The following is a 56041-nucleotide window of genomic DNA, read 5'->3' as shown; positions in this document are numbered from 1 at the left end:
TGCTCAGGCGCAAATGCTGCAGCCGGGGTTGTGGGAAATGACGTCGAGCAATGTGAAGGTCGATGATCAGGTGATGGATGTGCAATCGATCCTCGGCCAGATTCAGGGCCAGATCACCCCGCAACAACGGGCTGAACTGGAGAAGCAGGGGATCAACATCGGTGGCAAGGGTATCCGCGCCTGCCTGACGCCGCAGCAGGTGGCGACCAACGATATTCCGCTGGCGGACCCGCAGTCGGGCTGCAAGCAGCAGATCACCGAGCGTGTCGGCAACCAGTGGAAATTCCGCTTCAGTTGCCCGAAAGCCCAAGGCACCGGCGTCGCGACGTTCCTCAGTGACCGCGAATTCACCACCGTCGCCAATGGCACCTTCAATGCCATCGGGATCAACCAGAAGGGCAGTCTGGAAACCCGGGCGGTCTGGCTGGGTCAAGATTGCGGCACGGTCAAACCGCGAGCGTAACGTCATTATCGAAACCGCCTCCACATCGAGTGGAGGCGGTTTTTTTTCAGCGCATGAACCGCAGCGGCAATCCCTGGCAGTTGTCGTGGATCCGTTGGTCGTGCCACGCAATCTGCCCCGATACCATCGTCGTGCTGACCCGATGCCGAAAGCTGCGCTGAGCGAAGGGCGTCCAGCCGCATTGCGACAGAACCGGTTGGCGTGACACCGCGACACCCTTGGGCTCCGGTTGAACCAACACCAGATCCGCCCAATACCCCTCACGCAAATAACCGCGATCCGGAATGGCAAACAGATCCGCCACCCGGTGGCTGGTCTTCGCCACCAGCGTGGTGATCGGCAGCACGCCATCCGCCACCAGTTCCAACAACGCCGGCAGCGCGTGCTGCACCAGTGGCAGCCCGGACGGCGCCTGTTCATAGGCTTGCTGTTTCTCCGCCCAGGTGTGCGGTGCGTGATCGCTGCCGATTACGTCCAGGCGATTGCTCAGCAGTGCTTGGCGCAGGGCGTCACGATCGGCCCGGGACTTGATCGCAGGGTTGCATTTGATCAGGTTGCCGAGGTTCGGATAGTCACGGTCATCGAACAGTAAATGGTGGAGGCAGACTTCGGCGGTAATGCGTTTTTGCGACAGCGGCTTGTCTTCGAACAGGGCCAGCTCGCGCGCCGTGGTCAGGTGCAGGACGTGCAGACGAGTGCCGTGACGTCTGGCCAGATCCACCGCCAAAGACGATGAGCGAAAGCAGGTGTCGGCATTGCGGATCAGCGCATGGGCGTCGGGTGGCAATTGGTTGCCGAAGCGTTCGCGCAGGTTCGCGGCATTCGCCTCGATGCTCGGCGTGTGTTCACAGTGGGCCAGCAGAATGGTCGGCACTTCCGCGAACAGGCGCTCGAGGGTGTGCGGGTCGTCCACCAGCATATTGCCGGTGGACGCGCCCATGAACACTTTGACCCCGGCCACTTCGCTCGGATTGAGTGCTGCGACCGTGTCCAGATTGTTGTGACTGACGCCAAAGTGAAAACCGTAGTTGGCCACCGAATTGATCGCTGCCCGGCGCTTTTTGTCGGCCAGCGCGTCAAGGGTAAGAGTGGCAGGGTTGGTGTTGGGCATGTCCATGAAGCTGGTAATTCCGCCCGCTACCGCCGCACGTGATTCGGTGTGGATGCTGCCCTTGGCCGGCGCACCGGGCTCACGGAAATGCACCTGGTCATCAATCATTCCCGGCAGCAGCCATTGGCCGCTGGCGTCGATTTCCCGGGTCGCGTTTTCACCTTCGATGCTGCCGGCGATCTTGACGATGCGCCCGTTGCTGACCAACAGATCGGCGTCGAACTCGCGCCCCTCGTTCACCAGCCGCGCATTGCGAATCAGCACACTGCTCATGATTCAGAACTCGTTCTGCAGGGCTTTGTAGCCGCGCACCAGGTCGACGTTGGTGCGCGCCACGTCTTCGGAAAACTCCGAAGCGCTGACGCTCACCGGCGGGAATTGCGAGAGGTCGGTGCCCGGGCCGATGCGGGTGGTGGAGGGCACGTAGAACGCGTCCGGCAGATCCCGGCCGTCGACCACCGAGTTGTGCCGCACCACGCAACCGTTGCCGACCACGCAGTTGAACAGCACGCTGTTGAAGCCGATGAATACCCGGTCGCCGACCGTGCACGGGCCATGCACGATCGAGCGGTGGGCGATGGAGCTGAATTCGCCGATGGTCACCGCCGCGCCGGATTTGGAGTGGATCACCACGCCGTCCTGGATGTTCGAATTGGCGCCGATGGTGATCGGTTCCATCTCGCCCGTCGCGTCCACTTCATCAGCGCGGATCACCGCGTACGGGCCGACGAACACGTTTTCACCGATCACCACTTTGCCGCAGATGATCGCGGTTTTATCGACGTAGGCAGACTCGGCAATCTGCGGCAAATCACCGGAAGGATTTTTACGGATCATGGTTGGCTCAGGGCTTGGTAAAGAGTGTTGAGGTTGTATTCGAACAGCCCGGTGAAGGTGCTGGCCGGGCCGCTGGCGGCGAGGGCGTCGGAGTACAGCGTGCCGCCGATGTGTGCGCCGCTTTCGTCGGCGATCTGTTTCAGCAGACGTGCGTCCTTGATGTTTTCCATGAACACCGCTTTGACCTTCGCCTGGCGAATCTGAGTGATCAGCGCGGCGACTTCGGCAGCGGAAGGTTCGCGTTCGGTGGACAGACCTTGTGGCGCCATGAAGTCGATGCCGTAGGCCTGACCGAGATAACCGAAGGCATCGTGGCTGGTGACGATCTTGCGGTTACCCGGCGGCAGTGAACCGAGCTTGGCTTTCGCTTGGGCGAGGAGGGCGTAGATCTTTTTCAGATAGGCCTGGCTGTTGCGCTCGTAGTCGGCTTTGTTTGCCGGGTCGGCGGCGATCAGCGCTTTGGTGATGTTGGCGACGTACAGCTCGGCGTTCGCCAGGTTGTGCCAGGCGTGAGGATCGGGAACGGTTTCGCCGTCCTCATCCAGCGAGCGTGGAATCACGCCACGGCTGGCGCTGATCACCGGGGCCCTGGTATCGGTGCTGGCGACCAGCCGATCCAGCCAGGGCTCGAAACCCAGTCCGTTCTTGACGATCAGCTTCGCCTTGAGCAAGGCCTTGGCGTCATCCGGCGTCGGTTCGTAGGTGTGGGCATCGGCGTCAGGGCCGACCATGTTGGTGATCTGGATATGCTCGCCGCCGACCTGATGCACCATGTCGGCAAGGATGCTGAAGCTGGTGACCACCGGCAGTTTTTCCGCTGCCGATAACGACATCGACAGCATCAGGCTGAACAGCACGAGTAGAGCGCGCATCGGGAAACACCTCATTGGGATGTGAGCAAAGGCGGGCGGCGCAACAGACCGTGAACCGGTCCGAACACCACGGACAACAGGTAGCCGCCGCCGGCGACCAACACGATGGCCGGGCCGCTGGGCAGCGAGTAGTAGAACGACAGCAACAGGCCGAGCCATACCGACGCGCAACCGATGAGCGCGGCGATGGCAATCAGGATCGGCAGGCGCCGGCTCCAGAAGCGTGAGGCGGCGGCGGGCAACATCATTAGGCCGACCACCATCAAGGCGCCGATGGCCTGGAAACCGATCACCAGATTGAGCACCACCAGCGTCAGGAACACGCCATGGGCGACGGGGCCGAGTCGACTGACCGTGCGCAGGAAAAACGGATCGAGCGTGTCGAGCAGCAACGGTTTGTAGATCAGCGCCATCGCCATCAGGCTGAGTGCCGATACCCACAACATGCCGTTGAGGGTCGGGCCGTCCACCGCCAAGGCAGAGCCGAACAGCAGGTGCAGCAAATCCAGTCGCTTGCCGGCGATGCCGAGAATCAGCACGCCGCTGGCCAGCGAGATGGGATAGATCGCTGCGAGGCTGGCGTCTTCGCGCAGGCCGGTGCGTCGGGTGATCCACGCGGCGAGTCCGGCCATGCTCAGACCGGCACCGAGTCCGCCGAGGGTCAGCGCCGGCAGACTCAGCCCGGCGAACCAGAACCCCAACGCGGCGCCGGGGAGGATGCCGTGGGCGACGGCGTCGCCGATCAGGCTCATCCGGCGCAGTATCAGAAACACGCCCAGTGGTGCCGTACTGCACGCCAATACCAGACCGCCGAGCAGGGCCCGACGCATGAAGACGAACTCGTGGAACGGCTGCCATAAATGGCTGAGCGTCAGCATCAGGCCACCTGCGTGTGAGGCGTTTGCTGGATGAGGTCGGCGCTGCTGCCGAATGCGCAGCCGCTCTGTTTGATCAGCAAGGTCTGTGGAATGTGTTGGCGCACGGCGGCGAGGTCATGGCAAACCACGACCAGGGTTCGTCCTTGTTCATGCCAGGCGTGCAGGTGTTGCCACAACAGTGTCTGACCCAGTTCGTCGAGCGCGGCATGGGGTTCGTCGAGCAGCAGCAACGGTGTGTCGGCCAGACTCAATCGGGCGAGCAGGGCGCGTTGCAGTTCTCCGCCGGAGAGGGCCATCAGGGGACGATGTTCCAGTCCGCTCAGGTGCCAGTTCTCCAATGCGGATTCGAGACGTTGGGCCCTGAGTTGCGATGACAGTCGGCGTCCCCAGAAACCGGCCGCCACCAATTCCTGGAGGCTGATCGGGAACTGTCGATCCAGATGCTGTTGCTGAGGCAGGAAGGACAAACCGCTTTGGCGCGGAACACCCAACTCGACCTTGCCGGCCAACGGTCGCTGTAACCCGGCAATGACTTTGAGCAGGCTGCTTTTGCCGCTGCCGTTGACGCCGATGATGGCCGTCAGGCTGCCACTTTCCAACCTCAGGTTGAGCGGGGCAGTGAGCGGTTGGCCGGGTATTCCCCAGCTCAGGTTCTGGCAGCGAATCATGGCTGCTCCCGGCGCCAATGACTCTCGGCGACGGCGTCGTGAGCATGAAGGCTTTCGGCGTGGATGACTCGGACATGGAATTCGCTGACACCGGGTGAGCGGCGCAGTGCGAGGTTCAGGCGTCGTGCAGCGTCTTCGCAGAACATCAGGTTCTGGCCATTGGCGAGGGCAAAGGCTTGTTCGTCGGCGCGTTTCACAGCGGTTTGCACGGCGGTGCCGAGGGCTGCTTCGGCGTCGTTGATGATGGACGTCAGGGGTAGTTCGTCGACGAATTCTTCCAGGTGGAGATGCAGTTGTGCGGTACTGCGTTGGCTGTGAGGTGTGGCTACGATCCCTTGGGTCGAGCCCAGCCACGCCAACACATCGGCGTGTTGCAGTGGTTTGTTGGCGAAGTCGTCGACGAATTGTTGCTGGATTAGCTGCCTCGCCAATGCTGCGGAACAGGGGCAAGTTGATGAATACGCGACGTCGATTTTCAGTTCCACGTGGAACACTTTGTTTTTTAGCTGGGCTGAAACGGTGACGGGATAGGTTTTCCATCCTGCCAAAGGACTGACCAATGCTGGCCTTCTCAGCAGTAAATCGGTGTGGATATTCAGGTAGGCGGTTTCGGACAAATCGTCGTGACTGTCGAGAAAACGCTGCAGAACTTGGCGCAAAAGGGCGGGAGAAAGGTTCTGCTGTTCCAGCGCTTCCAGCCCCAGATAGAGCCGCGACATGTGAATGCCGCGTGCGTCTCCATCATCCAGACTGACGCCTGCATCCGCTTTGGCAGCCAGGCGTTGGCCTTCGATAAACACAGGTAATGCGATGCCGCACATCCCCACCCATTCGAGAGGCAGGGCCTGGCGGGCGGCTTGAGCCGCGACATCCGGCAAAGTCAGCGCGTTCATGAGCAGTTCCATCATGGTGATTGAATTTGATGTTACATTATAACAATTCAAACCACGATGCCTTTTTCATGAACAGGCTTTCATATGCACAGACGCCACTTGCTCAACCTGATGCTGGCCAGCGCGGCCTTTGTTTTGCCTTTTTCGGTGTCCGCCACGCAGATACGCAATGCGCGGCTTTGGCGTTCGGATGACAAGCTTCGGCTAGTGTTCGATCTGAGTGGTCCCGTGAACTACAAGACGTTTACCTTGAGTGCACCAGAGCGGTTGATCATCGATTTGAGCGGCGCCAGCCTGAGTGGGGACTTCAGCCAATTGACGTTATCTGGCACTCCTATTCATTCGATCCGCTCCGGCCATTTTGGCCAAGGGAACACCCGGATCGTGCTGGATTTAAGCAGTCCGGTTCAGCTCAACTCATTCTTGCTGGCGCCTCAGGATGGGCAAGGACATCGCCTCGTTCTGGATCTGTTGAGCGCATCAGCAGGACTCCCGGCGAGCGTTCCACGTGAAACACCCCAAGAAAAATCTCACCCCAAGCGCGACATCATGGTGGTGGTCGACCCAGGGCATGGCGGGAAAGATCCGGGTGCCATTGGCGCCAAAGGCGAGCGGGAAAAGGATGTGGTGCTGTCCATTGCGCAACTGCTCGCACGTCGGCTTAAGCGAGAGAAAGGCTTTGATGTGAAGCTGGTTCGCAACGACGATTTTTTCGTCCCGTTACGCAAGCGTGTGGAGATTGCGCGTCAGCACAAGGCTGACATGTTCATCTCGGTGCACGCCGATGCTGCACCGCGTTTGACCGCGTCTGGCGCGTCGGTGTATTGCTTGTCCGAAGGCGGCGCAACATCCGCCACCGCGCGGTTCATGGCGCAGCGTGAGAACGGTGTGGATCTGCTCGGCGCGACCAGCCTGCTCAATCTCAAGGACAAGGATCCGATGCTCGCTGGCGTGATCCTCGACATGTCGATGAACGCAACCATCGCTGCCAGTTTGCAACTCGGAAGCACGGTGCTGGGTAGCCTGGCCGACATCACCACGCTGCATCAAAAGCGCGTGGAACAGGCTGGATTTGCCGTCCTGAAATCGCCGGATGTGCCGTCAATCCTGGTGGAAACCGGGTTCATTTCCAACGTACGGGACAGTCAGCGCCTGGTGACCGCGCGTCATCAGCAGGCCGTGGCAGACGGTTTGTTTGAGGGCTTGCAGCGTTATTTCCAGAAGAATCCGCCTATCGACAGCTACATGGCTTGGCAACAAGAGCAGAAAGGATCGCGGGCTTAGCTGCCGGTGATCCGGCTGCAGGTGAACTTCGCGCTACTGCCGCCGGAGCTGGAGAAACGATTGATCGTCGTCCAGCCCACACGGCGGTTGTAGCCAACCCAGGCTTCCCCATCGGAAGCGATGCCGGTGAAGAACGTCAGTTGCCCGTAGCGGCTGTTGGTTTGTGCCCAATATCGGTTACCCGCCTTCTCGAATCCACGCAGGTAAATCGTGCTACCGACGGTGTTGACGCTATGCACGCCAAAAGGTTCGCGCTGCGCGTGCAATTGGCGAGCCCCGGCACTTGTGCTTCGGCTTTCAACGTCAGCAATGCCAGACAGATAAGCGAGTATTTGAACACGGTTTTCATGACGTAACTCGGCGACGACCTGATTACAGCTTCCGGCCCTTTGTCACTTTGGGCAAGAAGAGAGTGGATTGACTTTGTTGTTATACTATAACATTAATCGGACAAGGCTTTCCGTGGCTTCCTTTTCAAGCGTCCGCTTCCTTGGTGATCCCATCGAAGCCCAAGAACGCTCGCCACCGAGAGCTTCCAGCGCTGTTTAGCGACCGTCTGATGAGGTTTATCCAATGTCTTCCCGACTTCCCGTGACCGTTTTGTCCGGCTTTCTCGGCGCCGGAAAAAGTACACTTTTGAATTACGTACTACGTAACAGAGACAATCTGCGCGTTGCAGTTATCGTCAACGATATGAGCGAGATCAACATCGATGGCAGCGAAGTCCAGCGTGATGTCAGCCTGAACCGTGCTGAAGAGAAACTCGTGGAAATGAGTAACGGCTGTATCTGCTGTACGTTACGCGAAGACCTGCTTGAAGAAGTCAGCCAGCTGGCCCGTGAAGGCCGCTTCGATTACCTGCTGATCGAATCCACGGGAATCTCCGAGCCGTTGCCCGTGGCAGAGACATTCACCTTCCGTGATGAGCAGGGGCAAAGCCTCGCCGACATCGCTCGCCTCGACACCATGGTCACTGTAGTCGACGGCATGAACTTCCTGCCGGACTACCAGGCCGCGGAAAACCTCGCGTCCCGTGGCGAGTTCCTCGGTGAAGAAGATGAGCGCTCGATCACCGATCTGCTGATCGAGCAGATCGAATTCGCCGACGTCCTGTTGATCAGCAAGATCGACCTGATCAGCAGCCGCGAGCGGGAAGAGTTGATGGCCATTCTCAGACGCCTCAACGCTCAGGCCGAAATCATCCCGATGGTCATGGGTGAGGTACCGCTGGAGAAAATTCTCAATACCGGTCGCTTCGACTTCGAAAAGGCCGCCCAGGCCCCGGGCTGGTTGCAGGAATTGCGTGGGGAACATTTGCCGGAAACCGAGGAGTACGGCATCGCATCCACGGCCTATCGGGCGCGCCGGCCCTTTCATCCGCAGCGCTTCTTCGACTTCATCGATCGCCCCTGGGTAAACGGCAAACTGCTGCGTTCCAAAGGCTTCTTCTGGCTGGCCAGCAAACCCACCGACGCCGGTAGCTGGTCTCAGGCAGGTGGCCTGATGCGCCATGGTTTTGCCGGGCGCTGGTGGCGCTTCGTGTCGAAAGAACAGTGGCCGCAGGATCAGGAAAGTACCGCCGCGATCATGGAAAACTGGATCGCCAGCGTAGGCGATTGTCGCCAGGAGCTGGTGTTTATCGGGCAGAACATCGATTTCGCACAGCTGTCGTCGGAACTCGATGATTGCCTGCTGACCGATGCGGAAATGGCGCTCGGTACTCAAGACTGGCTACAACTGCGCGATCCCTTTGGCGCCTGGCACGATGAGGTCGCCTGATGCTCGCCCTGAAACCGCTGCCAGGCAGCACGCGTCATCAATCTTTCGGCCAGACCCCACAGGCGCTGGCGGACATTCTCGACGATGAAATCAACCTCGCGGTCTGGCAACGCCAGCTTCCGCTGCACATTGCCGAATTCGCGGACTTGTTGCTGTCTCTGAACGAGCCTTACGCCGAGGCGCTGTGCCTGGAATTGCCGGACGAAGACGCAGAACCGGATCTCACGGGACTGGCCAGCGGCTTTCGCGATCTGGAAGGCTATGAAGGGTTTATCGCCGATCTGAAATGGTTGGTCAGTGCCTTCGCCTGCCTGCTGGGCGCGCGGCGGATCGGCTTGCGCCTGCGGGTGCTGGACAAGGCCATGTGTCCGCGTTTTCACGTCGATCATGTGCCGGTGCGGTTGATCACCACGTACGCAGGTGTCGGCAGTGAATGGCTAAGGGAAGGGCAGATGGATCGTCGGCAACTGGGAAAGCCGCAAGCCGAGCCGCAGGAAGCGTCACGGATTCAGCAATTGAATCGGGGCGAAGTGGCATTGCTCAAGGGCGAGAAATGGCACGGCAACGAAGGTTTCGGGCTGATCCATCGCTCGCCGCAACCGGCGCCGGGTGAGCGGCGGCTGATGCTGACCCTCGACTGGCTCGGATAGCGCCTCAGGGCTTGAGCCATTTCCCCTGGCTCTGAGCCTCGCAATAAGGCTGCAAATACGCCGAATCGGTGGCCACGCCGTAATAGTGGATATCCTGGCGATAAGGCATATTGGCGACTTGCGCGTTGCTGCACACGCCGAATGCGCCGGCGGGGCACTGGTCGACGAATTGAACCTCGACTTTCTGCCCGGCCAGGGTCGGCTGGCAGAAGCCGTCGTTGAACAGTTTTTCCGGGATGTTGCGGTTCTGCTGGCAGACTTTCACGTCAAGCCGCTCTGCCTGACTGTGCACCACGCAGGCCTGTGCCAGCGCCTCGCCCGACACCAACGCCAGCAGCAATGACCATCCCATCCACCGCATCTTCGACCTCCAGAAAACCTTGATCATGTTGCAGAACATTCCCACCCACGTCATCGCCGGTCCCTTGGGCGCGGGCAAGACCAGCCTGATCCGCCAGCTCATGGCCCAGCGACCGGCGGACGAGCGCTGGGCGGTGCTGATCAACGAGTTCGGCCAGATCGGGCTCGACGCTGCGCTGTTGACCCGCGACGCCGATGGTATCGCACTGGGCGAAGTGGCCGGGGGCTGTTTGTGTTGCGTGAACGGTGCGCCGTTCCAGATTGGTCTGGGGCGTTTGTTGCGCAAGGCGCGGCCGGATCGCCTGTTCATCGAGCCCTCGGGGCTTGGGCATCCGGCGCAGCTGCTGAAGCAACTGAAAGAGGCGCCGTGGCAAGGCGTACTCGCCGTACAACCTTGCGTGCTGGTGCTGGACGCCCAGGCCCTCGCCGCAGGCAAACCGCTGCCGGACGCACAGCAGCAAACCTTGCCCAGCGCGGGCCTGTTGCTGTTGAACAAGGCAGAAAACCTCGACGAGCCCACGCGTGAGCGAGTCGCCCGACAGTTGCCGCCTGCCCGACTGATCTGGACTCAGCAGGCGATGTTGCCGCTCAGCGAGTTGCCGGGTCAGGCGGTACAGGCGCAAGCAGGTGTGGATAAGTTGATCGTGCCCCAGGGGCTGGCGCAGATGCCGGCCATCTGGAGTGATCCGGCGTTGCCGATCTGTCTGAGTCAGGCCCAGGAGGGTGGTTGGAGCATCGGTTGGCGCTGGCATCCGAGTCAGGTGTTCGATGTGTCGGGGATTACCCAATGGCTGAAAAGTCTGAACTGGCGCCGGGCCAAGCTGGTGATTCACAGCCTGGACGGCTGGCAGTCAGCCAATGCGCTGGACAATGCCGAGCTCAGCTGGCTGCCCAGTGAATGGCGCAAGGATTCCCGGATCGAGCTGATTTTCGACGAACCGCAGGCAGTCAGTGAATTACAGGCCGGACTGGCCCGGTGTCGGCTTCAGGCGAGCTGATTCAAGGCTTCCACTTGGTATGTTCCTGACGCCACTGGCTCAGCTCGATCACTTCACCGCGCGGTTTGGTCACTTCCACCACGGGCGGCGTTTCATCGAACGGTGCCGGGTAGGGCGCCAGTTCGATCTGGGCGCTGTGCGCACCGAACTGGGTGATGGTGCCGTTGTGCCGGGTTTCGCCGGTCACGGTGAATTCGAAATTGTAGACCCGGGCCAGACGTCGCCGGCCGCTGGCGTCCTTGATCAGACCGATCTTCTTCAGCGCCACGTTACCGTCGAGCAACTCGACGCCGACATTCACGCAATGCTGTTTGACCCGCTCCAGCGCCCGCTCGCGCAAGCCGTGGTTGTGCCAGAGCCACGCACCGGCGACGGCGAACAGCATCAGCACGAAAATGTTTTCCAGGGTGAGCATCAACACGAAACTCCAAATGATGGCGTCAGCTTAACTGCGTCGCCGGTCTGTCGTACAGGCTGCGTTTCGTCGCATACTGCGCGGCTTGAATTTCAATCGTTTTACGGAAAAACCCGAATGAAACGTACGCCTCATCTGCTCGCCATCCAGTCCCATGTGGTGTTCGGCCACGCCGGCAACAGCGCTGCGGTTTTTCCGATGCAGCGGGTCGGGGTGAATGTCTGGCCGCTCAATACGGTGCAGTTCTCCAACCACACGCAGTACGGCCAGTGGGCCGGAGAAGTGCTGGCGCCGCACCGGATCCCCGAACTGGTCGAAGGCATCGCCGCCATTGGTGAGCTGGGCAATTGCGATGCGGTGCTGTCCGGCTATCTCGGCAGCGCGGCGCAGGGCCGGGCGATTCTCAGTGGCATCGAGCGGATCAAGGCGGCCAACCCGAAAGCTCTTTATCTGTGCGACCCGGTGATGGGGCATCCGGAAAAGGGCTGCAGCGTTCCCGCCGAGGTCAGTGATTTCCTGCTGGAAGAGGCCGCTGCCGTTGCGGATTTCATGTGCCCGAACCAGTTGGAGCTGGACAGCTTCTCCGGGCGCAAGCCGCAGTCGCTGTTCGATTGCCTGGCGATGGCGCGGGCGCTGCTGGCACGTGGGCCGAAAGCGGTGCTGGTCAAACATCTGGATTATCCGGGAAAACCGGCGGATGGCTTTGAGATGTTGCTGGTGACAGCCGAGGGCAGCTGGCATCTGCGACGTCCGCTGCTGGCGTTTCCGCGTCAGCCGGTCGGTGTGGGCGATCTGACGTCCGGCCTGTTCCTGGCGAGAGTGCTGCTCGGTGACAGTCTGGTGGCGGCGTTTGAATTCACCGCCGCAGCGGTGCATGAAGTGCTGTTGGAAACCCAGGCCTGCGCCAGTTACGAGCTGCAGCTGGTGCGAGCGCAGGACCGGATTGCGCATCCGCGGGTGAAGTTCGAGGCCACGCCGATCAGCCTCTGATCATTGCAGCGCTCGCGGAGGTGGTCCGCGAGCGCGTTTTCACTCAGGCGTCGCCCTTGATTTCCTGATAGCGCTTTTCCAGCTCCTGACGGATCTGCCGGCGTTGTTGCGCCTGCATGTAGCGGCGCTTGTCTTCGCTGTTTTGCGGTTGCAGCGGCGGTACGGCGGCGGGTTTGCGCTGATCGTCCACCGCGACCATGGTGAAAAAGCAGCTGTTGGTGTGGCGCACCGAGCGCTCGCGGATGTTCTCGGTCACCACTTTGATGCCGACTTCCATCGAGGTGTTGCCGGTGTAGTTCACCGACGCCAGGAAGGTCACCAGCTCGCCGACATGGATCGGCTCGCGGAAAATCACCTGATCCACCGACAGGGTCACCACGTAGCGGCCGGCATAACGGCTGGCGCAGGCGTAGGCCACTTCGTCGAGGTATTTGAGCAGGGTGCCGCCGTGGACATTGCCAGAGAAGTTGGCCATGTCGGGGGTCATCAGTACCGTCATCGACAGCTGGGCGTTTCCGGGTTCCATAACGTTCTCACGGGTCAAGGCAGGGTTGCTGGAAGAAACACCTCTGCGGGTGCCTGGTCGCTTTTCAAAAGCACCGTTATCGGGACGCCAGGCAACTGGCCGCCGTCACGCCCGAATCGATCTGTTTCCATATATTGCACCGCCTTTCAGCCGGAAGTCGCGGTGTTACCCTGCAAAAGCGCCTTCCCAAGGGCGATTCCTACACCCAAAGCGGATTTTTACTCAGCTCGCCCAGACATTTCCCATGCCTGCGTGAGCCTCGTCATTCAAGGAGCCCACACCATGCATGCCATCAGCTTTATTCAGGATCTGGCGGTGATCATGTTGGTCGCAGGTGTGGTGACCGTGCTGTTCCACCGTTTCAAGCAGCCGGTAGTGCTCGGCTACATCGTTGCCGGCTTCATCATCGGCCCGCACACACCGCCGTTCGGCCTGATCCACGACGAAGAAACGATCAAGACCCTCGCCGAGCTGGGGGTGATTTTCCTGATGTTCTGCCTGGGCCTGGAGTTCAGCCTGCGCAAACTGTTCAAGGTCGGCGCCACGGCCTTCATCGCGGCGTTTCTCGAAATTGTCCTGATGATCTGGATCGGCTACGAAATCGGCCGCTGGTTCGACTGGAACACCATGGATTCATTGTTCCTCGGCGCGATCCTGGCGATTTCCTCGACCACCATCATCGTCAAGGCGCTCAACGACCTGAAGATGAAAAACGAGCGCTTCGCACAGCTGATTTTCGGCGTGCTGATCGTCGAGGACATTCTCGGCATCGGCATCATCGCCTTGCTGTCGAGCATCGCGGTCAGCGGCACGGTGAGTTCCGGCGAAGTGTTTTCCACAGTCGGCAAGCTCTCGCTGTTCATGATCGTCGCGCTGGTAATCGGCATTCTGCTGGTGCCGCGACTATTGGCCTATGTGGCGAAATTCGAAAGCAACGAAATGCTGCTGATCACTGTGCTGGGCCTGTGTTTCGGTTTCTGCCTGTTGGTGGTCAAGCTCGAGTACAGCATGGTGCTGGGGGCGTTTCTGATCGGCGCGATCATGGCCGAGTCGCGGCAGCTGCTGAAAATCGAACGCCTGATCGAGCCGGTTCGCGACCTGTTCAGCGCGATCTTCTTCGTCGCCATCGGCCTGATGCTCGATCCGATGATCCTTCTGCAATACGCGTGGCCGATTGCGGTGATCACGGTCGCCGTGGTGCTGGGCAAGATGTTGTCCTGCGGCCTCGGGGCGTTTATCGCCGGCAATGACGGACGTACCTCACTGCGGGTCGGGATGGGGCTTTCGCAGATTGGCGAATTTTCTTTCATCATCGCGGCGCTGGGGATGACACTCCAGGTCACCAGCAACTTTCTGTATCCGGTGGCCGTGGCGGTTTCGGTGATTACCACGTTGCTGACGCCGTACCTGATCCGGGCTGCCGATCCGCTGTCGATCAAGTTGTCCGCCGCGATGCCGCAGCGCCTCGGTCGAGTGTTCGGGATGTACGGCGAGTGGCTACGCAGCATTCAGCCGCAGGGTGAGGGCGCGATGCTGGCGTCGATGATCCGGCGAATCCTGCTGCAGGTCGGGGTCAATCTGGCGCTGGTGATCGCGATCTTCTTTGCCGGCGCTTTCTTTGCCGGCCGCCTCTCGATCTGGATGCAGGACTGGATCAGCGATCCGAGCTGGCAGAAGGCGTTGATCTGGGGCGGGGCGCTGCTGGTGTCGTTGCCGTTCCTGATCGCGGCCTATCGCAAGCTCAAGGCGCTGTCGATGCTGCTGGCGGAGATGGGCGTGAAGCCGGAAATGGCCGGGCGTCACACACAGCGAGTGCGCCGGGTGATCGCCGAAGTGATCCCGATTATCTCGCTGCTGGTGATTTTTCTGCTGTTGGCAGCCTTGTCGGCCAGTATCTTGCCGACCAACAAGTTGCTGGTGCTGATCGCCGTGGTCGCGGCCGCCGTGGCGGCGCTGCTCTGGCGCTGGTTCATCCGGGTGCACACGCGGATGCAGGTGGCCTTGCTGGAAACCCTCGACAACCACAAGGAGCCGTCGGGGCACTGACCACCCAATGGGGAGGGGCGTTTCAGCTTTCCAGCCAGACGTCCCGCGCCCAGTGCCAGACCGATTCCCAGGACTCTTCGGTGATCAGTTCTTCTTCGCCGGACCACAGCACCACGGTGCCGTCTTCTTCGACGCAGTAGTAGTCGTCACCGTCCTGGCAGATCGGGATCAGGTCACGCGGCACGCCGGCATCCCAGGCGTTGGCAGCAACGTCCGGCAGGTAGGTGTGGGATTGCGGGTCGGTGACGGTCACCGGCTCCAGGCTGCCGTAAACCACGTCGCTGACGGTCAGCAGAAACTCTTTGAAGACGAACGGGATGTTGATGAAGAGTTCTTCTTCGATTTCCACCAACTGGTCTTCGTCGGGCAACTCCAAAGGAACCGGTACGGGTTCGTTGGCTTCGCGCAGTTGTTCGATGATTTCTTCCACGTCCGGGATCCTCTTGCTTGAATGGCGCGGTTTATATGGGCCGGTTTATACAGTAGCTCGCTATAGATGCAACCGCGAAATAGAAAACCCCGGCCGAGGCCGGGGTTTTTATTGCAGCGAGTAAAACGTCGGAGGTGATCAGCCGTTCTGGCGGATACCGGCGACCAGCCAAGGCTGGTTGTCGCCCTGTGGACGTTCCATGTTCCAGCTTTCGCTGAACACTTCGCCCTGCTGGTCGAAACGCGAGGTCTTCGACACGCCGTTGAAGGTCAGGGTAGCGATGGTCTTGTCCGCACGGTCATCCACGCCATCCAGTTGTACCTGGAGGTTGTCGATGTAGGTGGACTGGAAGGCATCGCCCAGCTCCGCGCGCTCGCGCTTGAGGAACTCGAACATTTGCGGAGTCACGAACTCGGCGATCTTGTCCATTTCGTTGGCGTCCCAGTGCTGCTGCAGCGCCTGGAAGTGGCTGCGGGCAGCTTCGAGGAAACGCTGTTCGTTGAACCAGGCCGGCGCGTTGATCACCGGACGGGCGGCAGCAGGTGCGGCCGAGCCACCGAAGATCGAACCCATGGCTGCTGGCTTCTGTTCGAACACTTCACGCTGCATCGGCGCGCCGGCAGGAGCGAACTGCTCCTGCTGCTTGCGGCGACGGGCGGCGATGAAGCGGAAGATCACGAACGCGATCACGGCCATGATCAGGATGTCGAAGAACTGCATGCCTTCGAAGCCGCCGCCCATGAACATGGAAGCGAGCAAGCCACCGGCCGCGATGCCGGCCAGAGGGCCGAGCCATTTCGAAGCACCGCCGGCCTTGGCCGCAGCGCCCGCGGCACCGGCAGCACCAGCAGTCGCCGCAGCGCCGCCCATGCCTGGAGAAGAAGGAGCCATCTGGCTGGTCTGGTGTGTCGGCGCAGCGCCGGCACTTTTGCCACCACCAAAGCGCTTGGCGTTGGCGTCGAGGCTCATCGTCAGGCCGATGCACAACGCCATGGCGATGCTAAGAAAACGTTTCATAAAGGGAATTCCCGTTTGTGGAGACACGCGCGCCATGTTGCACAGCTGAAGTGTTACTGGCTAGCGAGAGAGTGTTTCGGGCTTTTGCCTGACAGGTTACGTTCAGCTCGGTCGGGGCAATAAGGCCATGTACTTTTGTCTGTAGGAAAAGTAGATAGGTTCAGCAGGAAATGGATCAGCGCCGCAAGGCCAGCATCACCACACCGGCGGTGATCAGGCCGATGCCGCCCCACTGGCGCAGGTCGAGTTTCTCGCCCAGCAGGATCACACCGAGCACCGCCACGAAGACCACGCTGAGCTTGTCCACCGGGGCGACCAGCGATGCCGGGCCGATTTTCAACGCCCGGAAGTAGCACAGCCACGAAGCGCCGGTGCCCAGGCCCGACAACAGCAGGAACAGGTAGCTCTTGGCGGAGATCGATCCCAAGGACTGATATTGGCCCGTGGCGTACAAAATCAAGGCCAGACTGACCAATACGACGATTGTGCGCAGCAGGGTGGCGAAGTCGGAGTTGACGTTTTCGATGCCGATCTTGGCGAAGATGGCCGTCAGCGCGGCGAAAGTGGCCGAAAGCAGGGCCCAGAATGTCCAGGAGGAAAAGAAACCCGAGCCCATGGATGTTGCCTCCAGTGCCCGTTCCCGCGTCGGGCGCGGGAACGAACGATGACTTAGATAGCTTCCAGCTTCGCGTACCCGAGCATCAGCCACTTGCTGCCTTCGGCGAAGTTCACCTGTACCCGGGCCTGGGCGCCGGCGCCTTCGAAGTTGAGGATCACGCCGTCGCCGAAGATCGAGTGACGGACAGCCTGGCCAAGGCTCAAGCCGGTTTCCGGAATCTCGCTGCCGCTGAACAGGTTGCTGCCGCCCATCGACTGGTTGCCGCCGAACGGCCGGCTGACGCTGTTGGACAGGCGCACTTCCTGAATCAGGCCTTTCGGTACTTCCCGTACGAAGCGCGACACCTTGTTGTAGGTTTCGCTGCCGTACAGACGTCGGGTTTCAGCATAGGTCATCACCAGATTCTGCATCGCCCGGGTAATGCCGACATAGGCCAGACGCCGCTCCTCCTCAAGGCGTCCCGGTTCTTCCAGGCTCATCTTGTGCGGGAACAGGCCTTCTTCCATGCCCACCAGGAACACGTAAGGGAATTCCAGGCCCTTGGCGCTATGCAGGGTCATCAACTGAATGCTGTCTTCGTGTTCGTCGGCCTGCGTGTCGCCAGCCTCCAGCGAAGCGTGGCCGAGGAACGCCGCCAGTGGCGTCAGCTCTTCGTCTTCTTCGGTGTTCTCGAAGTTGCGCGCGGCGCTGACCAGTTCCTCAAGGTTTTCCACCCGGGCCTGGCCTTTCTCGCCTTTTTCCGCTTCGTGGTAGGCGATCAGCCCGGACTGCTCGATGACGGTCTGGGTCATCAGGTGCAATGGCATCTCGGCGCACTTGGCGGCGAGGTTCTCGATCAGTTCGATGAACGCCCCCAGCGCACCGGCGGCGCGACCGGTCAGACCCTTGTTGGCCACCAGCTGGCGCATGGCTTCCCACATCGACACATCGCTGTGCCGCGCATGGTCGCGGATCGCTTCGACGGTTTTCTCGCCGATGCCGCGAGCCGGGACGTTGATCACCCGTTCCAGCGCCGCATCGTTGCCACGACCTTCCAGCAAGCGCAGGTAAGCCATGGCGTTCTTGATTTCCGCCCGCTCGAAGAAGCGCTGGCCGCCATAGATGCGGTACGGAATGCGTTCACGCAGCAAGGCTTCCTCCAGAACGCGCGATTGGGCGTTGGAGCGGTAGAGAATCGCGATATCGCTGCGAGCCAGGCCGGTTTTCAGCGCGCTTTCGATGGTTTCGACAACGTAGCGCGCCTCATCGTGTTCGTTGAAGGCGGCGTAAAGGTTGATTGCTTCGCCGTCGCCACCATCGGTCCACAGCTCTTTGCCGAGACGCCCGGTATTGTTGGCGATCAGGGCGTTGGCGGCCTTCAAGATGCCGGCCGTGGAGCGGTAGTTCTGTTCCAGACGGATGGTCACCGAATCCGGGAAGTCCGAAGAGTACTGGTGGATGTTCTCGATTTTCGCGCCGCGCCAGCCGTAGATCGACTGGTCGTCGTCGCCGACCACCATCAGGCTGTCGCCGCCCTTGCCCAGCAGCCGCAACCAGGCGTACTGCACGGCGTTGGTGTCCTGGAATTCGTCCACCAGAATGTGTCGGAAACGCTTTTGGTAGTGCGCCAGCAGGCCCGGGTGGTCGCGCCACAGGTCGAGGGCGCGCAGCAGCAGTTCGGAGAAGTCGATGACGCCGGCACGCTGGCACGCCGCCTCGTACGCTTCATAAATGCCGCGCATGGTGGCCAGGAACAGATCGCCGCTGGCTTGAATGTGTTGCGGACGCAGACCTTCGTCTTTCTGCCCGTTGATGAACCACTGGGCCTGACGGGCCGGCCAGCGTTGTTCGTCCAGCCCCAGCTCGCGGATCACCCGCTTGACCAGCCGCTGCTGGTCGTCGCTGTCGAGAATCTGAAAGGTCTGGCTCAGCCCGGCTTCCTGCCAGTGCGCCCGCAGCAGGCGGTGCGCCAGGCCGTGGAAGGTGCCGACCCACATGCCGGCCGGGTTGATGCCCAGCAATTGCTCGATGCGGTGACGCATCTCGGCAGCGGCTTTATTGGTGAAGGTCACCGACAGGATCGAGTGGGGCGAGGCGTTCTCGACCTGGATCAACCAGGCGATACGGTGCACCAGCACTCGGGTTTTGCCGGAGCCGGCACCGGCCAGGACCAATTGACGACCAACGGGAGCCGCTACGGCCTGGCGTTGGGCATCGTTGAGGGAGTTCAGCAGAAGGGAGAGATCATCGCGCATCGGGGCATTCTAGGGTGCGCCGAAGGCCCGGGCAAACCGAGCTTTGCATTAGCCGATGAAAGTGCCGCCCGTGACGACCGGTCGGTCACCGGCTACAGGCGTTGGCCCGCCTGGCGTCGGGGCTTTGGAGGGTGACGAGCGGTGGAAAAGTTTCGGTGAAATTATGATCTGGAGCAGTTTGGCAAGTGGTTCGGCTTGTGTATGCTCCGTCCACGTTTCCGGGCGCATGCTCACACTTATAAGAACAAGAACGTTGCCTATGACCCTCAGCTTCGACCTGTCGGGCCCCTCCGTGGAGCCTCGGGTAATCCGCAAGCATTACGCCACCCAGATGGCGGTCGAGCGCACGCGCCTTCTTTATCAGGGTTCGCTGTTGCCCACCCTGTTCATGTTGATCAATGGTCTGGTTTGCGCCGGTCTGCTCTGGAGCCCGCAGCGTTACTTCGTGGTCAGCGTCTGGCTGGTGTGGCTGCTGTCGCTGGTGGCGTTGCGGGTGATTCAGGTCGCCGCGTTCGACTCGGCGATTCCCGATCGCCAGGCCCAGCCGATCTGGGGGCGGATGTTCCTGCTCGGCTCCACCATGACCGGCTTGACCCTGGCCGGCGCCGGCATCGCCCTGGTCCCCGCCGACAATTTCATGCAGCAGGCCTGGGTGTTCGGCCTGATCGGCGCCGCGACCCTGTCGGCCAGCGTGGCTTACGCCGTGAGCATTCCGGCCTTCCTTTCCTTTACCTTGCCGTGCCTGCTGCCGGCCATCGGCTACCTGTTCTGGGGCGGTGACGAACTGGCACGCGGCTGGGGCTGGCTCGGGCTGATTCTGCTCGGCTCGCTGAGTGTGGTGGCGTGGCAGGTCAATCGGCTGATCGATCGCGGTTTGCTGCGGCGCTTTCAGAACCAGCACCTGATCGAACACCTGCAACAAACGCAAACCCGCAGCGAACAGCTCAATCAGGAGCTGGCGAAGGAAATCGAACACCGGCGCTGCGCCGAGGGCAAGTTGCGTGAAGCCCAAGTCGAGCTGGAAGACCGGGTCGCCCAGCGCAGCCGGGAACTGGACGTCGCCAACCAGGCCCTGAGCAAAAGCGAGGCGCGTCTGGCCCTGGCGTTGAAGGCCAGTGAGCTGGGGCTGTGGGACTGGAACCTGCAGACTGACGAAGTTCACCACACGCAGATTCAGGAATTGTTTGGCCTTGACCCGGAATACGTCACCGGGCTGCTCAGGCATCTGCGGCCACGCCTGCACCCCGAAGATGTGCCGCCGCTCAAGCGCGCGTTGATCGAGCACTTGAAGGGGCGCACCGAGGATTATCAGATCGAATACCGCGTGCGCCACGGCGACGGCCACTGGGTCTGGATCGAAGACCGTGGGCGGGCGGTGGAGCGCGATGAGAACGGCCGGGTCATCCGCATGGTCGGCACGCGCCGCGACATCAGCGTCAGCAAAAGCCTGGAAGCCCAACAGCAACTGGCGGCGACGGTGTTCGAGGCCGCCAGCGAAGGTATCGTGATCCTCGACCCGAATTATTCGCTGATTGCCATCAATCAGGCCTTCAGCCGGGTCACCGGGTATGACATCGACGACATGCTCGGGCGCAACGTCGTCGAACTGCCGTGCAGCCGCGATGCCCGCCGGCATTACGTCGCGATCCGCCACGCGCTGGAGCAGCACGGCAGCTGGCAGGGCGAACTGGTGGAGACCCGCAAGAACGGCGAGCTGTATCCGCAATGGCTGCAATTGAATGCCGTGCGCGACAGTCGGGGAAATGTCAGTCATATCGTCGGCTTCTTCGCCGATCTGTCGGCGCGCCGCGAATCTGAAGAGCGCATGCGCTATCTGACCCACTACGACGAACTCACCGGTCTGGCCAATCGCTCGCTGTTCCGCGAACGCCTGCACGAAGCGCATCAGCGGGTGCGGCAGGGCGGACGCCGGAGTCTGGCGCTGCTGCACATCAATCTGGATCGCTTCAAGTTGCTCAACGACAGCCTCGGCCACGAGATCGCCGACCAGTTGCTGCAAAAGATGTCCCGTCGGCTGGTCAACGCCTTGCCGGAAGCCGACACCATTGCCCGGCTGTCCGGCGACGAGTTCGCGGTGCTGTTTGACGCCTACGGCAACCTGTCGAGCCTGGCGCGGGTCGCCACGCGATTGTCGACCAAGCTGCGACTGCCGTTGACCGTGGACGGGCATGAACTGGTGGTCAGCGCCTCGATGGGCATCAGCATGCTGCCGGACAACGCCCGGGAGATTTCCGCGCTGGTCAGCCAGTCGAACATGGCCATGCAACATGCCAAGCACCTGGGCGGCAACAACTTCCAGTTCTACACCGACAGTCTGCAGGCCAGCACGCTGGAGCGCCTGCAACTGGAAAACCAGCTGCGCAAAGCTATCGAGGAAAAGCAGCTCAACGTCTTCTATCAACCCAAACTGTGCCTGGCGACAGGCCGTCTCAACGCGGCGGAAGCGCTGGTGCGCTGGGATCACCCGACCATGGGCCGAGTGCCGCCGGGAGACTTCATCGGCCTGGCGGAGGAGACGGGGCTGATCGGGCCAATCGGCGAATTCGTGCTGCGCCAGGCCTGCTGGCAGGCGTGTGAATGGCAGCGTCAGGGGCTGGCGCCGATCCGGGTTTCGGTGAACCTGTCGGTGCATCAGCTGCGTCAGGGCAAACTGGTCAGTCTGGTGCGTCAGGTGCTGGAGGAAACCGGCCTGGCACCGCACTACCTCGAACTGGAACTGACCGAAAGCCAACTGCTCGACAGCGTCGAACACATCATCGCCACGTTCCAGCAGTTGCGGGATTTGGGGGTGAAACTGGCGATTGACGATTTCGGCACCGGCTATTCATCGCTGAGCTATCTGAAACGGATTCCGGTGGACTACGTGAAGATCGATCAGGCCTTTATTCGCGGGTTGGGCGAGGGCAGCGAAGATGCGGCGATCACCCGGGCGATCATTGCGATGGCTCATGGGCTGTCACTGAAAGTTGTCGCCGAAGGTGTCGAGCGATCCGACCAGCTGGCGTTTCTGAAAGCTGAAGGTTGCGACGAGGTGCAGGGCTATCTGATCAGCCGTCCGGTGGAGGCGGTCGGCCTTGCCGCATTGCTGCGTGAACAGGAAAAACCGCTTTAAAGGGCTACATGCAGCGCATGTCGCCTGATCCGGGGGGATCGAGTTACGCATTGAGCAGGCAAAAAGCCGATTCATGTAGTATAACTACAAGCTTGCTACATCCCCGGCATCTGGCCAAAGCACATCTTTCCATAACAAGAGTCCAGCCCCTTGAATCTGCTGCAACACATCGCCCAGTCACGTCACCTGTTACGCAAGTCGGAGCTCAAGGTCGCCGACCACGTGCTGCTTGACCCTGCGGCAGTGATGCACAGTTCCATGGCCGACCTGGCCCACAGCGTCGGCATCAGCGAGCCGACCATCGTGCGCTTCTGTCGGGCCATCGGTTGTTCCGGTTTCCAGGATCTGAAACTCAAGCTCGCGCAAAGCCTCGCGGCCGGCGCCAGCTTCGGTCAGTTCGCGATCCATGAAGACGACTCGGTCGCCGACTACAGCCTGAAGATTTTCGATACCACGTTGCACACGTTGATGGAGGTTCGCGAGAAGCTCGATCCTCTGGAGCTGCAACGAGCGGTGACGCTAATGTCCCAGGCCCAGCGCGTCGAGTTCTACGGTTTTGGTGCGTCGGGCGCGGTGGCGGCGGATGCGCAGCACAAGTTCTTCCGCCTGCTGCTGACGGCGGCGGCGTACTCCGACCCGCACATGCAGGCGATGTCGGCGGTGACGCTGAAGCCCACCGACGTGGCGATCTGCATTTCCCAGTCCGGCCGCTCCAAAGACCTGCTGATCACCGCCAACCTCGTACGCGAGAGCGGTGCGTCGCTGATCACCTTGTGCCCGAGCCAGACGCCGCTGGCCGAGCTGTCGACCGTCAACCTGGCGATCGACGTTCACGAAGACACCGAAATCTATACCCCGCTGACCTCGCGTATCGCTCACCTGGTGGTGATCGACGTGCTGGCGATGGGCGTGGCTATGGCGCGTGGGCCGAGCCTCGTCAACCACCTCAAGAGCGTCAAGCGCAGCCTGCGCAGCTTGCGGCTGTCGCCAAAGTCGGTGAAAGCGCTGGATGACTGATTGTCGTGGGGTGAAGGCAATCTTCATCAGCCTGTAACCCCGACGCAGCCAAATCGTCATCCACCGCGCCTATCGTGAAACTCCCGTCATCGCCTTGGGAGACTCGAAATGGCTCAGCCTTACGAAGAACGCAACAGCGCCGCGAAAACCCGTCGTCAGCAGGAAGACCAGCGCCGCATGGAATTTCGCCGCGCCATCGAAGATCGCTTCGAACTTCGCCAGCTTCAGGCCGAAATCGGCGATTTTCCCGAGGACATCAATCACTGGCAGGCAGCGCCGGCAGCTTCCCGTCGAAGCGCTCAACCAGCGCGCTGATCTGCACCCGTTCGCTGCGGATAAACGCCAGGAAGGCGTGCGCCACCGGTGACAGCCGTTTGGCTTTGGCTTGCACCAGGCACCAGCTGCGAAACAGCGGCAACTCTTCGACCGGCAGCTCGACCAGGCCGCCGGTCGCCAGCTCCAGGTTCAGGGCGTGGCGCGTCAACAGCGCCAGGCCCAGACCCGCCACCACGCATTCACGCTGGGCTTCGGCCGACGCCACTTCCTGGGTCTGGGTGAAGTGCACGCGCTTCTCCTTGAAATACTCCTCGCAGGCCAGTCGCGTGCCCGAGCCGGGTTCGCGGATCAGCAGGGTGTAAGGTTCCAGATCCTGCAAGCGCAGCGGGCCCATGTGCGCCAGTGGGTGATCCGGCCGCGCCACGGCAACGATCGGGTTATTGAGGAACGGCAGGAACTCCAGGCCCATGTCCTGCGGCACCATCGACATGATCACCAGATCGTCGCGGTTGTCGGAGAGCCGGCGGATGACCTGGCCACGGTTGACCACCGTCAGTTGCAGGTTCACTTCCGGATGCTGGCGCTTGAACGCCGCGAACAGGTGCGGCACGAAGTATTTGGCGCTGGATTCCACCGCCAGCTTCAACTGGCCCTGCAGCGAGCCCTGCATGTCCGACAGCTGCATGTCGAGGTTTTCCAGGCGGCCAAAGATGTCCCGGCTGGCGCGCTGAAGTGCTTCGGCCGCTTCGGTCATGTAGAGTTTTTTGCCGACGTAATCGAATAATGGCTGCCCGATCAGCTCTTCGAGCTGACGAATCTGTAGGCTGACGGCCGGTTGCGTGAGCGACATTTCCTCGGCAGCGCGGCTGTAGGAGCGCAAATCGCACACTTCGTTGAAGATCTGCAATTGACGCAATGTCATACGCATCAAGGACTTACGCATTTTCTACCGACTCTGACCGCGGGCTGATGCGTTGACTATAAGTCTTTACTTATGCCTGACCCAATTTTTATTCATTTTTGTTAATCCCTTGTCAGCGCTAGTGTGGAGCCGAGACCAGATTGAAACATTTGGTCACGTGCCGACCTGGGTCTAGCAGGTCGTGGTGCCACCGGCTCAAGGGAACCTCCAAGTGATAACAAAGATCCTGATCGCCAACCGTGGTGAGATTGCCGTACGAATCGTGCGTGCCTGCGCCGAGATGGGCATCCGCTCGGTCGCGATCTATTCCGACGCCGACCGGCATGCCTTGCATGTGAAGCGTGCGGATGAGGCCCACAGCATTGGTGCCGAGCCGCTGGCCGGTTACCTGAACCCGCGCAAGCTGGTGAACCTGGCCGTGGAAACCGGCTGCGATGCACTGCACCCCGGCTACGGTTTCCTCTCGGAAAACGCCGAACTGGCAGACATCTGCGCCGAACGCGGCATCAAATTCATCGGCCCGTCGGCGGAAGTCATCCGCCGCATGGGCGACAAGACCGAAGCGCGCCGCAGCATGATCAAGGCCGGCGTGCCGGTTACGCCGGGCACCGAAGGCAACGTCTCGGGCATTGAGGAAGCGTTGAGCGAGGGCGACCGCATTGGTTACCCGGTGATGCTCAAGGCCACTTCCGGAGGTGGCGGTCGCGGTATCCGTCGCTGCAACAGCCGCGAAGAACTCGAACAGAACTTCCCCCGGGTCATTTCCGAAGCCACCAAGGCCTTCGGTTCGGCGGAAGTGTTCCTGGAAAAATGCATCGTCAATCCGAAACACATCGAAGCGCAGATCCTCGGCGACAGTTTCGGCAACGTCGTGCATCTGTTCGAACGTGACTGCTCGATCCAGCGCCGAAACCAGAAGCTGATCGAAATCGCCCCGAGCCCGCAACTGACCCCGGAACAGCGCGCCTACATCGGCGACCTGTCGGTGCGCGCAGCCAAGGCCGTGGGTTACGAGAACGCCGGCACCGTGGAGTTCCTGCTCGCCGAGGGCGAGGTGTACTTCATGGAGATGAACACCCGGGTGCAGGTGGAACACACCATCACCGAAGAAATCACCGGGATCGACATCGTCCGCGAACAGATCCGCATCGCCTCTGGTCTGCCGCTGTCGGTGAAGCAGGAAGACATTCAACACCGCGGTTTTGCCCTGCAGTTCCGGATCAACGCCGAAGACCCGAAAAACAACTTCCTGCCGAGCTTCGGCAAGATCACGCGCTACTACGCCCCCGGCGGCCCGGGCGTGCGTACCGACACGGCGATCTACACCGGCTACACCATTCCGCCGTTCTACGACTCGATGTGCCTGAAACTGGTGGTGTGGGCGCTGACCTGGGAAGAGGCCATGGACCGCGGTCTGCGCGCCCTTGACGACATGCGTCTGCAAGGCGTGAAGACCACCGCCGCGTACTACCAGGAAATCCTGCGCAACCCGGAATTCCGTAGCGGCCAGTTCAATACCAGCTTCGTGGAAAGCCACCCTGAACTGACCAACTACTCGATCAAGCGCAAACCCGAAGAGCTGGCCCTGGCCATCGCCGCCGCCATCGCCGCCCACGCAGGCCTGTGAGGAATAGAACAATGACTAAAAAGATTTTCGTAACCGACACCATCCTGCGCGACGCCCACCAATCGCTGCTCGCCACCCGCATGCGCACCGAAGACATGCTGCCGATCTGCGACAAGCTCGACAAAGTCGGCTACTGGTCGCTGGAATGCTGGGGTGGCGCGACCTTCGACGCCTGCGTGCGTTTCCTGAAAGAAGACCCGTGGGAGCGTCTGCGCCAACTGCGCGCCGCGCTGCCCAACACCCGTCTGCAAATGCTCCTGCGCGGGCAGAACCTGCTGGGCTATCGCCATTACAGCGATGACGTGGTCAAGGCGTTCGTCGCCAAGGCCGCGGTCAACGGCATCGACGTGTTCCGCATCTTCGACGCGATGAACGACGTGCGTAACCTGCGCGTGGCGATCGAAGCGGTGAAGGCTGCCGGCAAACACGCCCAGGGCACCATCGCCTACACCACCAGCCCGGTGCACACCATCGATGCGTTCGTCGCCCAGGCCAAGCAAATGGAAGCCATGGGTTGCGACTCGGTGGCGATCAAGGACATGGCCGGTCTGCTGACCCCATACGCGACCGGTGAGCTGGTGCGTGCACTGAAAGCCGAGCAGTCGCTGCCAGTGTTCATCCACTCCCACGACACCGCTGGCCTGGCAACCATGTGCCAGCTCAAGGCGATCGAAAACGGTGCCGACCACATCGACACCGCGATCTCCAGCTTCGCTTCGGGCACCAGTCACCCTGGCACCGAATCCATGGTCGCTGCACTCAAAGGCACCGAGTTCGATACCGGTCTGAACCTGGAGCTGCTGCAGGAAATCGGCCTGTACTTCTACGCCGTGCGCAAGAAGTATCACCAGTTCGAAAGCGAATTCACCGCCGTCGACACCCGTGTTCAAGTCAACCAGGTGCCGGGCGGGATGATTTCCAACCTGGCCAACCAGTTGAAAGAGCAGGGCGCTCTGAACCGCATGGCTGAAGTGCTGGCGGAGATCCCGCGTGTGCGTGAAGACCTCGGCTTCCCGCCGCTGGTGACCCCGACTTCGCAGATCGTCGGCACGCAGGCGTTCTTCAACGTGCTGGCCGGCGAGCGCTACAAGACCATCACCAATGAAGTGAAGCTTTACCTGCAAGGTGGCTACGGCAAGGCGCCGGGCACCGTGAACGAAAAACTGCGTCGTCAGGCCATCGGCAGCGAAGAGGTGATCGACGTACGTCCGGCCGATCTACTCAAGCCGGAAATGACCAAGCTGCGTGCCGATATCGGCGCACTGGCCAAGTCCGAAGAAGACGTGCTGACCTTCGCCATGTTCCCGGACATCGGCCGCAAGTTCCTCGAAGAGCGTGCCGCCGGCACCCTCACCCCGGAAGTGCTGCTGCCGATCCCGGAAGCGGGCAAGGTGGCTTCGGCCGGCGGCGAAGGCGTACCGACCGAGTTCGTCATCGACGTTCACGGCGAAACCTACCGCGTGGACATCACCGGTGTCGGCGTCAAGGCTGAAGGCAAGCGTCACTTCTACCTGTCCATCGACGGCATGCCGGAAGAAGTGGTGTTCGAGCCGCTCAACGAATTCGTCGGCGGCGGCAGCAGCAAGCGCAAGCAGGCTTCGGCCCCGGGCCATGTCAGCACCACCATGCCGGGCAACATCGTCGATGTGCTGGTCAAAGAAGGCGACACCGTCAAGGCGGGCCAGGCTGTGCTGATCACCGAAGCGATGAAAATGGAGACCGAAGTCCAGGCGGCGATTGCCGGCAAGGTCACCGCTATCCACGTTGCCAAGGGCGACCGGGTGAACCCGGGTGAAATCCTGATCGAGATCGAAGGCTGAGATAACGGCCGCGATACAACGCTTTAAACCTCGGGGGAGCATGTGCTCCCCTTTTTTTGCTTTCAAGTTGCTGCCGCAACGTGCGGCAGCAGCCAGTCCGGGCTCAGAACGCCATTCGCCACTGCCCCGATACGCCGTGGTTTCGGCTGTCGGTACCGATCTCACCCGACAAGCCAACACCGAGTGTGTGGCTGGACGAGACGGCCAGATCCAGCCCGGTGTCGAGCGTCAGGCTGTTGCGATCCAGCTCCGCGCCGTAAACGGTGTAGTCATGGCCGCCGGTGACCAGACGTTGTCGGGTGCTGGTGTAGGTCTCGCCATAAACATGTTTCCATCCGGCGCTGAATTGTGGCGTGAGGCGCATGCCGTTATCCAGCATGCTGACTTTCGCCATGCGCAGGCCGACGGTGGTGTTGAAGTTGCCCTGAGATTGATCATCGACCTTGAGCGCCGCCGCCCCGCCTTTCTCGGTGTAGCCGTCACGCTGGTAGCGTTGATAGCCGAGGCTGGCAAAGGGTTCGATGCTGACGTTGGCCCGACCGAGGTTGTATCCCGACTCGATGAACGCTTGCTGGGTAGTGGCCTGGTAGTTGCCTTTTAGTCGGTCATGGAAGCGGCCGAAGGCGACTTCGCGGCGGGTACTGCCTTCATGGTTGCTCCAGGCTGCGCCGAACCGAAGTGACAGCGGACCGGTCTGGCGCAAGGCGTAGGCACCGAGGTGCCAACTGTCGAGGTCGCCGTCCAGTTCCTTGCTGTCCATGCGCGTGTCGGAGGTGCCGCCCATCAAACCCAGGCGCCATTCTTCGTCGAGGCGCCAGTCCGCACCGAGCAGCAGTCCTTTGGTGGAGTGCTGCATGGGCTCCACATCGCGATCCAGTTTCCCGCTATGACCGAGGGCCTGCAGCCAGACCCTGCCGTTCTCGGCGTTTCCGGCCGCGTGGTGAGGGGCGCTTCGTTGGTTGTCATACAGGTTGTCGAGCTGGTGCATGGCCGACAACAAGCTGGCACTGACCGGTGTGACGCTGCTCAAGGTGGCCTTGGCGAGGTTGGCGTTGCTGCCGCCGGCCAGTTGATCGAGGGCGAGGGCCGCCGTGGTTTCGTCGGCAGCGAGCATGGCCGCAACGGCCGCGTTGCCCGGTGGTGAAGGGGTGTCCGTTGGCGGCGGCTGGTCAACCACTTGGGTTTGTTGTGCTGCGGGTGTTTCGGCCAGAACCGGTTCCGGTGAGGGCGCTGGTTTTTCCAGGCTTTCTTCGAGCGCGCTGCCGCTCTCTGTCGTGGCGAGTTTGCTGGATGGAATGTCGTCGGCTGTGTGAGCGGGCACCGCCGGAATCTCAGTGCTGGCGGGGATTGTTTCCAGTGGCGGAGCGATCCTTTCCTCACGCGCTGTTTCTTCAGCGAGATTAAGCGGAGCAGGTTTTTCTTTCTTCTTGCGCGCAGGCTTGGGTTTCACTTCGTCCATGACGGGCGCGTCGGGCTCCGACTGCTCCGCCAGCGAAAACTCTACGCAACCGACTACCAGTGCAACTGCCAGGACAAGGTGTTGGAGCTTGTATTTGCATTGAATGGGCATTCAGTTCGTCTCATGTGAAATGAGGCCAAACTGTAAAAGTCGAGACGGGTGCGCCGATGCCGGGCAATTCCGAGCCGGATGCAGGTGATGGCGTCTGCTTTTGTAGCCCGGGTGTTGGCAAGTAAAGAACCCGCCATGATTACCCGATTGACCAGACGCCTTTACCTACAACGCCCGCTGAAATCCGGATTGGCGAAATCTCAAAAACTCATCTGCCACTGCCCGATCAACCCGTGATTACGGCTGTTACTGCCAATCTCGCCGGCGTATCCCAGCCCCAGCGTATGTCGCGCGGAAATGCCCAGATCCAGTCCCGCTTCGAGTACGAGGCTGTCACGATCCAGTGAGCTGCCATCGACGCTGAACGCCGTGCCGCCAACGACAAAGGCCTGACGGGTCGAGCTGCTGACATCGCCGTAGGTGTGCTTCCAGCCAGCGGCCATCCGTGGAGTCAGGCTCATGCCATTGTCCAGCGAGCTGAGGTGCGCCAGTCGCACGCCGAAGGTGCTGCTGAAGTTGTCCTGGGTCTGGCTGTCGACCTGCAAGGCCGCCGCGCCGCCCTTTTCCTGATAGCGGTCGCGGTGATAGCGCTGGTAGCCGAGGCTGGCGAACGGTTCGGCGCTCAGCCGGCCAGTGCCCATGGCGTAGCCGAGTTCGGCGAACGCTTGCTGGCTGTCGGCGTCGTAATCGCCCTTGGGACGATCGCTGAAACCATTGAATGCGATGGTGCGCTTGCTTTCGCCCTGATGGCCGCTGTACGCCGCGCCCAGGCGCAAGGCGATCGGGCCGTTTTGATGCAGCGCATAAACACCGGCATGCCAGCTCTCGACATTGCCGTCGACGCCGGTGGCGTCCAGGTCGGTCTTCGAATAGCCACCGAGCACGCCCAGACGCCATTGTGGATTCAGTGCCCAGTCGGCCCCGAGCACGCTGCCCTTGGTGCGTTGTTCCAGACCGCTGCTGCCGTGTTCGCCATCCAGCTTGCCGTAGCCGCCGATGGCCTGCAGCCAGAGCCGGCCCCGGGCGTTCGGATCGTTCAGGTTTCGCGCTTCGGACGGTACGCCGTTGGCGGCGAGGATCGGCGCATCACGCTGATCGAGGCCGACCATCAAGCCTGGGCTGCCACCCATTTGCTGCATCGCCGAGAGCATGCTGCTGCCGACCTGGCTGCTGGCGCCGAGGGTGGCACTGGTCAGGTTGGCGTTGCTGGCGCCGGCCAGTTGCTCGATGGCCGCGCCTGCACTGCTTTGAGTGGTGTTGAGCAAGGCGTTGTACAGCGCATTGTTCTTGCCGATCGAGGCCAGGCTGTTGGCGGCGTTGCTGCTGTTGCCGGTGGCGGCGAATTCATTGAACGCCACGTCATTGCGGGTGTAAGTCAGGTCGACCTGCGTTGGCGTGTAAGCGAGGGTCGGGGTGAGGAACGCGTAGTCGCTGGTGACCGCGCCGAACGTGCCGTTGACTCGCGCAGCCTGCAGCACCGTGTAATGGCTCTGCCACGGATAAGTGCCGCTGCCGGGATTGACTGCCAGCGTCGCGCCGTTGAGGTTGGCCGTGCCACCGATCTGGACCGGCGCGCTGCTGCCATCGGCGTTGACGCCGTAGGCGAGGGTGGATGCGCGGCCCATGTTCAAGTCGTGCACGATGGTCGCGGTGCCGAGGCGGGTGTCTGTGCGCAAGGTGCCATTGACGTTGAGGTTGCCTACCGACCCGCCGCCGGCATACACACCACCTGCGTCCACGGTCAGATTGCCGGCGATGCCACCCTGGTTGATCAGGGTAGCGCCGTTGCGCACGGCGCCGCCGTCGCTGAAGTCGCCGCTGCCGGTGAGCGTCCAGGCGCCTTGTTTGACTTCCAGCCATTCAAAGTTGCGGCTCGCACCGAAGCTGCCGCCCGCCGCGTCGTCCATCAACACCCGGTCAAAACCGCTGCCACCGTCGACCACGCCGACAAAACGGCTGCCGTTGCGCAGGGTCAGGCTGTCATTGCCACCGCCCAGATCCAGCGCCAGGCCGTCGCTGCCGCTGATCGTGCCGCCGTTGATCACGTTGTCGGCGAACTCACCGACGAATTTCACGCCGAAACCGTTGAGGCCCTGGATGGTGCCGTAGTTCTCCAGCGTGGTGGCCGCCAGCCCCGAACCGCCGCTGCCGTCGTCCACCAGAATAGCGCTGTTGGCACCGCTGATCAGGGCGTCTTTTGCGTTGAGAATGTAACCGCCGCCCAGCGCAATGCCTTCACTGCCATTGGCGAAGCCACCTTTGTCCACACCGCCGGCGCCGACGCCCTGAATGGTGCCGTAGTTTTCGATGTGGGCAATCTTGTCGATGTCCACGCCGTCGCCGTCGCCGTTGGGTTGCAACCCGGAATAGGCGCCAGTGATGGTGCCGTGGTTGATCACCGTGCCGTCGCCATCGGAACCGAAACCGGAGCCGTTGCGCCCGGTGATCTGCCCGTAGTTGACCAGCGTCGCCCCCAGGTCAGTGGTGATGCCATGGCGCCCGCCCGAAATCACGCCGTAGTTGGTCACGCTGACGCCGGTCGCGGTGTCGATATCGATGCCGTCGAACTTCTCGTCGGCGTTGTGCGAGTCGCCAGTGGAAATCTCGCCGTAGTTGCTGATGGTCGCGTTGGCGCCGGTCTTCATGCCATCGCTCGCTTCGCCACGAATCAGCCCGCCCGCGCGATTGATGATCGTGGTTTTCACCCCGTCGCTGCGCAACGCATCCAGATCCAGGCCTTGGCCGGTGGTCGAGCGAATGGTGCCGCTGTTGTCGATCAGCAGGCTGCCGCTGACGAAGTTGCTGTCGATGCGAATCGCGTCGTTGGAGCCGAGAATCTGCCCGCCGCTGCGGTTATGGATGGCGTAGTTGCGTGCCTGGGTCAGGTCGCCACTGCTGTCGATGGCCCGGCCGCCCGTGGAGATGATCTTCCCCGAATTGTCGATGATTACGCCGGCACCGCTGGTGCTGTCCTTGAGGCTTATCGCCTTGCCGCTGTTCGTGATGCTGCCCGGCGCCGAAATGGTCAGCGTATCGCTGCCGCCCAGTGTCTGCGCTGCAGTGGTGGCGGTGTCGATCTGCACGGTCTTGCCGTGGGCGGCACTGGTGGCGATCAGCAGGGCAATGGCAAACGACAGGCGCTGGGGCGGGAAGGGCATGGGGAGAACGTCCTTTTTGTTATAAGCGGGGCGTCCTGTATAGCGGAGGGTTTTTACAGAATGATGTCCATGGCGGACTCAGCGGCATCTGCATTATTTTGCGTTTATTTCGAGGTTTAAACCCTTTATCTGCACTTTATTGCATGTTTACGGGTCTCTCGTTCTTCTGAAATGTACTATATTGCACTTATGGTTCACCAAACGACCGCAGTAATGCATTTAATTGCAGATGAGAGCCGCATGCACAACCTGACATTGCAGATATTCGACGCCGGCAAATGGCACGACGCGATGGTATTGAGTTTCGACTCGCCCGAAAAAGGCTTCGAAAGCCGCTGCAGTTTTGGCTACGAGTCGGCGTATCTGGTCGAGAACATTGAGGCTATCGGCTCTCCTTTTTCCAAGGCCGTGAGTGCGCTCTATCCCCTGGATTGGGAAGGCCGGCGATCCATCACGCCTGCATTCGTGCATGACATCGCGCCGGCAGGCGCCGCTAAAAGGTTTCTTCTTGCACGTCTGGGGCAGGAGAAACCTGCAGGCATCAGTGCCGATCTTTATCTGCTTGGTCGCTGCACTCCGGCTCCGATCGGCAACATGCGGATAAAAGAATCGGCCGAGGCTGTCGACGAGCGCAAGCCCATCGGTTTTCAGCGTCAGGAGGTCGTCAGCCGTGACCACCGCTTCCTTGAATATGCCTATGAAATGGGGGCTGCGATTGGAGGGGCGACAGGGGCCGGAGGTGAGGCTCCCAAGATTCTTCTGGCAGAGGATCACGCCGGTCTTTTGTATCCCGATGCCGTGTTGGATGATGAAAACGTCCATCAGCACTGGTTTGTGAAGTTCGCCCGGAATAAAGGAGGTCAAACCGATCAAGACATCCTGCGCAGCGAATTCCACTACTACCAGGCGCTTCAGGCACTGGGTATCGAAACCGTCTCGGCAGAAGGTCTGGCGTTAGAGGAAGCGAATAAGCCCAGCTTGTGGATGCAGCGTTTTGATCGCCAGGTGACGAGCCGTGGGGTAGAGCGTTTTGCCGTGGAGTCGATTTATTCGCTGGCCGAAGTGACGACGCCGGGAAGCGCGATGAACCATATGGATGTCATTCGCATGCTCGCCGAGCTCTGGCGCAATGCGGGGCAAGCGGATCAGATTCCGGCATTGGTGGCGGACTATTTACGTCGGGACCTGATCAACAAAATTCTTGGTAACTCGGATAACCACGGTCGCAATACCGCAATCATTCGTGACGAGGGCTCGTATCGTCTGGCCCCCATTTATGATCTGGCCCCCATGGTCATGGATGACGAAGGTGTGACCCGCACGACCAAATGGCCAAAAGAGCTGGAGAGGGCGGGAGATGTCGATTGGCGAGGGGTTTGTCGCGCATTGGTGGATATTTCCGATCCGGATGACCCATTGGCAGGGTTGTCCGACGCGCCGGAGTCTTTCGAGCGCCTGCGTGAAGATGCGCAGTGCCTGGCCGAGTTGCCGGACATTTTAAGCGCCAGCGGTTTGCCTGACCGGACAATGAATCATCCGGGCGTCCACCTGAAAAACCTGGAGCAACGATTGAAAGAGTGGGATCTGAAATGAGCATGACTGTCGCCGAGCGAACCGTGCTCATCGAAAGCATTCAAGAAGCGCTGGCTGAAGGAACCGTAGAAATCGGTGAAGCCGTTCGCCGTTTACGCGTGGAGGTGACCGGGCTGCATCAGACCCAGTTCGCGAAGATGTGCAAGATTTCGGTACGCACGCTGGTGCACATCGAACACGGCGAGGGCAATCAGACACTGAAATCCCTGAATGCCGTGTTCCGCCCGTTCGGGCTGAAAATGGGCGTGGTACGGGTTCGGCGAAACAACAGCTGAACCCGCAACCCGCTTAGTGTCGAGCGAGTTTCAACCGCGGCACTCGACCAACCCCTTCACCTGCCCGTCCGCCGTCTGATTCTCATCGCTCAACCAGCGCTCGAACCCCGCCGCAATCGCCGGCCATTCCGAATCCAGAATCGAGTACCACGCGGTATCGCGGTTCTGGCCCTTGACCACCATGTGCTGGCGAAACACGCCTTCGAAGCTGAAGCCCAGCCGCTCGGCCGCGTATTTGGAGCGGGCGTTGCCGTTGTTGCATTTCCATTCGAGGCGGCGATAGCCGAGGGCGAAGGATTCTTTGGCCAGCAGGTAGACCGCCTCGGTGCTTTTCGGCGAGCGCTGCATCGGGGCGCCGAAGGTGACGTGGCCGATTTCGATGCGGCCCTGGGCCGGGACGATCGACATCAGGCTGAGGATGCCTTGCACCTGGCCGCTGGCGCGGTCGATGACGCTGAAGAAATACGGATCGCTGTGGGCCGCGTGGTTGTTCAGCCAGTCATTGAAGGCGCTGCGTTCCGGGAACGGGCCGTAGGGCAAGTAATCCCAGAGTTTCGGGTCGGCGCCGGGGCCTTGCAGGGCATTGAACAGGTCGTCGCCGTGGCGTGCCGGGTCGAGTTTTTCCAGGCGGATGAAGCGGCCTTCGATCAGGGTGGTGGAGGGCGGCGGCGCGCCTTTCCAATCAGCAAGAGAATTCGTCATGCACATGGCTCCTTAAATGGCTTTGCGAAACTGGATGAAACCCGGACGCTCGGCGATGCGCTCGTAGAGCTGGATCGCGGTGGCATTGGTTTCGTGGGTCAGCCAGTGCACCTTGCAGCAACCGTCGGCCTTGGCCGTGGCGTACACGTGTTCGATCAGCAGGCGGCCGACGCCGGTGCCACGGGTTTGCGGCTCCACCAGCAGGTCTTGCAGGTAGCAGGAGTTTTCGATACTCCAGTTCGAACGATGGTAGATGAAATGCACCATGCCCACCGCTTTGCCGTCGGCCCAGGCGAGGGCGGCGTGGGTCGGTTCGTTCGGGTCGAGAAAACGCTGCCAGGTGCTTTGGCTGACGGCGTCCGGCAACTCGGTGTTGTAGAAGCGCAGGTAGGCCTGCCACAGCGGTAGCCAGGCCGCGTGATCGGCGGCGCTGACCGGACGGATGTCGATCTGACTCATGGGGATTTCCTTAACGCATCAAGTGAGCGAGGGTTTGATCGTTGATGTCGGGGCTGGCGGCCAGGCCTTCGCGCACGCCGGCGATATCTTCGGCGCTGCGGTTCTGGCTGAGCTTGCGTTTGCCTTCGAGGCGGTCGATCGGAATGGCGAACCCGACGATGGCCTTGAGCATGCCGTCGATGTAATCGGCCGGGGCGTCGTCGACCGACCAGGGCTGGGCGCGGCCGGCCTCATGGCGGTTGGTGAGGGTGCTGACGATGTCCAGCAGGCGACCACCGTCGCTGAAGGTTTCGGCGTGACCGTAGGCGTGCACGGCGACGTAGTTCCAGGTCGGCACGACTTTGCCGTGTTCGGCCTTGCTCGGGTAAAAGCCCGGGCTGACGTAGGCATCGGCACCGGGGAAAATCAGCATGGCCTCGGCGCCGTCGCGCAAGTCTTTCCACTGCGAATTGGCCTTGGCCAGATGTCCGTACAGCGTGCCGTTCGGACCTTGTTCGCGATGCAGCAACACCGGCACATGACTGGCCTGCAAGCCTTGTTCGCCGTGGGTGACCAGGATGGCGAGGCGAGTGGCGAGGATCAGTTCGTGCAGTTGGGACAGGTCGTCGATGGCAAAGGCGCGGGGCGTGTACATGGAGAAAATTTCCTTGGCGAATGGCTGCATCGTAGGCAGGCTATTGGTCTGTTGTAAGAGCCATTGATGACCAATTTCATAGGTCCATTGTCATGCCCGATTCGACCACGCTGTCGCTGCCGTTCAACCCTGCCGGTATCGAACTCGACCGCCGCAAAGGGCTGAGCCGTCAGCTCTACCAGGCCTTGCGCCTGCGGGTGCTCGACGGGCGTCTGGCCAGCGGCACACGTCTGCCGGCCAGTCGGGATCTGGCGGCGGCGCTGGGGATTTCCCGCAACAGCGTGGTGCGCGCCTACGATCAGCTGTATGCCGAAGGTTTCATCGAAGGCCGGGTCGGGGACGGCACTTATGTGGCGCAGTTGCCGCAATCGGTGGCGCCCGCGAAAAAATTATCCACAAAAGTATCCACAGGGTTTTCAACAAGCTTACCCACAGCCTTATCCACAATTTCGGCCAATTCCACTGGGAATTTATCCAGCAAAGTTATCCACAGCGGTGCCTTGCAGCGGCTTGAGCAGAACCATTTACCGACGCCACCGAGTGGACCGCCACGGGCATTCCGGGTCGGGGTTCCGGCATTCGATCTGTTCCCGTTCGACGTCTGGGCCAAGCTGAACGCGGCGTTCTGGCGCAAACCCGATTTGCAGCAACTGTGTTACGGCGACCCGGCGGGCGATGCGCGCCTGCGCGGGCTGATCGCCGCGTATTTGCGCAGTTCGCGCGGCATGCAGTGTTCGGCTGAGCAAATTGTGATCACCAGTGGCGCACAACAGGGAATCAGCCTTTGTGCACAGTTGCTGGTGGAGCCGGGTGCCGGCGTGGGCATCGAAAATCCCGGCTATCGCGCAGCGGGTCATGCGTTCGCGCTGGCCGGCGGTCGATTGCACGGCATTGCGGTGGACGAGGAGGGCATCGATTGCGCGGCACTGGCCGCCGCCGAAGATTGTCGGGTGGCTTATGTCACGCCGTCTCATCAATACCCGACCGGGGTGGTGATGAGCCTGGCGCGACGCCTGGAACTGCTGGCCTGGGCCGAGCGCACCGGCGGCTGGATCGTCGAGGATGACTACGACGGCGAGTATCGCTACACCGGCGCGCCCTTGGCCCCGCTGGCTGCGCTCGACCGCCAGGGTCGCGTGTTGTACGTCGGCACTTTCGGCAAAGTCGCGTTCCCGGCGCTGCGCCTGGGTTATCTGGTGTTGCCGCCGGGACTGGTGGAAGCCTTTGCCCAGCGGCGCGCGGTGGATGTCCGGCACTCCGAAGTGAGTACTCAAGCGGTGATGGCCGAATTCATGGCGGCCGGGCACTTCCAGCGGCACATCCGGCGGATGCGTCGGGCAGCCCTGAGCCGGCGTAACGCACTGATCAACGGTTGGCCCCAAGGATTGGCGGGGGTGGGTGAACTGCCTGCGGTGTCGGCCGGACTCCATCTCACGGTGGCGGTCGACAGCGTGGCCCGCGAACAACAATTGATCGAGCAAGCCGCCAGCGTGGAGGTGGAAGTCCACGGCTTGAGCAAATACTGGCTACCGGACTCGACGACCCCGATCGATCAGCGCGCAGGTCTGGTGCTGGGTTTTGCGGCGGTGCCGGAGCCGGCGATCAAGTCGGCCCTGGACCGTCTGCGTGAAGTCTGGCGCCGTTAATGGTCTTTCGGTCGTTCCTCTGGTTGTGGTTTCAGGAACAGATCGCGCACCTGCGGATCGACGATACGCCGTAGTGCATTGTCGACGGCATCGAAGGTGTTGAGTGTCTGCCGGGTCTTGTCATCGAGCGTCTGCAAATAGGCATCGGCCGGTTTCAGGTGGGCGATGGTGTACTGCTCATCCGCATCCGTGAGCTGGTCATAGTGAAAGTGCGCCACCCACAGCGGCTTGTCGGCGTTGGTCTTGTCGAGAATCCGGTACTCCTGAAAATAGTCCCCGCGATGTCGGGTGCGAATGCGCCCGCGTGGATCCTTGATGACTTTGACCTGGCCGTTGTCGTGCAGCCAGTGGAAATAGGTTTCCCGAGGCTTGCGTTGTTTGAGCATGGCCGCATAGGTTGCAATTCCTTCGGCGTGGGTGCGGGTTGCACCGTCGCGCAGGCCGGGGATGAGGGAGGCGATGGGCCAGGGATCCTTTCTGGCGTTTTTTCTTCGGGTGATCGCGCTGTCGACGTCGATGGCCATTTGTTTGAGTCGTTCGACTTGCTGCTCGAACATGTCGCGGATGTCTGCGGGAATGCGCCCTGGCCGCTTGGCGTCCTCACGGGTCTTTCTGTTGAAGCTGTCGATGTTCGCCTCAAGGTCCATCGCTGCTGAAACGAGGTCCTCGTCATCGGAGGGTGCCGTCGGTCCTGGTCTTTGCGCGGTGAGTTTGACGAACGTTGTTTCTGCCTCCGAAGAACCACTCTCGTCCGCGGCGGCCTGTTCGGTGATAGCGGGGCGCGGACGGCTTTTGGTGACCTTGGCCCTGGGTTGTGATGTCGAGGGCTGCGGCCGGGATTTGACGGGCGTCGGTCGTTCTTCCGGTTCTGGTAATTCAGTGGTCAGGCGTTCTCGAGCCACTGCGTGGAATTCGTCGATCAGCTCGCGAACCCTGTCGAGACGAGCCTGGACGAACTGGCCGGGGTGGGCCGCAGGCAATTGCTCAACGCGTTCGCCGAGGCTGGCGAAGAGGTCGTTCCACTGGGATAAACGTTCGATCCGGGCCGGCTGCCCGTCTGCGACCACCGCTGTCTTGTTCAGCAGGATCAACTCATGACTGGCATCGGCGGCCGCGGCTGTGATGATCCCGATAGCGGCACGGGCGGCGTCCATCGTGGCTCCCGGCTGTTCCTTCACGCAGCGCTCGTAGGACATGCCGATTTCATTGGCTTCGAGATCGAGTGTGCTGAAATCCGGCAGCAGCATTTCCAGCCTCGTGGCCACTTCTCGGGCCTTTGCAGAGTGGCTGTTCAATACCAGCAGCGAGCGAGACAGGGTCTGCAGGGTGCCAATCATTTCGTCGCTCAACGCTGTGGCGATGGTGGCGGTTTCGATCTGCTCTTTGCGGGGTACCAGGGTTTGATGGGTCGCGCTGTCGACGAATATCTGGGTGGTCTTGGCGTACATGCGCATCTTGACCCGCAGCCACGAGCCGAAACAGCGGTGCTGACCCAGGGTCAGGCTCATCAGCTTGGCCTGGTGAACCGAGCCACCGCCCCCGGCTTCGCGCCAGATTTCGAGTTGGGCCAGGGCCAGGGTGTAGTCGTTTCCCAACTTTGTGGCTCGGTCCAGATAAGTGGCTGCGGAGACCTCGAATCCCGCTTCGCTGGTGTCCCGTGGAAGAGCTACCAGCGCTCGCAGCAGTTGTGTTTTCGCTTCGGTTTCCCTTGCTTCAAATTGCTCCAGCTTCGCCCAGGCGTCGTCCATGGCCTTTTTTTTGGAACGGCGGAATGCCTCGATCCGGCTTTTCGGCATGCCGCCGCGCAAGCGCAGTGTCGGATCCCAGTGCCATTTTCCGGCAGTCTCGTCGTATTTCAGTGCCATGCCGATTCGTTGTGGATCGGCCGGATCGACGATGTGAACCGGCTCGTCTGCCGGGGCGAGGACTTGAAACCAGCGCGTGCCGACTTGAGCGCAGGTCTTGCCCTTGAGGGTGTACAGGTGAGTGACCGGTGAGGCTCGTTGATCGCTCAAGTCAGGTGTGGCGATCTTGAAGCGGTCGAGCATTGCGATGAACCGTGCGCTGGAGTCCGGTCGCAGCAACGTGTCAGGTTCCAGTTGAGTGAGATGCCCGACAGGCAGGTCGCCGGTGGTGGTCAACGGATCCAGCGTGACGGACGGTGGGACCTCGGGAGTGGATGGCGGGGCCCCGGTTGACGCCTCGTTTTCCGGCAGCCGTTCGCCAGCCTCGTACGGTTCGCTCAGGCGCGGCAGCCACGAACGGTTGCGTCGCGCCACGACGTGTTGGGTCAGGATAATGCCGAGCGTCAGCAGGACATCGGCGGTGGATTGCCAGGTCACCAGAGTGTCGTCGCGCTCATGCGCATCGAGCGTCTGCTGGATCTGCGTGATGGTCTGCCAGACCCAGACGGCGGTGCCCGCCGCTCCGCTCATGAAGTTCGCGGCAACGCTGAAGATCGCCCAGCCGCTGTCCGCGAGAAGTGCCCAGCGTCGCTCGCGGTTGGACTGCGACTGGCGGTTTGCAAGTTCGACCAGCGCCTGACTGTTTGCCATGTACAGAGACGCGAGGATGTCGCCGTCGAGGGGCGCGTTTTCCAGTTCGATCGGGCCGGTCAGGTCAAGGTGCATGAAGGGTTCGGTGGCCAGTTGAGTGACGATCCACGGCGAGGGCAGGCCGACCGGGAAGGCGTATTGCGAGTACTCGAAACTCAGTGCTGCATTGTCCAGCCAGGCCAGTACCGAATTGCGCAGTTCGCCAGCCTGATACAGCGCGTACATCAGGTTTTGCAAAGAAGCGAATTGCATCAACGGGGTGTCCAGCAGCGGCCGGTACAACAGGCAGGGACCCTGCGTGTGGTCACGCGGGCAAATGATGAACATGTTGGCGACAACGTCCGAGCGCCGGCTCAAGCGCCGACGAGGGACGAACGCCAGCGGTCGGATGGTCACCGAATGCTCGGCTGTCGGCAGTTTGCGGCTGACGGCATCCATCAATTGGCAGACATAGGCATAACCGCGCTCATCGACGTCGCCCAGGCGTTTGAGTTTGCACTCCAGTGCAAGCATCGGCAGGAGCGTTGGCAGTTGGCGCATGTAACGGGTCTTTTGCCCGGCTGCGCGGATCGGATCATCGATCAGTGCGCGCTTGATCAGCTGGGGATAGTGACGGCCGATGTCGATCTTCTCTGCGATTGCGCTGAGAAAATCCACGGTCAGCCAGGCCGGTACGGTCTGACCATCGTCAAAGGCGATGGTGGCCTGGTACGGCGGGGCGTTTTGCAAGGCGAATTCACCCAGGGTTTCGTGTGTTCGGTCAAATGGGTTGGGCAGGGTGAAACCACCGGTTTCGAAGCTGTTGGTCACGGTGATTCGCAGTTTTTCCAGAGGCAGATCCGAGGCGCCTTCAGCGCTTTCGTCGGCGATGATGGCTTCGCGCATCCGGCGTTCGGCGTACGGCTTGATCAGGGGGATGTCATCGTCCTTGAAAACGCTACTCTCGACGTCGTCGCGCAAGGATCCGAGTTCGGCAATGTAACGGCTGTAGTCTTGCAGATCATGGACGGAGCCGGCATGAAGCCAATCGGGAATGGCCTCTTCGAGCTGGTCGAGCCGTGCTCGCTCGAGTGAGCTGAACCGGCCACGTCTGGGTCGCCCGGACCCTGCGTGAGCACTGATCGACGGGTTGGCAGGGTCAAGTGCATCGATGGCACCGAGCTGGTTGCTGATCAGCGCCTGCGCAACGGCATCGAAAATATTCCCTTCGGGTTCGATCAGGCGCCAGTTCAGGGAGTGATCGGACAGTCCGGGGTCGAGTCGCTGGGGCAATGTTTCACCCAGCGCAACCAGCGACTCGAAAGACTCATAGCCATCGGCGATGGTGTACATCAGGATCCGTTGCCGCTGTTTGACGGTGGCGGTCAGCACCAGGGCGCCGGCGATGAGCAGGTGTGTGCTGTCCCTGCCGTCGACCAGGTCGATGTCCATCAGGCAGGCTTTCACCCCGTTGAAATCGCTGTTCATTGTCGAGCGTTCTGTCCGCTCCGGGTGTTGTGCGACAAATCGCGCCAGTGCGCATTCGTCGACGTCCCAGCCACTGGCGGACTGCACATTGGCGGCCGAACGCAACAGATCGGACAGTTCCTGCCAGCGTGGCTGGGTGTCGGCAGATTCATTCCAGTAATCGAGTTGGCGCTGCTGGTATTCGAGAAACAGAAAAGGTGCGTGATCGTTCACCAGCGTCGTGACGTCGTCCATGCTCACCGGCAGGATTATCGGCGGGATTGCTTCAGGTGTACGGGTAAGGAAATGCTCGCCTTCGGTGTAGTCGGCTGCGGTCCTGTCCAGACAGTGATGGATAAACGCGTGAGTCAAGGATTCGAAGGTAAATACCCCCGTGGCGTTCTGTGTGGCATCGGATTCGCCCAGCGGTGTTGCGAGCATCGTGCGATCAGGATCGATGTGTTGGTCGGGATGGCTTTTGTTCAGCGCTTCGCGCAACAGTGCCGAGGCGACTTGATGCAACGAGTAGCCCTCACCGGTCAGTTCGACCAGTCGGCTCTGTTTCAGCAAGGGAGGGGAAACGCTGGGCGTGATGGCTGCGGCAGGTTTGGTCATGGTCGTGTCCATGGGAGGAAACCGGCACAGTAGGATCAAGGCCATGGGACGCTGCGGTACATAGATCTCGCAGGCAAAAAAAGACCCGCGAGTGCGGGTCTGATCGGGTCGCGACGTTTCAGGTACCGGACTTGATCTTGGTCCACGCCCGGGTCCGCGCCCGTTCTGCATCGCGCGGCAGCGGTTGCAGGGTGTAGAGCGTGTTCATCGCCGCATCGGTCGGGTACAGATTCGGGTTGCTGCGAATCGCCGGGTCGACCTGCGCGGTGGCGTCCTTGTTCGGGTTCGGATAACCGACAAAATCGCTGACCGGCGCAATCACCTGCGGTTGCAGCAGGTAGTTGACGAAGGTGTAGGCGTCCTGCGGGTTCTTCGCGCCTTTCGGGATCGCGAGCATGTCGAACCAGATTGGCGCGCCTTCTTTCGGCAGGCGCATGTCCACCACTACGCCGTTCTTCGCTTCCTTGGCGCGGTTGGCGGCTTGCGAGAAACTGCCCGAATAACCGACCGCGACACAGATGTCACCGTTGGCGATATCGGCCATGTACTTGGACGAATGGAAGTAGGTCACGTACGGACGAATCTTCATCAGCAGCGCTTCAGCCTTGGCGTAGTCCGCCGGGTTCTTGCTGTTAGGGTCGAGGCCGAGGTGTTGCAGGGCCAGCGGCAGGATCTCCGATGGCGAGTCGAGCAGGGCCACGCCGCATTGCTTGAGCTTGCTGATGTTCTCTTCCTTGAAGATCAGGTCCCAGCTGTCCACCGGTGCGTTGTCGCCCAGCGCTGCCTTGACCTTGGCCGGGTTGAAGCCGATCAGGATGGTGCCGTACATGTACGGCACGGCGAACTTGTTGCCCGGGTCGTTGGCCTCGATCAGCTTCATCAGTTTCGGGTCGAGGTGGTTCCAGTTCGGCAACTGGCTGCGATCCAGCGGCTGGAACACCCCGGCCTCGATCTGCTTGGCGAGGAACACGTTGGACGGCACCACCACGTCATAGCCGGAGTTGCCGGTCAGCAGCTTGGCTTCCAACGCTTCGTTGGTGTCGAAGATGTCGTAGACCAGTCTGGTCTGGCTGTTCTGCGCCTTGAAATCTTCCAGCGCCTTGGGGGTGATGTAGTCGAACCAGTTGTAGACGCGCAGGGTGCGTTCTTCCGCCTGGGCCGCGCCGCTCAGCAGCGCCGCGCACAACGCCGGCGCGATGAAGTGCTTGAGTCTGCTCATTGTTCGAAACCTTCAAGCACGTTCACCGCGTTGATGCCGATTTCTTCCACCGCGTAGCCACCTTCCATGACGAACAGGGTCGGTTTGCCGAGGGCCGCGATGCGCTTGCCCATCGCCAGATAATCCGGGCTGTCGAGCTTGAACTGCGAGATCGGGTCGTCCTTGAAGGTATCGACACCCAGCGACACGACGATGATGTCGGCGCCGTAGTTGTCGATCTCCTGGCAGGCCTGATCCAGCGCCGCGCTCCAGACATCCCAGCCGGAACCGGCCGGCAGTGGATAGTTGAAGTTGAAGCCTTCACCGGCGCCTTCGCCGCGTTCGTCTTCGTAGCCGAGGAAGAACGGGAATTCCGCTTCCGGATGGCCGTGGATCGAAGTGAACAGCACGTCGCTGCGCTCGTAGAAAATCGACTGGGTGCCGTTGCCGTGGTGGTAGTCGACGTCGAGGATCGCGACCTTCTTGTGGCCCTGATCGAGGAACGCTTGCGCGGCGATGGCGGCGTTGTTGAGGTAGCAATAACCGCCCATCAAATCGCCGGCAGCGTGGTGTCCCGGTGGACGGCACAGGGCGAAGGCCCCACGGGCGCCGCGCTGGATTTCCGCTTGTGCGGTCAGCGCCACTTGCGCCGCGCTGTACGCCGCTTGCCAGGTGCCGGCGGTGATCGGCGCGCCGCCGTCGAAGCTGTAATAGCCGAGCTGGCCGTGCAGGCTGGTCGGTTTGACCTGACGCAAGGTGCGCGCCGGCCAGGTGTAGGGCAGCAAATCGCCGTCGGTGTTGAATTCGGTCCAGCGCGCCCAGGCGCCTTTGAAGAAGTCGAGGTAATCGCGGCTGTGAATGCGCTCGATCGGCCCGAGGCCGAAATCCTTCGGCGCCTCGACCGGGCCGAGATTTTGGTTTTTAACCCGTTGCAGCACGTGGTCGGCGCGCGACGGCATCTCGAAGCAAGGCTTGAGTTGCCCGTCGATCAATTCGCAGCGGCCATGGTGCAGGTGGTGATCGTCAGAGTAGATCGTCAGCATTTGTTGTTCTCCGCAGGGGCTGATTCGGTTGGCTCCAGTGTTGCGGCGCGAGGCGAATCGGAGAACGGCCAGAGAGGCCAAAAGGGGATCGATGTGGCCAAAAATACTGACCTGATATCGCCCCTCGACGGTTTAACCGTGTGGCCGGAACTGACTCGGCGCCACGCCGCTCCAGCGCACAAAGGCATGGCGGAAGCTCGCGGTCTCGCTGAAACCGAGGGTTTCGGCGATGCGGTAGATCGGCAACTGATCCTCGCAAAGCATCTGCTTGGCCCGCTCGAAGCGCAGTTCGTCTAGCAGTTCCTGATAGCTGCAACCCATGTCCTTCAAATGCCGGCGCAAGGTGCGCGGCGAGCAGTTCATCTGCTGCGCCAGACCTTCCAGCCCCGGTGCGGCATTGAGTTGCGCACTGAGCAACTGACGGATCCGCCCCAGCCACGCCTGCCGGCCGGTGAACTCGGTGTTCTGTTTGCGGCAGCGCTCGGCCATGGCCTGGTGGGTGATGATGTCGGCCAGCGGCAGCGGCTGGTCGAGCCAGCGCCGGTCGAAGGCGAAGGCGTTGTCCTTGGCGCCGAAGTGCAGCGGCGCCTTGAAGTGTTCGGCGTAGCTGTCGCGGTAATCCGGTGCGGTGTGTTCGAAGCGGGTAGCCAGCAATGGCAACGGATGGCCGAGCAGGTCGTCGCAGATGACTTTCAGCGACACCAGACAGAACTCGGCGTTGAACACTGCCATCGCCGGGCTCTCGCGATAATCGGCGGCGACGAACCAGACACGCTCGCCGTCGTCTTCCAGGCTCAGTTCGAAAAGTGTTCCCAGCAGCGCCGGATAACGGATCGCCAGCCGCAAAGCGTCACCGAAGGTGGCACAGGTCAGCAGCGCGTAACCGAGGATGCCGTAGCAGGAAACGTGCATGCGCCGGCCCAGTTCCAGACCGATGTCATGCTTGAGCGCGACCGCGTTGGCGCAGACCTGCATCTCCTGATTGGTGGTGATGCGGGTGTCGGCCCGGCTCAGATCCGCCGCGCTGATGCCGCTGCCGGCCAGCAACGCTTCACTGGACAGGCCTTGATCCCTGAAGGTGTTGAGCACCAGGGAGACGGCGTTGAGGGTGGTGAGGTGGGAGTGGAGCATCGGGGACTTCCAGCCTTGGGGTGCCGGAAACGGCAGCAAGTTGCATGCCGGGCTGTGGGAGCAGAGGTGCTCCCACAGCTTGTTGCGATCAGATGAGCTCGCCGCACAGATCGAGTTCGACCAGTCGCCGAACTTCAGCTGTCTCAAGACCTGCACCAAGCAATCCGTTCAACTTGCCGAACGCTGCCTCGCGAGTCATGCCGCCACCGGACAACACGCCAACGCCACGCAAGCGGCTGCCCGCTTCGTAGACATCCAGCTCCACACCGCCTTCATGGCACTGCGTAACCGCAACCACGACGACACCGTTGTCCCGCGCCCGGCCAAGGCTGGCGAGGAATTGCGGGTTGTCGCTCGGTCCGGTGCCACTGCCGTAGCACTCCAGCACCAGACCCTGAATGCCGCTGTCGAGCAGGCCGTCGATGATCTCGGCGCCGATGCCCGGGAACAACGGCAACACCGCTACCTTGGCCAGTTGCTTGGGCTGGTTGTAGTTCAGCGCGGCCGGCAGGGAGGTGGCTTTCACGCCGCCGCCCTGACGCTCCAGACGTTTGAACGGATGACGGCCGAAGCTGCGCACTTTCGCGCAACGGGTCGGGGCCAACAGTTCGCCGTGGAAATACAGATGCACGCCCGGCGCCAGGCCGTGGCCGAGGGCGACCAGTGCGCCGCTGAGGTTTTCCCAGGCGTCGCTGTCGGTGACGCCGGCCGGCAGCATCGAGCCGGTGAAGCACACGCGGGCATGCAGGCCGAGCAACTGGAAGCTCATGGCGGCGGCGCTGTAGGCCAGGGTGTCGGTGCCGTGCAGGATCAGCACGCTGTCGCAGCCTTGCACATCGACGGCGTCGACCACCGCTTCACGCAGTTGCTGCCAGTAGGCCGGGGTCATGTTGGCGCTGTCGATCAGCGGCGACATCTCGCGAAAGCGCCACTGAGGCACCACCAGCTCAGGCTGGCTGTGCAGGTAGTCGCGCATCCGCGCTTCGAAACCGGACGCCGGGGCCAGGCCATTGGCGCTGGCCTGCATGCCGATGGTGCCACCGGTGTACAGCACCATGACGTGCTGGGCGGCAGGGTAGGTCGAGGAATTCATGGGGAGTTCTCCTGAACGAGGACAGCATGCGGTCGAGCATGACGCCGACCGCTGCTTGTGTCACGCCGGGCGCAGGATCTGCGCCCGGTTTTTACCCGATCAGCGTTGCGCTGCAGGGATGCCTTGCGGCTGAGCGTCAGCCTGGGTGTCGGCCGACGGATTGGCCGGCCAGGCCTTCAGGTCCAGATCCAGGTCGCTGAACTTGCTGGAATCGAACACAGGCTGGCTGACACCGGCGCGGCGCTGCGCGTCGTAGTCGCGCATCACGCGCATGCCGACCTTGAACAGCATCGCCAGGGCCACCAGGTTGACGAAGGCCAGGCAGGTCATGGTGATGTCGGCGAAGGCGAACACGGTCGACAGGTCTTGCATCGAACCCCAGACCACCAGTGCCAGCACCAGACCGCGGAAGGTCATCAGCGCAGCGCGGTTACGGGTGAGGAACTGCAGGCTGTTTTCGCCCAGGTAGTAGTTGTAGAGGATGCAAGTGAAGACGAACAGCGACAGCGCGACGCTGACGAACATGCGGCCCCAGTCACCGACCACGGCGGCCAGCGAGTTCTGGGTCAGGACGATGCCGTCACCTTCGAAGCCCGGGGTGTAGAAGCCCGACAGCAGGATCAGCAGTGCGGTGCAGGTGCAGATCACGAAGGTGTCGAGGAACACGCTGAACGCCTGAACCACGCCTTGCGCGCCCGGGTGCTTCACGGCGGCCACGGCGGCGACGTTCGGCGCACTGCCCAGGCCCGCTTCGTTGGCGAACACGCCACGCTTCACGCCCATGACAATCGCGCTGCCGAGCAGGCCGCCGAAGGCCGGGTCGAGACCGAAGGCGCTCTTGAAGATGGTTTCCAGCATGGCTGGCACGTGTTCGATCTGGGTGCCGATCACGTACAGGGTCACGCCGATGTAGGCCAGGGTCTTGATCGGAACCAGCAGGTCGGAAACCGAAGCAATACGCTTGATGCCACCGATGAAGGTGATGGCCAGCAGCACTGCCAGGACGATGCCGGTGTGTTGCGGATCAAAGGCAAAGGCGTTTTGCAGCGAGTGGGTCACGGTGTAGGACTGCAGGCCGATGAAGGCAAAGCCGTAGGTGACCAGCAGCAGGATCGAGAACACCACCGCCATGCCTTTGAGTTTCAGGCCGTGCTGGATGTAGTAGGCCGGACCGCCACGGTACAGGCCGTCGCCATCGGCGCGCTTGTAGACCTGGGCCAGGGTACATTCGAAGAAGCTGCTGGACATGCCGACCAGTGCGGTCACCCACATCCAGAACACTGCACCCGGACCACCGAGGGTCACGGCGATGCCGACACCGGCGATGTTGCCTGCACCGACGCGGCCGGCGAGGCTGAGCATCAGGGCCTGGAACGAGCTTAGTTGCCCGGCGCTGCCTTTGAGGCTGTCGCGGAACACCGCGAACATGTGGAAGAAATGGCGCAATTGAACGAAACGCGAGCGAATCGTGAAGTAGCTACCGAGCCCGACAATGAGCACGATCAGTACTTTCCCTGAGAGGAAGTCGTTGATGACTTCGAGCATGGATTTTTCCTCGCTGTTTATTGTGTAAGCAAATGCTGGATGGTCGGAAACATCGCGTTACACCGGTGTGCGCGCGGCACAACAGGCGAGGCGAGGGTTTCGTCCCGGATCCATATCGCGGGTTTGTTATTAGTTCGGGTTTCGCATGGGTTATGGCCTCGTTACCGACGACCGCTCACGCGAAGAGGGGCGGCACTATACCGATCAGTGCGGCGCCCGTCTGCACGGTTGTGGTGCAAGCGACGAAACGAGGCTTTGAAACACCCGACGTTACCGGCGTCGGGTTTGTGTGAAAGCTGATTTGCGGCCAGCTTCCATACATACGGTTCTCAGGTTCAAACAGTTAAAAAAAAGGGCTTGGAGAATGATCTCCAAGCCCTCAAAAGGTGAGAGGTGTCTAGTCCCTCGACCTGGTGAGCGGTGCTACAAGTAACGCGTCGGATCAGGCCTTCAGAGGCACCAGACGCGGAGCAATCATGTTTTCCGGGCGCAGGATGTCGGCGAGCATGGCTTCGTCGAGCAGACCTTCTTCGCGCACCAGTTCCAGCACGCCGCGGCCGCTTTCAAGGGCGATACGGGCGATGCGGGTGGCGTTTTTGTAGCCGATGTACGGGTTCAGTGCGGTGACCAGACCGATCGAGTGTTCGACCAGTTCGCGGCAGCGCGCTTCGTTGGCGGTGATGCCGACGATGCAGTGCTCGCGCAGCATGTCCATGGCGCGTTGCAGCAGACGGATCGAGTCGAGGATCTTGAAGGCGATCAGCGGCTCCATCACGTTCAGTTGCAGTTGGCCGCCTTCGGCTGCCATGGTCAGCGCCAGATCGTTACCGATCACCTGGAATGCCACCTGGTTCACGGCTTCCGGGATAACCGGGTTGACCTTGCCTGGCATGATCGAGCTGCCTGGCTGACGCGCCGGCAGGTTGATCTCGTTGATGCCGGTGCGTGGACCGCTGGACAGCAGGCGCAGGTCGTTGCAGATCTTCGACAGCTTGACCGCGGTGCGCTTGAGCATGCCGGAGAACAGTACGAAGGCGCCCATGTCGGAGGTGGCTTCGATCAGGTCGGCGGCTGGAACCAGCGGTTGACCGCTGATCAGCGCCAGACGCTGTACGGCCAGGGCCTGGTAGCGCGGGTCGGCGTTGATGCCGGTACCGATCGCGGTTCCGCCCAGGTTCACTTCGGTCAGCAGTTCCGGGGCCAGCGTCTTCAGACGGGCCAGGTCTTCGCCCATGGTGGTGGCGAAAGCGCGGAACTCTTGACCCAGAGTCATCGGCACGGCGTCTTGCAGCTGGGTACGACCCATCTTCAGGACGTGGTTGAATTCTTCACCCTTGGCCGCGAATGCCTGAATCAGGCTGTCGAGGCTGGCCAGCAGCGCGTCGTGACCCAGCAGCAGACCCAGACGGATCGCGGTCGGGTAGGCGTCGTTGGTCGACTGCGCCATGTTCACGTCGTCGTTCGGGTGCAGGTACTGGTACTCGCCTTTCTGGTGACCCATCGCTTCAAGAGCAATGTTGGCGATCACTTCGTTGGCGTTCATGTTGGTGGAGGTACCGGCGCCACCTTGAATCATGTCGACCACGAACTCTTCGTGGAAATCGCCGCGGATCAGACGTGCACAGGCTTCGCTGATGGCAGCGTGCTTGGCTTCGCTCAGGTGACCCAGCTCGCGGTTGGCGTCAGCGGCGGCCTGTTTGACCATCGCCAGACCGACAACCAGCTTCGGGTAGTGCGAAATCGGAACGCCCGAGAGGCGGAAGTTGTTCACCGCTCGCAGGGTCTGGATGCCGTAATACGCTTGAGCAGGGACTTCGAGGGCGCCAAGCAGGTCGTTTTCTGTGCGGAATGATGCAGCGGAGGACATGATAGAAATCATCTCGATATGGACCCGGTCTGTGCCGGAACGCTGCGAATGCTAGGCTTGTGGGAATTTTTGGGCCAATGCTGTTAAACACTGCCCTATGCACATTCGGCATAATGCCCGTGTGACGCCGCGTGCGCGGCAGACGTGTGACCTGTTTTGGTGCGTGTCCGGGAGGACGTGATGAATCTGGAAAGCAAATGGCTCGAGGACTTCAGTGCTCTGGCCGCCACCCGCAGCTTCTCGCAGGCGGCCGAACGGCGCTTCGTGACCCAGCCGGCGTTCAGTCGGCGGATCCGCAGCCTGGAAGCGGCGCTGGGTCTGACGCTGGTCAACCGCTCGCGTACGCCGATCGAGCTGACGGCGGCGGGACAACTGTTCCTGGTGACCGCGCGCACGGTGGTCGAACAGCTCGGTGAAGTGCTGCGTCATCTTCATCACCTGGAAGGCGGGCAGGGCGAAGTGATCCAGGTCGCGGCGGCGCATTCGCTGGCGCTCGGTTTCTTCCCGCGCTGGATCGCGCAATTGCGCAACGAAGGCCTGAACATTGCTACCCGGCTGGTGGCGACCAACGTCGGCGACGCGGTGCACGCGCTGCGTGAAGGTGGCTGCGATCTGATGCTGGCGTTCTACGACCCGGACGCGGCGATGCAGATGGACCCGGAAATCTTCCCGTCGCTGCACCTGGGCCAGACCGAGATGCTTCCTGTGTGTGCGGCAGATGCCAATGGCAAGCCGTTGTTCGATCTGGAAGGCGAGGGCAGTGTGCCGTTGCTGGCCTACAGCGCCGGGGCGTTTCTCGGGCGTTCGGTGAACGGTTTGCTGCGCCAGCGTCAGCTGCGCTTCACCACGATTTATGAAACCGCCATGGCCGACAGCCTTAAAAGCATGGCGCTGGAAGGCCTCGGCATTGCCTGGGTGCCACAACTGAGCGTGCGCGCCGAATTGGCTCGGGGTGAACTGGTGGTCTGCGGCGGCCCGCAATGGCATGTGCCGCTGGAGATTCGCCTGTACCGTTGTGCGCTGGTGCGCAAGGCCAATGTGCGGTTGTTGTGGCGCAAGCTGGAGGGAGGCGCGGCGAGTGGCAATAACTGAGTGAAGGAAAGCAGAGGCGAACGTTGTTTTTCGCCTCTGACGAGTCACCGGGCGACTGATCAGCCTTTGTTAGCCAGATGGTTTTTTATGTTTTCCCTGTTTTTCGGGCTGAAACTGTAACAAATGGATCTGAGCGGGTTGGGCTGTGGGGTCATATATGTTTCACACCACCAGCCGTTGTACTGAATTTCCGAATCTTCATGTCGAGCACCCAGCAAGTGCCCCACCTCATGGCCAACATTAAGTCGGCTGGTCAGGGAGGCAATTGCAAAGTTGCCGGTGTTGAGTGGAGGCCGCAGCAATGCGGCACCCGCGGTCTTCTCGTTCAGGTTTTCTTTAGTCAGCAGAACGACCTGGTCCAGCGGGCCCGTTTCAAAGCCTTCGGCGTTGGCGAGTTCCAGGTACTGCAGCCCCAGTTCTTCCCAACCTTTCAAGGTGCGCAGCGGGTCATCACCTTTGTAGTTGAACTGGCTGTAGGGTGCGCCCCTGCCAAAGACAACGTTGAACTGTCGATCGATAAAACTCTGCAGTTCCTTGACGAACGGACGGAAGTGATCGGCGTATATGTTCTTGGTCGTACTCGCCGGTAAGTCATCGTGAACGATGGCGAAGATATTGATGTCTCGTTTTCTATTGGTTGCAGCCATTTTTCAGTCCTTTTTAAAATGACCCCTGTCTCTATTCAAATGCGAGAGCTGTGGGATTCGGCAGCTTTGCATCAGTCCCAATCGTCTTCGGGACGCGGCACGGGCCGCTGTACAATCTCTTTGTCCAGGTAATTGCGAATGTTCTCTCTGTTTTTATCACTGAAACGGTTGGCATTGCTTCGAAGTGGTGAGAATTCATCGTCAGTCATGATCGTTTCGCTCCACCAGCCGTTGTAAAGGATTTCGCTGTCTTCATGGGTCGCGCCGAACATATGGCCTGCTTCGTGAGCAGGGACCATGCCGCTTCTCGTTGAGGACATACCGGCGTAACCCCCGACTTGGGCAATTCCCATTACGCCAGGGCTTATATCGTCGCGGGTCAGCAATAAGTATTTGTTGAATCGTGTGTGCGAGTCTCCCAGTAGTGCGGGGCCGAAACGATTTCTTAATTTCTCTGCCCAGACGTCGAGAGAACCGGCGGCAGAAATATTTTTATAATCAAAATTACTCAGGGTCTCTGCTTCTGACGGGCTGTACATATTGATTGATATCTTGCGGCCAGAGAGGTTCTGGATTTCATCAGAAAACCAGGAGAAGTGGGTGTTGTACAACGCATGTCTACTTTTGTTCGATAAGTCATTGTGGATGAATACATGCAGTGTTAAAGGCGCTTTGGTCATGTTTAAATTTTTTTGATTTCAATTGAATGGGTGGTGGTGGGTAGTGGTGCCGACTATCTGCCATTGCGATTTCAGAAGGGTTTTATTTATAAATTTGTTGCTGCGCGCTAAAAGTGGTTTTTGGTTTTTCGTTGCTGGGTGGTATCGCTGTGCTTATGGTTGGTGGTTAGTTGTATATCATTTAATTTTTTAGTGGCTCTGAGGGAAGTTTTGAATTTTATTGCACGAAGTCTTTCGGAGGTTTAAATACGCTCTCCATTCAACTTGTTGACCATGCTTCCCGCATGAGTGATCGAACAGATATTCTTGAACCTCGAGTCAGCAAAATGCGTGATTCCGGACAGATGACAGATGGTCGCAACGGGGGCTGTTTATTGCTTTCTTTGCGGTATACTGCGCGGCCTTCGGCCGGTTCGTCCGGCCATTTTTCCTACAACAAGCCACGCATCCTGCGTGGCTTGTTGTTTTTGACGCGCCTGCGGGCGCCCAGAGAGAAGAGGCGCGACGATGAGTGCACTGGTTGGCGTGATCATGGGCTCCAAGTCCGATTGGTCCACCCTTAGCCACACCGCCGATATGCTGGAAAAGCTCGGCATCCCTTACGAGGTCAAGGTGGTTTCCGCCCACCGCACCCCGGATCTGCTGTTCCAGTACGCCGAAGAGGCTGAAGGCCGCGGCATCGAGGTGATCATCGCCGGTGCCGGTGGCGCAGCCCACCTGCCAGGCATGTGTGCGGCCAAGACCCACCTGCCGGTGCTGGGCGTGCCGGTGCAGTCGGCCATGCTCTCGGGCGTCGATTCGCTGCTGTCGATCGTGCAGATGCCGGCCGGTATTCCGGTTGCCACCCTGGCCATTGGCAAGGCCGGTGCGATCAACGCAGCGCTGCTGTCGGCGAGCATCCTGGGCGCCAAGCATCCACAATTCCACGCGGTACTGAAAACCTTCCGTGCCGAGCAGACAGACAGCGTCCTGGACAATCCAGACCCACGTATTGCCTGAGGTTGTTGAGATGAAGATCGGTGTAATCGGTGGCGGCCAGTTGGGTCGCATGTTGGCCCTGGCGGGCACCCCGCTGGGCATGAACTTCGCTTTCCTCGACCCTGCGCCGGACGCTTGCGCCGCTGCGTTGGGCGAACACCTGCGGGCCGATTACGGCGATCAGGATCATCTGCGCCAGTTGGCCGATGAAGTCGATCTGGTGACTTTCGAGTTCGAAAGCGTCCCGGCAGAAACCGTGGCGTTCCTTTCGCAATTCGTCCCGGTCTACCCGAGCGCCGAAGCCCTGCGCATCGCTCGCGACCGCTGGTTCGAGAAGAGCATGTTCAAGGACCTGGGGATTCCGACCCCGGCGTTCGCCGACATCCAGTCGCAAGCCGACCTGGACGCTGCCGTCGCGTCGATCGGCCTTCCGGCCGTGCTGAAAACCCGCACCTTGGGTTACGACGGCAAGGGCCAGAAAGTCCTGCGCAAGCCGGAAGACGTGGTCGGGACGTTCGCCGAGCTGGGCAGCGTGGCCTGCCTGCTGGAGGGCTTCGTGCCGTTCACCGGTGAAGTGTCGCTGATCGCCGTGCGCGCCCGTGATGGCGAGACGAAGTTCTATCCATTGGTGCACAACACCCACGACAGCGGCATCCTCAAACTGTCGGTCGCAAGCACCGATCACCCGTTGCAGGCCCTGGCCGAAGACTATTCCAGCCGCGTGCTCAAGCAGCTGAACTACGTCGGCGTGATGGCGTTCGAGTTCTTTGAAGTCGACGGTGGCCTCAAGGCCAACGAAATCGCCCCGCGCGTGCACAATTCCGGGCACTGGACCACCGAAGGCGCCGAGTGCAGCCAGTTCGAAAACCACCTGCGGGCCGTTGCCGGTCTGCCGCTGGGTTCGACCGCCAAGGTCGGCGAGAGCGCGATGCTCAACTTCATCGGCGTTGTTCCACCGGTTGAAAAGGTCATTGCCATCGACGATTGCCACCTGCATCACTACGGCAAGGCCTTCAAGGCCGGGCGCAAGGTCGGTCACGCCAACCTGCGCTGCAAGGACAAGGCGACCCTCGAGCAGCAGATCCTCAAGGTCGAAGCGCTGATCGCCGAGTAACGACAGTTTCATCTGGCAGCGGCGGAACCATTAAGGGGCCGCCGTTCTCTCATGGCAGGATGCGAAAGTCTGACTAGGCTTCATCGCATATCTACTATTCAGAGGGAAATGCCATGGGAATTATCGGAACCATCTTTATCGGCCTCATCGTCGGCCTGCTGGCGCGGTTCCTGAAACCGGGCGATGACAGCATGGGCTGGATCATGACCATCCTGCTCGGTATCGGCGGTTCGCTGGCAGCCACTTACGGCGGCCAGGCCCTGGGCATCTATCAGGCGGGTCAGGGCGCGGGCTTCATCGGCGCGCTGGTCGGCGCGATCGTGCTGCTGGTGATCTACGGCCTGATCAAAAAGAACTGATCCAAAGCGACAAAGCCCTCTCTGCCAATCCGGCGGGGAGGGCTAGAATGCTCGGCGATTCAGCGTTCCCTCCTTATTCGAGCATCCTTTACCGAGCACCTTCATGCGCCGTCTTCTGTTGACTCTCCTTTTGCTGGGCAGCGGTCTGGCCCACGCCGGCGAACTGCCGGAAACCGACTGGCTGGAACTGATGCCCAAGTCGGACCAGAAAGCCCTCGAGGCCATGCCTGAAATCGATCACAACTCCCCGGAAGCCACCGGCACCTTCACCGAGAAAGGCGGGATGAAGCAGGCCAAGGGTTTGCCGGCGGTGATGTATTCGACCAAGACCGTGGCGTCGATGAACGACAAGCACATCCGCATCGGTGGTTATCCGGTGCCGCTGGAGTCCGACGCCAAGGGTCGCAGCACGCTGTTCTTCCTCGTGCCGTACCCGGGCGCGTGCATCCATGTGCCGCCACCGCCGCCGAATCAACTGGTGCTGGTGCGCTATCCCAAAGGTTTGAAGCTGGATGACATCTACACGCCGCTGTGGGTGACCGGCACGCTGAAGATCGAGAAGGTCAGCAATGATCTCGCCGACGCGGCGTATGCGCTGGAAGCAGACAAGGTGCGGGTGGTGCAGGAATCGGATCTGTAATTCCGAGCCGCAAAAAAAACGCAGCCTCAGGGCTGCGTTTTTTGTTTTCAGAGCGGCTGGCTGCCGACGCTGACCCCCATGGTGTGGCTGGCATCCGGTGCCAGGTTCACCACGTCGTTCATGACGTTCGCCGTCT

The 56041-nt window shown here is 61.1% G+C and carries 49 protein-coding genes and 1 pseudogene (2 of these 50 running past the window's edge); 20 read left to right on the top strand and 30 right to left on the bottom strand.

What is annotated here, in order from left to right:
- Positions 1-463: the 3' portion of a DUF3617 domain-containing protein gene (locus AC1RT4_RS09280; protein WP_493085133.1), read on the top strand. Its footprint begins 56 nt before the window's first position; 463 of the gene's 519 nt are visible here — the last part of the coding sequence; its start codon lies beyond the left edge, outside the window; its stop codon occupies positions 461-463.
- Between the two features lie 46 nt (positions 464-509).
- Here AC1RT4_RS09280 and AC1RT4_RS09275 read toward each other — a convergent pair whose 3' ends face one another.
- The 6 genes from AC1RT4_RS09275 to folE2 are packed head-to-tail and all read right to left on the bottom strand — an operon-like array spanning position 510 to position 5722.
- Positions 510-1847, bottom strand: coding sequence for a dihydroorotase (locus tag AC1RT4_RS09275; RefSeq protein WP_493085131.1), 1338 nt, complete (start codon positions 1845-1847; stop codon positions 510-512).
- Positions 1848-1850: 3 nt separating this feature from the next.
- Complete coding sequence (locus AC1RT4_RS09270; protein WP_011336655.1) at positions 1851-2411, bottom strand: gamma carbonic anhydrase family protein; 561 nt, start codon at positions 2409-2411, stop codon at positions 1851-1853.
- Positions 2408-3283, bottom strand: coding sequence for a metal ABC transporter substrate-binding protein (locus AC1RT4_RS09265; RefSeq protein WP_493085129.1), 876 nt, complete (start codon positions 3281-3283; stop codon positions 2408-2410). The genes AC1RT4_RS09270 and AC1RT4_RS09265 overlap by 4 nt, the downstream gene beginning before the upstream one ends.
- Before the next feature lie 11 nt (positions 3284-3294).
- On the bottom strand, positions 3295-4161 hold the full coding sequence (locus tag AC1RT4_RS09260; protein WP_039765042.1) for a metal ABC transporter permease: 867 nt from the start codon (positions 4159-4161) through the stop codon (positions 3295-3297).
- Positions 4161-4829 carry a metal ABC transporter ATP-binding protein gene (locus AC1RT4_RS09255; RefSeq protein WP_493085126.1) on the bottom strand — a complete coding sequence of 223 codons (669 nt, stop codon included), beginning with the start codon at positions 4827-4829 and terminating at the stop codon, positions 4161-4163. The genes AC1RT4_RS09260 and AC1RT4_RS09255 overlap by 1 nt, the downstream gene beginning before the upstream one ends.
- On the bottom strand, positions 4826-5722 hold the full coding sequence (folE2, locus tag AC1RT4_RS09250) for a GTP cyclohydrolase FolE2 (RefSeq protein ID WP_493085124.1): 897 nt from the start codon (positions 5720-5722) through the stop codon (positions 4826-4828). Before folE2 ends, AC1RT4_RS09255 begins: the two co-directional genes overlap by 4 nt.
- Before the next feature lie 84 nt (positions 5723-5806).
- Here folE2 and AC1RT4_RS09245 point away from each other — a divergent pair, with 84 nt between their 5' ends.
- On the top strand, positions 5807-7006 hold the full coding sequence (locus AC1RT4_RS09245) for an N-acetylmuramoyl-L-alanine amidase (RefSeq protein WP_493085122.1): 1200 nt from the start codon (positions 5807-5809) through the stop codon (positions 7004-7006).
- Here AC1RT4_RS09245 and AC1RT4_RS09240 read toward each other — a convergent pair.
- Positions 7003-7355, bottom strand: a pseudogene (locus AC1RT4_RS09240) (glutamine synthetase). The gene AC1RT4_RS09245 and the pseudogene AC1RT4_RS09240 overlap by 4 nt on opposite strands.
- Positions 7356-7579: 224 nt before the next feature.
- Here AC1RT4_RS09240 and zigA point away from each other — a divergent pair.
- Together zigA and AC1RT4_RS09230 are read left to right on the top strand one after the other, a co-directional pair.
- Positions 7580-8785 (top strand): zinc metallochaperone GTPase ZigA, encoded by a 1206-nt coding sequence (gene zigA, locus AC1RT4_RS09235; RefSeq protein WP_493085120.1) that lies wholly within the window; start codon positions 7580-7582, stop codon positions 8783-8785.
- The gene (locus AC1RT4_RS09230; protein WP_493085118.1) at positions 8785-9435 is read left to right on the top strand and encodes a DUF1826 domain-containing protein; all 651 of its coding nucleotides are present in this window, start codon (positions 8785-8787) and stop codon (positions 9433-9435) included. Before zigA ends, AC1RT4_RS09230 begins: the two co-directional genes overlap by 1 nt.
- 4 nt (positions 9436-9439) lie before the next feature.
- On the opposite strand, the gene AC1RT4_RS09225 is transcribed toward AC1RT4_RS09230, so the two are convergent.
- Positions 9440-9796, bottom strand: coding sequence for an NADH:ubiquinone oxidoreductase (locus tag AC1RT4_RS09225; protein ID WP_493085116.1), 357 nt, complete (start codon positions 9794-9796; stop codon positions 9440-9442).
- A gap of 25 nt (positions 9797-9821) precedes the next feature.
- On the opposite strand from AC1RT4_RS09225, the gene AC1RT4_RS09220 reads away from it, so the two are divergent.
- Positions 9822-10793, top strand: coding sequence for a CobW family GTP-binding protein (locus AC1RT4_RS09220; protein ID WP_493085113.1), 972 nt, complete (start codon positions 9822-9824; stop codon positions 10791-10793).
- A gap of 1 nt (position 10794) precedes the next feature.
- Here AC1RT4_RS09220 and AC1RT4_RS09215 read toward each other — a convergent pair whose 3' ends face one another.
- Positions 10795-11208, bottom strand: a complete 414-nt coding sequence (locus tag AC1RT4_RS09215; RefSeq protein ID WP_493085109.1) for a DUF3301 domain-containing protein — start codon at positions 11206-11208, stop codon at positions 10795-10797.
- 117 nt (positions 11209-11325) lie between these two features.
- Between AC1RT4_RS09215 and pdxY the strand changes: the two genes are divergently transcribed.
- Positions 11326-12198 (top strand): pyridoxal kinase PdxY, encoded by an 873-nt coding sequence (pdxY, locus tag AC1RT4_RS09210; RefSeq protein ID WP_039765058.1) that lies wholly within the window; start codon positions 11326-11328, stop codon positions 12196-12198.
- Positions 12199-12241: 43 nt separating this feature from the next.
- On the opposite strand, the gene AC1RT4_RS09205 is transcribed toward pdxY, so the two are convergent.
- The gene (locus AC1RT4_RS09205) at positions 12242-12724 is read right to left on the bottom strand and encodes an acyl-CoA thioesterase (protein ID WP_003229693.1); all 483 of its coding nucleotides are present in this window, start codon (positions 12722-12724) and stop codon (positions 12242-12244) included.
- Positions 12725-13006: 282 nt separating this feature from the next.
- Here AC1RT4_RS09205 and AC1RT4_RS09200 point away from each other — a divergent pair, with 282 nt between their 5' ends.
- Complete coding sequence (locus AC1RT4_RS09200; RefSeq protein WP_085686044.1) at positions 13007-14770, top strand: cation:proton antiporter; 1764 nt, start codon at positions 13007-13009, stop codon at positions 14768-14770.
- Between the two features lie 22 nt (positions 14771-14792).
- On the opposite strand, the gene AC1RT4_RS09195 is transcribed toward AC1RT4_RS09200, so the two are convergent.
- The 4 genes from AC1RT4_RS09195 to uvrD all read right to left on the bottom strand — a co-directional run bounded on the left by AC1RT4_RS09195 (position 14793) and on the right by uvrD (position 19070).
- Positions 14793-15200 carry an SMI1/KNR4 family protein gene (locus AC1RT4_RS09195; protein ID WP_007954245.1) on the bottom strand — a complete coding sequence of 136 codons (408 nt, stop codon included), beginning with the start codon at positions 15198-15200 and terminating at the stop codon, positions 14793-14795.
- A 138-nt stretch (positions 15201-15338) separates the two neighbouring features.
- A complete protein-coding gene (locus tag AC1RT4_RS09190) occupies positions 15339-16217 on the bottom strand; it encodes a Tim44 domain-containing protein (RefSeq protein ID WP_007954246.1) in 879 nt (292 codons plus the stop codon).
- Positions 16218-16392: 175 nt separating this feature from the next.
- On the bottom strand, positions 16393-16833 hold the full coding sequence (locus AC1RT4_RS09185; RefSeq protein WP_493085106.1) for an EamA family transporter: 441 nt from the start codon (positions 16831-16833) through the stop codon (positions 16393-16395).
- Positions 16834-16886: 53 nt separating this feature from the next.
- Positions 16887-19070: a DNA helicase II gene (gene uvrD, locus AC1RT4_RS09180; RefSeq protein WP_007954248.1), complete on the bottom strand. Its 2184-nt coding sequence runs from the start codon at positions 19068-19070 to the stop codon at positions 16887-16889.
- A gap of 259 nt (positions 19071-19329) precedes the next feature.
- On the opposite strand from uvrD, the gene AC1RT4_RS09175 reads away from it, so the two are divergent.
- The 3 genes from AC1RT4_RS09175 to AC1RT4_RS09165 all read left to right on the top strand — a co-directional run bounded on the left by AC1RT4_RS09175 (position 19330) and on the right by AC1RT4_RS09165 (position 23535).
- Positions 19330-22203, top strand: a complete 2874-nt coding sequence (locus AC1RT4_RS09175; protein WP_493085103.1) for a putative bifunctional diguanylate cyclase/phosphodiesterase — start codon at positions 19330-19332, stop codon at positions 22201-22203.
- 150 nt (positions 22204-22353) lie between these two features.
- Complete coding sequence (gene hexR, locus AC1RT4_RS09170; protein ID WP_007954250.1) at positions 22354-23220, top strand: transcriptional regulator HexR; 867 nt, start codon at positions 22354-22356, stop codon at positions 23218-23220.
- A gap of 108 nt (positions 23221-23328) precedes the next feature.
- On the top strand, positions 23329-23535 hold the full coding sequence (locus AC1RT4_RS09165; RefSeq protein ID WP_007954251.1) for a PA3496 family putative envelope integrity protein: 207 nt from the start codon (positions 23329-23331) through the stop codon (positions 23533-23535).
- Here the strand turns inward: AC1RT4_RS09165 and AC1RT4_RS09160 are convergent.
- Complete coding sequence (locus tag AC1RT4_RS09160) at positions 23477-24439, bottom strand: LysR family transcriptional regulator (RefSeq protein ID WP_039765068.1); 963 nt, start codon at positions 24437-24439, stop codon at positions 23477-23479. The two genes, AC1RT4_RS09165 and AC1RT4_RS09160, sit on opposite strands and share 59 nt — an antisense overlap.
- A 190-nt stretch (positions 24440-24629) precedes the next feature.
- Here AC1RT4_RS09160 and AC1RT4_RS09155 point away from each other — a divergent pair, with 190 nt between their 5' ends.
- Positions 24630-26045, top strand: a complete 1416-nt coding sequence (locus tag AC1RT4_RS09155) for an acetyl-CoA carboxylase biotin carboxylase subunit (protein WP_007954255.1) — start codon at positions 24630-24632, stop codon at positions 26043-26045.
- Positions 26046-26056: 11 nt separating this feature from the next.
- Positions 26057-27865: a sodium-extruding oxaloacetate decarboxylase subunit alpha gene (gene oadA / locus AC1RT4_RS09150; RefSeq protein ID WP_493085099.1), complete on the top strand. Its 1809-nt coding sequence runs from the start codon at positions 26057-26059 to the stop codon at positions 27863-27865.
- 103 nt (positions 27866-27968) lie between these two features.
- Here oadA and AC1RT4_RS09145 read toward each other — a convergent pair whose 3' ends face one another.
- Positions 27969-29186 (bottom strand): autotransporter outer membrane beta-barrel domain-containing protein, encoded by a 1218-nt coding sequence (locus AC1RT4_RS09145; protein ID WP_493085097.1) that lies wholly within the window; start codon positions 29184-29186, stop codon positions 27969-27971.
- Positions 29187-29635: 449 nt separating this feature from the next.
- Entirely contained in the window at positions 29636-32593 is a 2958-nt protein-coding gene (locus AC1RT4_RS09140; RefSeq protein ID WP_493085095.1) for an autotransporter outer membrane beta-barrel domain-containing protein, read from the bottom strand.
- A 240-nt stretch (positions 32594-32833) separates the two neighbouring features.
- Between AC1RT4_RS09140 and AC1RT4_RS09135 the strand changes: the two genes are divergently transcribed.
- Both AC1RT4_RS09135 and AC1RT4_RS09130 read left to right on the top strand, forming a co-directional pair.
- On the top strand, positions 32834-34186 hold the full coding sequence (locus tag AC1RT4_RS09135; RefSeq protein WP_493085093.1) for a HipA domain-containing protein: 1353 nt from the start codon (positions 32834-32836) through the stop codon (positions 34184-34186).
- A complete protein-coding gene (locus AC1RT4_RS09130) occupies positions 34183-34461 on the top strand; it encodes a helix-turn-helix domain-containing protein (protein ID WP_064379753.1) in 279 nt (92 codons plus the stop codon). Before AC1RT4_RS09135 ends, AC1RT4_RS09130 begins: the two co-directional genes overlap by 4 nt.
- A gap of 30 nt (positions 34462-34491) precedes the next feature.
- On the opposite strand, the gene AC1RT4_RS09125 is transcribed toward AC1RT4_RS09130, so the two are convergent.
- Genes AC1RT4_RS09125 through AC1RT4_RS09115 form a run of 3 tightly spaced genes read right to left on the bottom strand, consistent with a single transcriptional unit; the run spans position 34492 to position 36256 of the window.
- Positions 34492-35163 carry a GNAT family N-acetyltransferase gene (locus tag AC1RT4_RS09125; RefSeq protein WP_493085091.1) on the bottom strand — a complete coding sequence of 224 codons (672 nt, stop codon included), beginning with the start codon at positions 35161-35163 and terminating at the stop codon, positions 34492-34494.
- A 12-nt stretch (positions 35164-35175) separates the two neighbouring features.
- Entirely contained in the window at positions 35176-35622 is a 447-nt protein-coding gene (locus AC1RT4_RS09120) for a GNAT family N-acetyltransferase (protein WP_011336633.1), read from the bottom strand.
- Between the two features lie 10 nt (positions 35623-35632).
- Positions 35633-36256, bottom strand: coding sequence for an FMN-binding negative transcriptional regulator (locus AC1RT4_RS09115; RefSeq protein ID WP_493085088.1), 624 nt, complete (start codon positions 36254-36256; stop codon positions 35633-35635).
- A gap of 92 nt (positions 36257-36348) precedes the next feature.
- Here AC1RT4_RS09115 and pdxR point away from each other — a divergent pair, with 92 nt between their 5' ends.
- A complete protein-coding gene (gene pdxR, locus AC1RT4_RS09110) occupies positions 36349-37902 on the top strand; it encodes a MocR-like pyridoxine biosynthesis transcription factor PdxR (protein ID WP_493085084.1) in 1554 nt (517 codons plus the stop codon).
- Here the strand turns inward: pdxR and AC1RT4_RS09105 are convergent.
- The 7 genes from AC1RT4_RS09105 to aspA form a co-directional block, all read right to left on the bottom strand.
- Positions 37899-42518, bottom strand: coding sequence for a dermonecrotic toxin domain-containing protein (locus AC1RT4_RS09105; RefSeq protein ID WP_493085082.1), 4620 nt, complete (start codon positions 42516-42518; stop codon positions 37899-37901). The genes pdxR and AC1RT4_RS09105 overlap by 4 nt on opposite strands.
- A 118-nt stretch (positions 42519-42636) precedes the next feature.
- Positions 42637-43737 (bottom strand): polyamine ABC transporter substrate-binding protein, encoded by a 1101-nt coding sequence (locus AC1RT4_RS09100; RefSeq protein WP_493085079.1) that lies wholly within the window; start codon positions 43735-43737, stop codon positions 42637-42639.
- A complete protein-coding gene (locus AC1RT4_RS09095) occupies positions 43734-44759 on the bottom strand; it encodes a histone deacetylase family protein (RefSeq protein ID WP_007954279.1) in 1026 nt (341 codons plus the stop codon). The genes AC1RT4_RS09100 and AC1RT4_RS09095 overlap by 4 nt, the downstream gene beginning before the upstream one ends.
- 132 nt (positions 44760-44891) lie before the next feature.
- On the bottom strand, positions 44892-45890 hold the full coding sequence (locus AC1RT4_RS09090; RefSeq protein WP_085606215.1) for an AraC family transcriptional regulator: 999 nt from the start codon (positions 45888-45890) through the stop codon (positions 44892-44894).
- 88 nt (positions 45891-45978) lie between these two features.
- On the bottom strand, positions 45979-46983 hold the full coding sequence (locus AC1RT4_RS09085; protein ID WP_127800703.1) for an asparaginase: 1005 nt from the start codon (positions 46981-46983) through the stop codon (positions 45979-45981).
- Between the two features lie 99 nt (positions 46984-47082).
- Positions 47083-48528 carry an alanine/glycine:cation symporter family protein gene (locus AC1RT4_RS09080; protein WP_273903999.1) on the bottom strand — a complete coding sequence of 482 codons (1446 nt, stop codon included), beginning with the start codon at positions 48526-48528 and terminating at the stop codon, positions 47083-47085.
- Positions 48529-48970: 442 nt separating this feature from the next.
- A complete protein-coding gene (gene aspA / locus AC1RT4_RS09075; RefSeq protein WP_003229645.1) occupies positions 48971-50395 on the bottom strand; it encodes an aspartate ammonia-lyase in 1425 nt (474 codons plus the stop codon).
- 180 nt (positions 50396-50575) lie between these two features.
- Between aspA and AC1RT4_RS09070 the strand changes: the two genes are divergently transcribed.
- Positions 50576-51487, top strand: coding sequence for a LysR substrate-binding domain-containing protein (locus AC1RT4_RS09070; RefSeq protein ID WP_493085073.1), 912 nt, complete (start codon positions 50576-50578; stop codon positions 51485-51487).
- Positions 51488-51546: 59 nt separating this feature from the next.
- Here the strand turns inward: AC1RT4_RS09070 and AC1RT4_RS09065 are convergent, their stop codons facing one another.
- Together AC1RT4_RS09065 and AC1RT4_RS09060 are read right to left on the bottom strand one after the other, a co-directional pair.
- Complete coding sequence (locus AC1RT4_RS09065; RefSeq protein WP_493085071.1) at positions 51547-52134, bottom strand: zinc metalloprotease; 588 nt, start codon at positions 52132-52134, stop codon at positions 51547-51549.
- A gap of 71 nt (positions 52135-52205) precedes the next feature.
- Entirely contained in the window at positions 52206-52814 is a 609-nt protein-coding gene (locus AC1RT4_RS09060) for a hypothetical protein (protein ID WP_493085070.1), read from the bottom strand.
- A 507-nt stretch (positions 52815-53321) separates the two neighbouring features.
- Between AC1RT4_RS09060 and purE the strand changes: the two genes are divergently transcribed.
- The 4 genes from purE to AC1RT4_RS09040 all read left to right on the top strand — a co-directional run bounded on the left by purE (position 53322) and on the right by AC1RT4_RS09040 (position 55905).
- A complete protein-coding gene (gene purE, locus AC1RT4_RS09055; protein WP_007954291.1) occupies positions 53322-53813 on the top strand; it encodes a 5-(carboxyamino)imidazole ribonucleotide mutase in 492 nt (163 codons plus the stop codon).
- A gap of 10 nt (positions 53814-53823) precedes the next feature.
- A complete protein-coding gene (locus AC1RT4_RS09050; protein ID WP_007954299.1) occupies positions 53824-54906 on the top strand; it encodes a 5-(carboxyamino)imidazole ribonucleotide synthase in 1083 nt (360 codons plus the stop codon).
- Positions 54907-55019: 113 nt separating this feature from the next.
- Complete coding sequence (locus AC1RT4_RS09045) at positions 55020-55265, top strand: GlsB/YeaQ/YmgE family stress response membrane protein (RefSeq protein ID WP_003229635.1); 246 nt, start codon at positions 55020-55022, stop codon at positions 55263-55265.
- 103 nt (positions 55266-55368) lie between these two features.
- Positions 55369-55905, top strand: a complete 537-nt coding sequence (locus AC1RT4_RS09040; protein WP_027610367.1) for a DUF3299 domain-containing protein — start codon at positions 55369-55371, stop codon at positions 55903-55905.
- A 47-nt stretch (positions 55906-55952) separates the two neighbouring features.
- Here the strand turns inward: AC1RT4_RS09040 and AC1RT4_RS09035 are convergent, their stop codons facing one another.
- Positions 55953-56041 carry the 3' portion of a D-hexose-6-phosphate mutarotase gene (locus AC1RT4_RS09035; RefSeq protein WP_493085068.1) on the bottom strand. It continues 811 nt past the right edge of the window, so only the last 89 of its 900 coding nucleotides appear in the window; the start codon falls outside the window, past its right edge; its stop codon occupies positions 55953-55955.

The organism is Pseudomonas sp. GW821-FHT11D10 (assembly GCF_058808435.1).
The sequence above is the reverse complement of the archived record's forward strand: the minus strand, read 5'-3'. Positions and strand labels throughout refer to the sequence as shown.

Excerpts from the sequence above, each read along its gene's own strand:
- AC1RT4_RS09275 (WP_493085131.1), bottom strand. The coding sequence starts at position 1,847 with ATGAGCAGTGTGCTGATTCGCAATGCGCGGCTGGTGAACGAGGGGCGC.
- AC1RT4_RS09270 (WP_011336655.1), bottom strand. The coding sequence starts at position 2,411 with ATGATCCGTAAAAATCCTTCCGGTGATTTGCCGCAGATTGCCGAGTCT.
- AC1RT4_RS09265 (WP_493085129.1), bottom strand. The coding sequence starts at position 3,283 with ATGCGCGCTCTACTCGTGCTGTTCAGCCTGATGCTGTCGATGTCGTTA.
- AC1RT4_RS09260 (WP_039765042.1), bottom strand. The coding sequence starts at position 4,161 with ATGCTGACGCTCAGCCATTTATGGCAGCCGTTCCACGAGTTCGTCTTC.
- AC1RT4_RS09255 (WP_493085126.1), bottom strand. The coding sequence starts at position 4,829 with ATGATTCGCTGCCAGAACCTGAGCTGGGGAATACCCGGCCAACCGCTC.
- folE2 (WP_493085124.1), bottom strand. The coding sequence starts at position 5,722 with ATGAACGCGCTGACTTTGCCGGATGTCGCGGCTCAAGCCGCCCGCCAG.
- AC1RT4_RS09245 (WP_493085122.1), top strand. The coding sequence starts at position 5,807 with ATGCACAGACGCCACTTGCTCAACCTGATGCTGGCCAGCGCGGCCTTT.
- zigA (WP_493085120.1), top strand. The coding sequence starts at position 7,580 with ATGTCTTCCCGACTTCCCGTGACCGTTTTGTCCGGCTTTCTCGGCGCC.
- AC1RT4_RS09230 (WP_493085118.1), top strand. The coding sequence starts at position 8,785 with ATGCTCGCCCTGAAACCGCTGCCAGGCAGCACGCGTCATCAATCTTTC.
- AC1RT4_RS09225 (WP_493085116.1), bottom strand. The coding sequence starts at position 9,796 with ATGCGGTGGATGGGATGGTCATTGCTGCTGGCGTTGGTGTCGGGCGAG.
- AC1RT4_RS09220 (WP_493085113.1), top strand. The coding sequence starts at position 9,822 with ATGTTGCAGAACATTCCCACCCACGTCATCGCCGGTCCCTTGGGCGCG.
- AC1RT4_RS09215 (WP_493085109.1), bottom strand. The coding sequence starts at position 11,208 with ATGCTCACCCTGGAAAACATTTTCGTGCTGATGCTGTTCGCCGTCGCC.
- pdxY (WP_039765058.1), top strand. The coding sequence starts at position 11,326 with ATGAAACGTACGCCTCATCTGCTCGCCATCCAGTCCCATGTGGTGTTC.
- AC1RT4_RS09205 (WP_003229693.1), bottom strand. The coding sequence starts at position 12,724 with ATGGAACCCGGAAACGCCCAGCTGTCGATGACGGTACTGATGACCCCC.
- AC1RT4_RS09200 (WP_085686044.1), top strand. The coding sequence starts at position 13,007 with ATGCATGCCATCAGCTTTATTCAGGATCTGGCGGTGATCATGTTGGTC.
- AC1RT4_RS09190 (WP_007954246.1), bottom strand. The coding sequence starts at position 16,217 with ATGAAACGTTTTCTTAGCATCGCCATGGCGTTGTGCATCGGCCTGACG.
- AC1RT4_RS09185 (WP_493085106.1), bottom strand. The coding sequence starts at position 16,833 with ATGGGCTCGGGTTTCTTTTCCTCCTGGACATTCTGGGCCCTGCTTTCG.
- uvrD (WP_007954248.1), bottom strand. The coding sequence starts at position 19,070 with ATGCGCGATGATCTCTCCCTTCTGCTGAACTCCCTCAACGATGCCCAA.
- AC1RT4_RS09175 (WP_493085103.1), top strand. The coding sequence starts at position 19,330 with ATGACCCTCAGCTTCGACCTGTCGGGCCCCTCCGTGGAGCCTCGGGTA.
- AC1RT4_RS09165 (WP_007954251.1), top strand. The coding sequence starts at position 23,329 with ATGGCTCAGCCTTACGAAGAACGCAACAGCGCCGCGAAAACCCGTCGT.
- AC1RT4_RS09160 (WP_039765068.1), bottom strand. The coding sequence starts at position 24,439 with ATGCGTAAGTCCTTGATGCGTATGACATTGCGTCAATTGCAGATCTTC.
- oadA (WP_493085099.1), top strand. The coding sequence starts at position 26,057 with ATGACTAAAAAGATTTTCGTAACCGACACCATCCTGCGCGACGCCCAC.
- AC1RT4_RS09140 (WP_493085095.1), bottom strand. The coding sequence starts at position 32,593 with ATGCCCTTCCCGCCCCAGCGCCTGTCGTTTGCCATTGCCCTGCTGATC.
- AC1RT4_RS09135 (WP_493085093.1), top strand. The coding sequence starts at position 32,834 with ATGCACAACCTGACATTGCAGATATTCGACGCCGGCAAATGGCACGAC.
- AC1RT4_RS09130 (WP_064379753.1), top strand. The coding sequence starts at position 34,183 with ATGAGCATGACTGTCGCCGAGCGAACCGTGCTCATCGAAAGCATTCAA.
- AC1RT4_RS09125 (WP_493085091.1), bottom strand. The coding sequence starts at position 35,163 with ATGACGAATTCTCTTGCTGATTGGAAAGGCGCGCCGCCGCCCTCCACC.
- AC1RT4_RS09120 (WP_011336633.1), bottom strand. The coding sequence starts at position 35,622 with ATGAGTCAGATCGACATCCGTCCGGTCAGCGCCGCCGATCACGCGGCC.
- AC1RT4_RS09115 (WP_493085088.1), bottom strand. The coding sequence starts at position 36,256 with ATGTACACGCCCCGCGCCTTTGCCATCGACGACCTGTCCCAACTGCAC.
- pdxR (WP_493085084.1), top strand. The coding sequence starts at position 36,349 with ATGCCCGATTCGACCACGCTGTCGCTGCCGTTCAACCCTGCCGGTATC.
- AC1RT4_RS09105 (WP_493085082.1), bottom strand. The coding sequence starts at position 42,518 with ATGACCAAACCTGCCGCAGCCATCACGCCCAGCGTTTCCCCTCCCTTG.
- AC1RT4_RS09100 (WP_493085079.1), bottom strand. The coding sequence starts at position 43,737 with ATGAGCAGACTCAAGCACTTCATCGCGCCGGCGTTGTGCGCGGCGCTG.
- AC1RT4_RS09095 (WP_007954279.1), bottom strand. The coding sequence starts at position 44,759 with ATGCTGACGATCTACTCTGACGATCACCACCTGCACCATGGCCGCTGC.
- AC1RT4_RS09090 (WP_085606215.1), bottom strand. The coding sequence starts at position 45,890 with ATGCTCCACTCCCACCTCACCACCCTCAACGCCGTCTCCCTGGTGCTC.
- AC1RT4_RS09085 (WP_127800703.1), bottom strand. The coding sequence starts at position 46,983 with ATGAATTCCTCGACCTACCCTGCCGCCCAGCACGTCATGGTGCTGTAC.
- AC1RT4_RS09080 (WP_273903999.1), bottom strand. The coding sequence starts at position 48,528 with ATGCTCGAAGTCATCAACGACTTCCTCTCAGGGAAAGTACTGATCGTG.
- aspA (WP_003229645.1), bottom strand. The coding sequence starts at position 50,395 with ATGTCCTCCGCTGCATCATTCCGCACAGAAAACGACCTGCTTGGCGCC.
- AC1RT4_RS09070 (WP_493085073.1), top strand. The coding sequence starts at position 50,576 with ATGAATCTGGAAAGCAAATGGCTCGAGGACTTCAGTGCTCTGGCCGCC.
- AC1RT4_RS09065 (WP_493085071.1), bottom strand. The coding sequence starts at position 52,134 with ATGGCTGCAACCAATAGAAAACGAGACATCAATATCTTCGCCATCGTT.
- AC1RT4_RS09060 (WP_493085070.1), bottom strand. The coding sequence starts at position 52,814 with ATGACCAAAGCGCCTTTAACACTGCATGTATTCATCCACAATGACTTA.
- purE (WP_007954291.1), top strand. The coding sequence starts at position 53,322 with ATGAGTGCACTGGTTGGCGTGATCATGGGCTCCAAGTCCGATTGGTCC.
- AC1RT4_RS09050 (WP_007954299.1), top strand. The coding sequence starts at position 53,824 with ATGAAGATCGGTGTAATCGGTGGCGGCCAGTTGGGTCGCATGTTGGCC.
- AC1RT4_RS09045 (WP_003229635.1), top strand. The coding sequence starts at position 55,020 with ATGGGAATTATCGGAACCATCTTTATCGGCCTCATCGTCGGCCTGCTG.
- AC1RT4_RS09040 (WP_027610367.1), top strand. The coding sequence starts at position 55,369 with ATGCGCCGTCTTCTGTTGACTCTCCTTTTGCTGGGCAGCGGTCTGGCC.